The 56,686-nt window shown below is 60.0% G+C and carries 52 protein-coding genes and 1 tRNA gene (2 of these 53 only partly in view); 36 read left to right on the top strand and 17 right to left on the bottom strand.

What is annotated here, in order from left to right; all coding sequences use genetic code 11:
• A protein-coding gene (locus ACILSR_RS16650) for a hypothetical protein (protein WP_395750918.1) crosses the window boundary here: on the bottom strand, positions 1–291 show its 5' portion. 1,905 nt of this gene lie to the left of the window's left edge; the window shows 291 of its 2,196 coding nt (coding positions 1–291); it begins with the start codon at positions 289–291; the stop codon falls past the left edge of the window.
• Positions 292–541: 250 nt separating this feature from the next.
• On the opposite strand from ACILSR_RS16650, the gene ACILSR_RS16655 reads away from it, so the two are divergent.
• A complete protein-coding gene (locus tag ACILSR_RS16655) occupies positions 542–1,657 on the top strand; it encodes a zinc-binding dehydrogenase (RefSeq protein WP_395750919.1) in 1,116 nt (371 codons plus the stop codon).
• A gap of 4 nt (positions 1,658–1,661) precedes the next feature.
• Here ACILSR_RS16655 and ACILSR_RS16660 read toward each other — a convergent pair whose 3' ends face one another.
• Positions 1,662–3,164, bottom strand: coding sequence for a N,N-dimethylformamidase beta subunit family domain-containing protein (locus ACILSR_RS16660; RefSeq protein WP_395750920.1), 1,503 nt, complete (start codon positions 3,162–3,164; stop codon positions 1,662–1,664).
• 42 nt (positions 3,165–3,206) lie between these two features.
• On the opposite strand from ACILSR_RS16660, the gene ACILSR_RS16665 reads away from it, so the two are divergent.
• From ACILSR_RS16665 to ACILSR_RS16680, 4 genes are all read left to right on the top strand, one after another.
• Positions 3,207–4,100, top strand: a complete 894-nt coding sequence (locus ACILSR_RS16665; RefSeq protein ID WP_395750921.1) for a metallophosphoesterase — start codon at positions 3,207–3,209, stop codon at positions 4,098–4,100.
• A gap of 62 nt (positions 4,101–4,162) precedes the next feature.
• A complete protein-coding gene (locus ACILSR_RS16670) occupies positions 4,163–5,527 on the top strand; it encodes a DUF1501 domain-containing protein (protein ID WP_395750922.1) in 1,365 nt (454 codons plus the stop codon).
• A gap of 85 nt (positions 5,528–5,612) precedes the next feature.
• Entirely contained in the window at positions 5,613–5,858 is a 246-nt protein-coding gene (locus ACILSR_RS16675) for a GIY-YIG nuclease family protein (protein WP_395750923.1), read from the top strand.
• A gap of 141 nt (positions 5,859–5,999) precedes the next feature.
• A complete protein-coding gene (locus ACILSR_RS16680) occupies positions 6,000–6,272 on the top strand; it encodes a hypothetical protein (RefSeq protein ID WP_395750924.1) in 273 nt (90 codons plus the stop codon).
• Positions 6,273–6,700: 428 nt separating this feature from the next.
• Here ACILSR_RS16680 and ACILSR_RS16685 read toward each other — a convergent pair whose 3' ends face one another.
• The 4 genes from ACILSR_RS16685 to ACILSR_RS16700 form a co-directional block, all read right to left on the bottom strand.
• The gene (locus ACILSR_RS16685; RefSeq protein ID WP_395750925.1) at positions 6,701–7,069 is read right to left on the bottom strand and encodes a hypothetical protein; all 369 of its coding nucleotides are present in this window, start codon (positions 7,067–7,069) and stop codon (positions 6,701–6,703) included.
• 121 nt (positions 7,070–7,190) lie between these two features.
• Positions 7,191–7,715, bottom strand: coding sequence for a hypothetical protein (locus ACILSR_RS16690; RefSeq protein ID WP_395750926.1), 525 nt, complete (start codon positions 7,713–7,715; stop codon positions 7,191–7,193).
• 154 nt (positions 7,716–7,869) lie between these two features.
• A tRNA-Gln gene (locus tag ACILSR_RS16695) sits at positions 7,870–7,943 on the bottom strand.
• Between the two features lie 63 nt (positions 7,944–8,006).
• The gene (locus tag ACILSR_RS16700; protein ID WP_395750927.1) at positions 8,007–9,362 is read right to left on the bottom strand and encodes an alanine/glycine:cation symporter family protein; all 1,356 of its coding nucleotides are present in this window, start codon (positions 9,360–9,362) and stop codon (positions 8,007–8,009) included.
• 161 nt (positions 9,363–9,523) lie between these two features.
• On the opposite strand from ACILSR_RS16700, the gene ACILSR_RS16705 reads away from it, so the two are divergent.
• Together ACILSR_RS16705 and ACILSR_RS16710 are read left to right on the top strand one after the other, a co-directional pair.
• Entirely contained in the window at positions 9,524–11,020 is a 1,497-nt protein-coding gene (locus ACILSR_RS16705) for an amino acid permease (protein WP_395750928.1), read from the top strand.
• Between the two features lie 98 nt (positions 11,021–11,118).
• Positions 11,119–12,480, top strand: coding sequence for a Gfo/Idh/MocA family protein (locus tag ACILSR_RS16710; protein ID WP_395750929.1), 1,362 nt, complete (start codon positions 11,119–11,121; stop codon positions 12,478–12,480).
• A 345-nt stretch (positions 12,481–12,825) separates the two neighbouring features.
• Here the strand turns inward: ACILSR_RS16710 and ACILSR_RS16715 are convergent, their stop codons facing one another.
• From ACILSR_RS16715 to ACILSR_RS16725, 3 genes are all read right to left on the bottom strand, one after another.
• A complete protein-coding gene (locus ACILSR_RS16715) occupies positions 12,826–14,127 on the bottom strand; it encodes a DUF1501 domain-containing protein (RefSeq protein ID WP_395750930.1) in 1,302 nt (433 codons plus the stop codon).
• A 23-nt stretch (positions 14,128–14,150) separates the two neighbouring features.
• The gene (locus ACILSR_RS16720) at positions 14,151–16,319 is read right to left on the bottom strand and encodes a DUF1549 domain-containing protein (RefSeq protein ID WP_395750931.1); all 2,169 of its coding nucleotides are present in this window, start codon (positions 16,317–16,319) and stop codon (positions 14,151–14,153) included.
• 125 nt (positions 16,320–16,444) lie between these two features.
• Positions 16,445–17,020, bottom strand: a complete 576-nt coding sequence (locus ACILSR_RS16725; protein ID WP_395750932.1) for a DUF4339 domain-containing protein — start codon at positions 17,018–17,020, stop codon at positions 16,445–16,447.
• 123 nt (positions 17,021–17,143) lie between these two features.
• Here ACILSR_RS16725 and ACILSR_RS16730 point away from each other — a divergent pair, with 123 nt between their 5' ends.
• Positions 17,144–18,667 carry a hypothetical protein gene (locus ACILSR_RS16730; RefSeq protein WP_395750933.1) on the top strand — a complete coding sequence of 508 codons (1,524 nt, stop codon included), beginning with the start codon at positions 17,144–17,146 and terminating at the stop codon, positions 18,665–18,667.
• A gap of 146 nt (positions 18,668–18,813) precedes the next feature.
• Here the strand turns inward: ACILSR_RS16730 and ACILSR_RS16735 are convergent, their stop codons facing one another.
• Positions 18,814–20,442 (bottom strand): GIY-YIG nuclease family protein, encoded by a 1,629-nt coding sequence (locus tag ACILSR_RS16735; protein WP_395750934.1) that lies wholly within the window; start codon positions 20,440–20,442, stop codon positions 18,814–18,816.
• 335 nt (positions 20,443–20,777) lie between these two features.
• Between ACILSR_RS16735 and ACILSR_RS16740 the strand changes: the two genes are divergently transcribed.
• The gene (locus ACILSR_RS16740; protein WP_395750935.1) at positions 20,778–21,407 is read left to right on the top strand and encodes a hypothetical protein; all 630 of its coding nucleotides are present in this window, start codon (positions 20,778–20,780) and stop codon (positions 21,405–21,407) included.
• A gap of 130 nt (positions 21,408–21,537) precedes the next feature.
• Here ACILSR_RS16740 and ACILSR_RS16745 read toward each other — a convergent pair whose 3' ends face one another.
• Positions 21,538–23,508 (bottom strand): adenylate/guanylate cyclase domain-containing protein, encoded by a 1,971-nt coding sequence (locus ACILSR_RS16745; RefSeq protein WP_395750936.1) that lies wholly within the window; start codon positions 23,506–23,508, stop codon positions 21,538–21,540.
• Positions 23,509–23,569: 61 nt separating this feature from the next.
• Positions 23,570–24,019, bottom strand: coding sequence for a hypothetical protein (locus ACILSR_RS16750; protein ID WP_395750937.1), 450 nt, complete (start codon positions 24,017–24,019; stop codon positions 23,570–23,572).
• 418 nt (positions 24,020–24,437) lie between these two features.
• On the opposite strand from ACILSR_RS16750, the gene ACILSR_RS16755 reads away from it, so the two are divergent.
• The 9 genes from ACILSR_RS16755 (at position 24,438) to ACILSR_RS16795 (ending at position 31,905) form a co-directional block, all read left to right on the top strand.
• Entirely contained in the window at positions 24,438–25,052 is a 615-nt protein-coding gene (locus ACILSR_RS16755; protein ID WP_395750938.1) for a superoxide dismutase, read from the top strand.
• A 269-nt stretch (positions 25,053–25,321) separates the two neighbouring features.
• Positions 25,322–25,633: a hypothetical protein gene (locus ACILSR_RS16760; RefSeq protein ID WP_395750939.1), complete on the top strand. Its 312-nt coding sequence runs from the start codon at positions 25,322–25,324 to the stop codon at positions 25,631–25,633.
• A 658-nt stretch (positions 25,634–26,291) separates the two neighbouring features.
• Positions 26,292–27,197: a thiamine-monophosphate kinase gene (locus ACILSR_RS16765; protein ID WP_395750940.1), complete on the top strand. Its 906-nt coding sequence runs from the start codon at positions 26,292–26,294 to the stop codon at positions 27,195–27,197.
• A 4-nt stretch (positions 27,198–27,201) separates the two neighbouring features.
• Complete coding sequence (locus tag ACILSR_RS16770; RefSeq protein ID WP_395750941.1) at positions 27,202–27,492, top strand: hypothetical protein; 291 nt, start codon at positions 27,202–27,204, stop codon at positions 27,490–27,492.
• Positions 27,489–27,905, top strand: coding sequence for a tRNA (adenosine(37)-N6)-threonylcarbamoyltransferase complex ATPase subunit type 1 TsaE (tsaE, locus tag ACILSR_RS16775; protein WP_395750942.1), 417 nt, complete (start codon positions 27,489–27,491; stop codon positions 27,903–27,905). Before ACILSR_RS16770 ends, tsaE begins: the two co-directional genes overlap by 4 nt.
• Before the next feature lie 51 nt (positions 27,906–27,956).
• Positions 27,957–28,586, top strand: coding sequence for a tRNA (adenosine(37)-N6)-threonylcarbamoyltransferase complex dimerization subunit type 1 TsaB (gene tsaB / locus ACILSR_RS16780; RefSeq protein ID WP_395750943.1), 630 nt, complete (start codon positions 27,957–27,959; stop codon positions 28,584–28,586).
• Positions 28,583–29,431 carry an SMP-30/gluconolactonase/LRE family protein gene (locus tag ACILSR_RS16785; protein ID WP_395750944.1) on the top strand — a complete coding sequence of 283 codons (849 nt, stop codon included), beginning with the start codon at positions 28,583–28,585 and terminating at the stop codon, positions 29,429–29,431. The genes tsaB and ACILSR_RS16785 overlap by 4 nt, the downstream gene beginning before the upstream one ends.
• A 67-nt stretch (positions 29,432–29,498) precedes the next feature.
• The gene (locus ACILSR_RS16790; RefSeq protein WP_395750945.1) at positions 29,499–29,960 is read left to right on the top strand and encodes a DUF2726 domain-containing protein; all 462 of its coding nucleotides are present in this window, start codon (positions 29,499–29,501) and stop codon (positions 29,958–29,960) included.
• A gap of 172 nt (positions 29,961–30,132) precedes the next feature.
• Positions 30,133–31,905 carry an FAD-dependent oxidoreductase gene (locus ACILSR_RS16795; protein WP_395750946.1) on the top strand — a complete coding sequence of 591 codons (1,773 nt, stop codon included), beginning with the start codon at positions 30,133–30,135 and terminating at the stop codon, positions 31,903–31,905.
• A 7-nt stretch (positions 31,906–31,912) separates the two neighbouring features.
• On the opposite strand, the gene ACILSR_RS16800 is transcribed toward ACILSR_RS16795, so the two are convergent.
• On the bottom strand, positions 31,913–32,914 hold the full coding sequence (locus ACILSR_RS16800; RefSeq protein WP_395750947.1) for a phosphodiester glycosidase family protein: 1,002 nt from the start codon (positions 32,912–32,914) through the stop codon (positions 31,913–31,915).
• Positions 32,915–33,017: 103 nt separating this feature from the next.
• On the opposite strand from ACILSR_RS16800, the gene ACILSR_RS16805 reads away from it, so the two are divergent.
• The 3 genes from ACILSR_RS16805 to ACILSR_RS16815 all read left to right on the top strand — a co-directional run bounded on the left by ACILSR_RS16805 (position 33,018) and on the right by ACILSR_RS16815 (position 36,648).
• Positions 33,018–34,319, top strand: coding sequence for an acetylxylan esterase (locus ACILSR_RS16805; RefSeq protein ID WP_395750948.1), 1,302 nt, complete (start codon positions 33,018–33,020; stop codon positions 34,317–34,319).
• A gap of 98 nt (positions 34,320–34,417) precedes the next feature.
• A complete protein-coding gene (locus ACILSR_RS16810; RefSeq protein ID WP_395750949.1) occupies positions 34,418–35,800 on the top strand; it encodes an NAD(+)/NADH kinase in 1,383 nt (460 codons plus the stop codon).
• Entirely contained in the window at positions 35,797–36,648 is an 852-nt protein-coding gene (locus tag ACILSR_RS16815; protein ID WP_395750950.1) for an MBL fold metallo-hydrolase, read from the top strand. The genes ACILSR_RS16810 and ACILSR_RS16815 overlap by 4 nt, the downstream gene beginning before the upstream one ends.
• Before the next feature lie 18 nt (positions 36,649–36,666).
• Here the strand turns inward: ACILSR_RS16815 and ACILSR_RS16820 are convergent, their stop codons facing one another.
• Positions 36,667–37,089, bottom strand: coding sequence for a rhodanese-like domain-containing protein (locus ACILSR_RS16820; protein WP_395750951.1), 423 nt, complete (start codon positions 37,087–37,089; stop codon positions 36,667–36,669).
• Positions 37,090–37,356: 267 nt separating this feature from the next.
• Here ACILSR_RS16820 and ACILSR_RS16825 point away from each other — a divergent pair, with 267 nt between their 5' ends.
• From ACILSR_RS16825 to ACILSR_RS16855, 7 genes are all read left to right on the top strand, one after another.
• Positions 37,357–37,752, top strand: a complete 396-nt coding sequence (locus ACILSR_RS16825) for a prepilin-type N-terminal cleavage/methylation domain-containing protein (RefSeq protein WP_395750952.1) — start codon at positions 37,357–37,359, stop codon at positions 37,750–37,752.
• Positions 37,753–37,869: 117 nt separating this feature from the next.
• Positions 37,870–38,358 carry a type II secretion system protein gene (locus ACILSR_RS16830; RefSeq protein WP_395750953.1) on the top strand — a complete coding sequence of 163 codons (489 nt, stop codon included), beginning with the start codon at positions 37,870–37,872 and terminating at the stop codon, positions 38,356–38,358.
• Between the two features lie 25 nt (positions 38,359–38,383).
• The gene (locus ACILSR_RS16835) at positions 38,384–38,788 is read left to right on the top strand and encodes a type IV pilin protein (protein ID WP_395750954.1); all 405 of its coding nucleotides are present in this window, start codon (positions 38,384–38,386) and stop codon (positions 38,786–38,788) included.
• A 12-nt stretch (positions 38,789–38,800) separates the two neighbouring features.
• On the top strand, positions 38,801–39,334 hold the full coding sequence (locus ACILSR_RS16840; RefSeq protein WP_395750955.1) for a type II secretion system protein: 534 nt from the start codon (positions 38,801–38,803) through the stop codon (positions 39,332–39,334).
• A 20-nt stretch (positions 39,335–39,354) separates the two neighbouring features.
• The gene (locus ACILSR_RS16845; protein WP_395750956.1) at positions 39,355–41,529 is read left to right on the top strand and encodes a GspE/PulE family protein; all 2,175 of its coding nucleotides are present in this window, start codon (positions 39,355–39,357) and stop codon (positions 41,527–41,529) included.
• 37 nt (positions 41,530–41,566) lie between these two features.
• Positions 41,567–42,046, top strand: coding sequence for a response regulator (locus ACILSR_RS16850; protein WP_395750957.1), 480 nt, complete (start codon positions 41,567–41,569; stop codon positions 42,044–42,046).
• Positions 42,043–44,919 (top strand): ATP-binding protein, encoded by a 2,877-nt coding sequence (locus tag ACILSR_RS16855; RefSeq protein WP_395750958.1) that lies wholly within the window; start codon positions 42,043–42,045, stop codon positions 44,917–44,919. The genes ACILSR_RS16850 and ACILSR_RS16855 overlap by 4 nt, the downstream gene beginning before the upstream one ends.
• A 53-nt stretch (positions 44,920–44,972) precedes the next feature.
• Here the strand turns inward: ACILSR_RS16855 and ACILSR_RS16860 are convergent, their stop codons facing one another.
• The gene (locus tag ACILSR_RS16860; protein WP_395750959.1) at positions 44,973–47,054 is read right to left on the bottom strand and encodes an FAD-dependent oxidoreductase; all 2,082 of its coding nucleotides are present in this window, start codon (positions 47,052–47,054) and stop codon (positions 44,973–44,975) included.
• Between the two features lie 102 nt (positions 47,055–47,156).
• On the opposite strand from ACILSR_RS16860, the gene ACILSR_RS16865 reads away from it, so the two are divergent.
• From ACILSR_RS16865 to ACILSR_RS16875, 3 genes are all read left to right on the top strand, one after another.
• On the top strand, positions 47,157–47,702 hold the full coding sequence (locus ACILSR_RS16865) for a GNAT family N-acetyltransferase (protein WP_395750960.1): 546 nt from the start codon (positions 47,157–47,159) through the stop codon (positions 47,700–47,702).
• A gap of 68 nt (positions 47,703–47,770) precedes the next feature.
• Complete coding sequence (locus ACILSR_RS16870) at positions 47,771–48,268, top strand: hypothetical protein (protein WP_395750961.1); 498 nt, start codon at positions 47,771–47,773, stop codon at positions 48,266–48,268.
• A gap of 64 nt (positions 48,269–48,332) precedes the next feature.
• Positions 48,333–49,532: a YeiH family protein gene (locus tag ACILSR_RS16875; protein ID WP_395750962.1), complete on the top strand. Its 1,200-nt coding sequence runs from the start codon at positions 48,333–48,335 to the stop codon at positions 49,530–49,532.
• A 105-nt stretch (positions 49,533–49,637) separates the two neighbouring features.
• Here the strand turns inward: ACILSR_RS16875 and ACILSR_RS16880 are convergent, their stop codons facing one another.
• Positions 49,638–50,045 (bottom strand): RrF2 family transcriptional regulator, encoded by a 408-nt coding sequence (locus ACILSR_RS16880; RefSeq protein WP_395750963.1) that lies wholly within the window; start codon positions 50,043–50,045, stop codon positions 49,638–49,640.
• A gap of 101 nt (positions 50,046–50,146) precedes the next feature.
• Between ACILSR_RS16880 and ACILSR_RS16885 the strand changes: the two genes are divergently transcribed.
• The 3 genes from ACILSR_RS16885 (at position 50,147) to ACILSR_RS16895 (ending at position 53,664) form a co-directional block, all read left to right on the top strand.
• Complete coding sequence (locus tag ACILSR_RS16885) at positions 50,147–51,505, top strand: replication-associated recombination protein A (RefSeq protein WP_395750964.1); 1,359 nt, start codon at positions 50,147–50,149, stop codon at positions 51,503–51,505.
• A gap of 159 nt (positions 51,506–51,664) precedes the next feature.
• A complete protein-coding gene (locus ACILSR_RS16890; RefSeq protein WP_395750965.1) occupies positions 51,665–52,378 on the top strand; it encodes a 3D domain-containing protein in 714 nt (237 codons plus the stop codon).
• Positions 52,379–52,419: 41 nt separating this feature from the next.
• Positions 52,420–53,664: an alpha/beta hydrolase gene (locus ACILSR_RS16895; protein WP_395750966.1), complete on the top strand. Its 1,245-nt coding sequence runs from the start codon at positions 52,420–52,422 to the stop codon at positions 53,662–53,664.
• 104 nt (positions 53,665–53,768) lie between these two features.
• Here ACILSR_RS16895 and ACILSR_RS16900 read toward each other — a convergent pair whose 3' ends face one another.
• Complete coding sequence (locus ACILSR_RS16900; protein WP_395750967.1) at positions 53,769–56,216, bottom strand: PVC-type heme-binding CxxCH protein; 2,448 nt, start codon at positions 56,214–56,216, stop codon at positions 53,769–53,771.
• A 137-nt stretch (positions 56,217–56,353) separates the two neighbouring features.
• Between ACILSR_RS16900 and ACILSR_RS16905 the strand changes: the two genes are divergently transcribed.
• Positions 56,354–56,524: a hypothetical protein gene (locus ACILSR_RS16905; RefSeq protein WP_395750968.1), complete on the top strand. Its 171-nt coding sequence runs from the start codon at positions 56,354–56,356 to the stop codon at positions 56,522–56,524.
• 88 nt (positions 56,525–56,612) lie between these two features.
• Positions 56,613–56,686, top strand: partial view of a two-component system response regulator CreB gene (gene creB / locus ACILSR_RS16910; RefSeq protein WP_395750969.1) — the 5' portion only. The gene runs 625 nt beyond the window's last position; the window shows 74 of its 699 coding nt (coding positions 1–74); the start codon lies at positions 56,613–56,615; its stop codon lies off the right edge, out of view.

Consider the following 56,686-nt stretch of genomic DNA (forward strand, 5'->3'; position numbering starts at 1 on the left):
GCGTGTGAGCTTGAGGAAGGTCTGGGGGAGAAACTTGCGCCAGCGCTCGCGCTCCAAGGGCGAGAGATCGAAATAGGTCTGCGGCTGGATGGCTGGAGCAGGCAGCCTGTCCTCGATGGCCTCGGCGGCGGCCTTCAGAGCCGGAAGGTCTGGCAATGTAGCACCGCTTCCGGCAGCAGGGGCGGGTACCGCCGGCGCAGGCACAGGAGCCACGGGGGCCTGCGCCTGAAGCCCAGTCACGCCCAGCAATGCCAGGGCGAGGGTAAGGAATGTCTTGCGGTTGGAAAACATGCAGGTGGTATCTCAGCGAGGGCAGCGGCGGCTGCAACCGGGGAGTGAAGGCAGCACAGGTGAATCGGAGGGAGTGGCGCGGGGCCGGAGAGCTTTCGGAAGGAATACGATTGGCAGAAGAGGAGCTGTGGGTGTGGCGGGGCGCTGAGGGATCAAGATGATGTCTCTCCCTCTAGCTCTTCCGCCTTGGAGCAAGTTCAGAAATGTATCGCTTGCCGGTTGTTCGGGATTCTCTCTCATCCCGGGAGTCATGTCCACCCTTGCCCCTGCCGCCGTTTTGTATGAAGCCAAGAAGCCCCTGCGCATCGAGGAGGTGAAAGTGCTGCCGCCTCAACCGGGAGAGGTGACGGTGCGCATGAAAGCGGCCGGCGTTTGCCACAGCGATCTGCATGTGATGAAGGGAGATCTCACCATGCCGATGCCGATCATCCTTGGGCATGAGGGAAGTGGAGTGATCGAAGCGGTGGGGGAAGGGGTGACCTCCGTGGAGGTGGGAGATCATGTCATCCTGGTGTGGCGCGGCTCCTGCGGTAAATGCGAGTACTGCAGTAGCGGGCGGCCCGCGCTGTGCGACATGGGCACGGCGATGCGTTTCACCGGGCTGATGCCCGATGGCACCACGCGCTTTCAAAACTCCGCAGGCGAGAGCATCCGGCACTACGCCGGGGTTTCCGCCTTCTCCTCGTTGGCGACGATGCCGCAGGCTTCCGTGGTGAAGATTCCCAAGGAGTTTTCTTTTGAAAAGGCCGCGCTGATTGGCTGCGGTGTCATCACGGGCGTGGGCGCGGTGGAAAAAGCGGCGCGCGTGCAGCACAACAGCACGGTGGCGGTGATCGGGTGTGGCGGCATCGGCTTGAACATCGTTCAGGCGGCGCGCATGGCGGGCGCGCGGCAGATCATCGCGGTGGACAAATTCAGCCGCAAGGAAGGTGATGCGCGGCAGTTTGGCGCAACGGATTATGTGGATGTGAACGCCGGTGATCCAGTGCAGGCGATCAAGGACCTGACGGATGGCAAGGGCGTGGACTATGCCTTTGAAGCGTATGGTTCGGGCAAGACGGCGGAGCAGGCGTTTGATGCGACGAAAAAGGGCGGGATGTGCGTGATGGTGGGCATCACCAGCGCGGCGGACCGGGCCTCGATCAATGTGAACCAGCTGGTATATGCGGAGAAGACCCTTCGCGGAAGCCTCTACGGGAGCACACAGCCGCGCAAAGATCTGCTGCTGCTGATAGGCATGCATCAGTCCGGGAGATTGATGCTGGATGAACTGGTGACGAAGCGGTATCCGCTGGAGGGGATCAATGAGGCGTATGATGCGCTGCAGAGAGGTGAGGTGGCGCGGAGTTTGATTGTGTTTGAGTGAGGATCTATCCAATCGCCTTTTTCAGCGCGTTCCTTGTTATCTGCTGCACCCGTTCATCCGGTCCATGCGGACGTGAGTAGTGGCTCCACGGAATCATGTGACCAGGCGGATCACTGAGGCCTTGGGACCAGAAGATGGTGGTGGCGTTGAAAACGATGTTTTTCTTCGGGCCTTCGTACACGGTGGCGGCGTATTTGCCGAGGCGGGTGCCTCCAGCCCAGACGTTGCCTTCGGCGATGACTTCGAGGCCGGGCCGGGCGGTGTCGGGTTCGCCGTGGAATTCCCAGCCGACGAGGCCGGGGATGCTGTCGCCCTGTTTCATGCCGGTGCCTTCGAAGAGCCAGTGGTCGGGCTTCACGCAGGTCCAGTCGCCACCGCCATTGAAGGGGACGATGGTGCGGGCGCCGATGATGTCGCGCTCATCCGGGCCGGGGTTTTCGAAGGGGCCGAGGATTTTGGAGTAGGCCTCTTTCTCCTCTTCACGGAATTCGCCGTAGCAGGTTTCGCGAGTGAGGCGGCGATTGGGGGCGCCGCTGGCGTTTGGAGTGAAAGGGGTGACCATGTAAACGTCGTTGGCGGAGAGCCAGAGAACGCTGAGGCCGTCGGCAATGGCTTGTTTGACGTTGCTGTATTGGCGCAGGTCCCAGTATTCGTCGTGCCCGACGCTGATCATGGTTTTGACGCGGGAGAGGTTGGCGGGGTTGAGGTTGTCGACGTTGGAGCAGTAGGTGACGTCATAGCCTTCTTTTTCGAGCCAGTAGCAGAGGGGATATTCCCAGAGGAGGAACTCGCCACTGCCCATGCTGAGAGGGTTGTCAAAAATCTGCACATACTTGCCGTACGGCCGGTCGAAGCTGACGCTGACGCCGGGGGCATGAGCGGCGCGGGGATCGGTGTAGAGAGATTCGTTCACGGGCCAGCGGTTGTAGGCCTGCCAGGTGTTGTCGCTGCATTGGAAGAGGATGTCGGCGGGGCGGTCGTCGGTGACGATGAAGACGATGTAGCTCTGCCAGTAGGGTTTATCGGCAGCTTCGGGGAGTGTGCTGAGGCGGCCGAGGTACACGCCGCTGGGCCAGTCCTGCGGAATCGTCAGCGTGGTGGAGGCTTCCCACTGGCACTCGCGGAGGCGTTTATCAGCCATCTCAGGCACAGGCTGCTCTTTGCCAGCAAAAGGCCCCAGGGTGTTCATAAGGCGTGAGCCAGCACCGCCGTAGTAGCCCATGCGGAAGATGTCGATGGTGAACTTCGCAACGGGTCTGGTGCTGACGAAGATTTCGAGTTTTTCGCCTGCCTTGACCGACTGCCGCGAGCAGTAGCCTTCGATGAGGGAAGTCCGATAAGACTTCGAACTGTCCGGCCGCATGCGGGTGAGCTGGAAACTCGCGCCGGGCTTGGCGTTTTCGGTTTTGATGAGACCGGGCTGGCGTGCAGGGGCTGAGCGCAACGCGGGAGAGGCGGTCATTGCGGCAAGTGCGCTGGTGGTCTTGATGAAATCGCGGCGGTCCATGAGGGGAGCAATACGGGCGTGAGACTGCGCGTATAGCAAGGCATGCCGATTCATCTCACTTCACGCCGACAATTCATCACCCAGATGGGCGCCGCCGCAGTCCTGGCACACAGCAGCGCCGGAGCAGCGGAAGTGGATGAAAATCTCATCGCCATTCTCAATGACACGCACGTCGGAGGAAAGCATCCGCCGAATGCTTCGATCCCCACGCATTTGCGCGAGACGGTGGCCTGGCTGGTGGCACTGCCCAAACGACCTGCGGCTGTGATCATCAACGGAGATCTGGCGCTGAACAACGGGCAGCCGGACGACTACACGCATTTTGCCAGCCTGATCGCACCGCTGCGTGAGGCAGGCATGCCCGTGCATCTCAGCATGGGCAATCATGATGATCGCGATGTTTTTTATGAGGTGCTGACGGCAGAAAAGCCAGCAAATGCGGCGGTGGCCTCCAAGCACGTGGGCGTGGTGCAGACCGCGAAGGCGAATCTCTTTCTGCTCGACTCGCTCAAGGCGCGAATGGTGGCCCAGGGATTGCTGGGCGAGGAACAGCTCGCCTGGCTAGGCAAGGCGCTGGATGCGCATGCAGACAAGCCCGCGCTGGTGTTTGCCCACCACAATCCGCGCCTCGGTGGAGAGGAGAGGCATTTCCCTGGCGGTCTTGAGGACTCCCAGCCTCTCTGGGAGCTGCTGGCCGCGCGTCCGCACGTGAAGGCCTACATTCATGGGCACATTCATCACCGGGACTTTTTCAATCATCGCGGCATTCACATCATCAACACTCCGGCCACCTCTTTTGTAGCCAATCCCAAGGAAAGCACCACGGGCTGGACGATGGCTTCGCTGAGCGCCACGGGTGGGAGCTTCATCACGTACACGCACCTGCCTGAGCACGCGTGGAATGGAGCAAAGGTGGATCTGAAGTGGCGAACCTGAGAGGCGCTGCCTTTTTTTCGTTTCGCAAGAATGCTTTCCTCTGTGCGTAGGTTTGGACGCTTATGTCCTCTCATGTCCCGGAGATTCGTATTTCGCGGCGCGGCCTGCTGCATGCAGGCGGCGTGGGGATGCTGGGCTTTGGGCTGAATCAGCTTGTGGCTCTGGGAGCGCCCTCGCCACGGCCGGGCATCGGGCTTGGCAAGGCGAAATCGGTGATCATGATCTTCAATGGCGGAGCGCCGAGCCACATTGATCTGTGGGACCCGAAACCGGACGGGCCGGTGGAGATTCGTGGGGAGTTCAAGACCATCAAAACGAATGTGCCCGGCATCCATGTCACGGAGCTGCTGCCGCAGATGGCAAAGCGGATGGACAAGCTGGCGCTCATCCGTTCCGTGCACCATGGGCACAGCAGTCACAATGGCGGCATGCACTGGGCCACGACCGGGCGGCCGTATCGGGTGGACAGCACGCTGATCTCCCCAAGCCCGACGGATTTGCCGGGTGTGGGCACACTGGTGGGCTGGCTGGCGCAGCGGGATGGATTCAGCAAAGGAGTGCCGCCCTACGTGATCACGCCCTTTCCGCACTGCGACAGCAAGGTGTACCTGACACCGGGGCAGTTCGGCGGCTGCCTGGGCACGCGCTTTGACCCGTATGTGCTGGATGATGACCCGAATGCGGCGTCGTTTCGCGTGAGAAACATGGGGCTGGATGCGAGCCTCACGCCCGCACGGTTTCAGGAGCGCCTCGCGCTGCTCAATCACATGAGCGCGGCGGCGCTGCCCATCGCCTCCACTCAGGTGGCGCAGATGGATATTTTCAATGAGCAGGCCACCACAATGCTGCAATCCGGCAAGGCAGCGGAGGCTTTTGATCTGAGCAAGGAACCCGCGAAGGTGCGCGAACGCTACGGGCGGCACAGCTGGGGGCAGTCTCACCTGCTGGCGCGTCGGCTGGTGGAGGCGGGCACGCGATTTGTGACGACGGTGAACGGCCCGTCCATCACCTGGGACACTCACAAGGACAACTTCAACGGACTCAAGAACCGCCTGGTGCCCCCGATGGAGCAGGCCTACGCGGCGCTGCTGGATGATCTGGAAGAGCGCGGCCTGCTGGAAAGCACCCTGGTGGTGTGGATGGGCGAGTTTGGCCGCACTCCGAAGATCAACAACGACGCCGGGCGGGACCACTGGCCAGGCTGCTACAGCGTGCTGCTGGCCGGCGGCGGCGTGCGCGGCGGCCAGGTCATCGGCAGTTCAGACGCCAGCGGGGCCTACCCCAAAGACCGGCCCGTGTCCCCGGCGGACATCCATGCCAGCATCTACTCGGCGCTGGGGTATGACTACCGCGAGATCAGCTACACCTCGGCGGACGGTCGGCCTGTGGCTTTGACCGAAGGCACGACGATCAGCGAGCTGTTTTGATTTTGCGCGGTCCGCGCTAGGGTGGGCCGTGCCAAAGAAAAAGAAGAAAGCAGCCGCCAAAAAGAAACCCGCAAAAAAGAAGTGGGTGCTCTACGTGCTGCGGTGCAGAGACGGCACGCTGTATTGCGGGATCACGAATGATCTGGAGCGGCGCCTGGCGCAGCACAATGCGGGCAAGGGAGCGCGATACACCCGGGGCCGGGGTCCGCTGAGCGTGGTGAGATCGTGGCCGCAGAAGAACCAGTCGGCAGCCTTAAGAGCAGAAATTTCTTTCAAAAAACTGAGCCGGGCTGCCAAAGAATCGCATCTGGCTGAACAAGAGGCTCGTTAAGGGCAGAAAAGTGACATTTGCGAAGGGTTTCTGAGACAGAACGTCATTCCTGTGGTACTGGGAAAGATGGTCACCACAAAAGCAGCCACTAAAAAAGCACCTTTCTCCCGTCGGGTAGTTGATCACGTCACCGATGAACTGGTGAGCGTTCTCTCCTCGGGCGAAACTTTTGAGTTCAAAGCCCTCTTCGCCAAGGTTTTCGAGGGCCTGAAGCTGAAGAATGCGGTCAGTGGTGGCGAAGAAATGCTTCGTCTGCGCTCCTACGAGAAGATTTTGAAGCTGACCAACTGCGGTCTGGTGAAGAAGGTGGGCAAGACCTACCGCGCCTTGGAAGGCATCGAAACCGCCTCCAGCACGCACCGTCTGGCCCGTCTGGACTCGGCCATTTTGGCCGCAGCGCAGGCCAAGGCTTGAGTTGTTGATTCGCACATTCTTTTAACGAAACGGCACGGTACGCTCTTTGAGGCGGCCGTGCCGTTTTGCGTTGGGGATTCTGCCCGTCAGTCGTATTCAGGTGCGAAGTAGTCTTCCGCATGGACGACGCCCGTGAAGCAGATGAGCCAAAGAATCGCTGATTAATTCTACTTTGGTAACTCTTCAGGACGTTCATAAAAGTCATCAGGAGATTTCCACCCTCAGCCACAGGCATCCGTGTCAATTCGTGTTATCCGTGGTCAAACATTCTGGAAGAATCAGGTCTGACCAGGCCCATAATAGAACTTACCAAAGTAGAATTAAGTTAAGACGCGCCATCATGCCTGGCGTCCTAAACTCAGCACCCGGCGCACGGGACGCGATGATTGAAACCGAAGCGCGATGGCCGGGGTCTCGGCAGTGCTTGTTTAGGTATTCGGCTTCTCATCGAAATACTTGGCAATCCAGTCTTCATACGTCAGCCATTTTTCCTCATCCCAGTCATCGGGCACTGTCTCATGCCAGATGGATGCAACTCGCTCGTCCTGCGGTCGAATAATCCACATCTCTTGCAGCCTCGGGGAAAAGCCAAACGGAAAGTAAATGGTGAAAAGATCGGATGGCTCATCGAAGAATGACTCCCACGCCTCTCGGATCTGCTCCGGATGATAAATCTCGTGATCCTCGTCAATCCGCCCGTATCCAAGCTCAACCAAGAGCTTTCGATACAGACCGGGAATCGTCACCCGCATCCGTGATTGGATGAGGTCGATTTCGGGGTTACTGATTGTGGTCATGATGCTCTTGGTGGGAGGATGCCTAACGCCTCCAAGCTCAGCGATTCGGCATACGTGAAGCACCGGTTGTAAACCGCGCCGCCATGCCGGTTTTGCTGCGGCGCATGGTTAGGCGTCGCGGTCATTTCGGCAAGGTTGTCGAAGTTTTTTCTTTCGTCTTTGACGCTGTTTCACGTGGAATCTGAATTTCGATCATCTTCGTGAACAGAGGGAACCTGTCTCCTGCCACGATTCTTGAGCAAAGACGGTACTTCCCCGCAGTCTTCTCGACACATTGAAGCACAGCCTTCATGACGTCCTCAGTGGTCAGGGCTGGATCCGCCTTGGTAAAGTCGAAGACCAGAAGCACCGCTTCCGGCTCCAGCAGCTGGCATTCCAGCGAAATGCCGGCGAGCGAAGCAAGATTGATGTCGCCGACCTTTCTCGGGGTGCTTTGCTGCGGAATGTGCGGTCGTGTAATAGCCGAGAAGAGAATTTCGGGAAACGCGCCACCAGTGACGAAAGGAACCGCCCGCACCTCCACCGAGCCATCAGACAAAGGGTCGAGAGGCTGGTAAACGGTTACCAAAGCGTTTTCACTGCCGCTTGCAGTGAAAAGCGCTGCACCCATAAGGATGCTGCCGACGATAGCGCTTTTCGTGTCCATGATTTAAAAACGCGAGCGCCGGCTGACAGTTGGCCGACATTTTTTGTTAGGTCTTGATGGCCGGCTGAAACTGGCGAGAAAATAGCCGGGTGAAGGGGCGCGCCCTAAGTCTGAGCGATTCTTTCGCGACAAACCACACGTTGGATTTCGAGAGTGGTTGCCTCACAAGGATTCGAACCTTGAATAACAGATTCAGAATCTGCTGTGTTACCATTACACCATGAGGCAGTGAGTGGCGGGCGAGGATCATAAAGGCGACCGGCGCTGTTGCAAGCGGGACAACAGACTTTTTCAGCCCCGGCCGGTCAGCTCGTGCTTGTGGGCCTTGGTTTCGGCCACGATGACCCCGCTGAGGCAGATCAGGCAGATGAGGTTGGGGATGGCCATGAGGCCGTTGGCGGCGTCGGCAAAGTCCCACACGGCCTGCGCCGGCTGGACGGAGCCAAAAAGCACTGCAAGAACCCAGAGGACTCGGTAAGGCTTCACCGAGCGCGTGCCGAAGAGGTATTCGGCAGCCTTTTCACCATAGTAGCCCCAGCCGAGGATGGTGGAGAAGACGAAGGTCATGAGGCCGAAAAGAAGAATGTGCGGCCCCCAGCTGTGCAGGTCATTGAAAGCGGCGCTGGTCAGCGCGGCCTTGGGCATGCCGTCCTTCCAATGCCCGCTGCTCACCACCACCAGACCAGTCATGAGGCAGACCACCACGGTGTCCCAGAAGGTGGCCGTGCTGCTCACCAGCGCCTGGCGCACCGGATTGCGTGTCTGCGCCGCAGCCGCCACGATGGGCGCGGAGCCCAGGCCGGACTCATTGGAGAAAAGACCGCGTGCGATGCCCGCGCGTGCCACTTCCTTCAGCCCGGCACCCACAAAGCCGCCTACCGCCGCCTGACCGGTCCAGGCACCGTTCCAGATGTCCAGAAACGTCTGTGGCAGCAAAGAGAAGTTTTTGATCAGGATCAGCGCACAGCCCAGCACGTAGCCCACCGCCATCACCGGCACCAAAAGGCCGCACACCTTGGCGATGCTTTTCACCCCGCCGAGCACCACCGCCGCCGTGAGCAACGCCATGACCCCGCCGGCGATCCAGCGAAGCTGTGAGACCTGGGACACGGATTCCGGCTTGAGTCTTTCAATGAGCATTTCCACAATGCTGTTGGCCTGAGTCATGTTGCCGATCCCAAAGGCGGCAATGCAGGTGAAAATGGCAAACACCACGCCCAGCCACTTCTGCCCCAGCCCGCGCTCCAGCGCATACATGGGCCCGCCGGCCATGCTGCCATCCGGCATGGTGACGCGATACTTCACTGCCAGGACGGCCTCCGAATACTTGGTGGCGATGCCAAACACGCCCGTGAGCCACATCCACAGCACGGCTCCCGGTCCCCCCGTGGCCACCGCACCGGCTACGCCGATGATGTTGCCGGTGCCGATGGTGGCCGCCAGAGCCGTCATCAGCGCTCCAAACTGGGTCACATCTCCCTCCCCCTCCTTCTGACGGGAAAAGGAGATGCGGATGGCCTGCGGCAGATACCGCTGGATGAAACCGGTGCGCACCGTCAGAAAAAGATGAGTGCCGAACAGGAGAATGATGAGAAGCGGGCCCCAGACAATGCCTGAGAGGTCTGAAGCGATTTTTGCAAAGTCCATGAAGCCTTTTAGGGGGTGAAGACACCATTAGCCAAGCACAAACGATGCCCAAAGAGCATTTCTGGGCCGGATCTGCAAAGGCAGCGGATTCGTGATTGCCATTCTGGCGCAGTGTCTGCTAGCCTTGTCCTGATTTTGCTCACTCGAAGACTTCTCTCACCATGCCCAACCAGCTTCTTGCCACCAAGGACATCCCCACCATCATCCATGAAGCCGAGAAAGGAGAAGGAGACGCCCATGTGACGCTGAAGCGTTCTTTGGGGGCGCTCAATCTCGCGACGCTGGGCATCGGTGCCATCATCGGGGCGGGGATTTTCTCCCTGACCGGGCAGGCGGCAGGAGAGTTTGCGGGGCCTGGGGTGACGATTTCCTTCATCATCGCGGGCATCGGCTGTGCTCTGGCTGGGCTCTGTTATGCGGAGTTCGCCTCGATGATCCCGGTAGCAGGCAGCGCCTACACCTATTCGTATGCCACGATGGGCGAGCTGATGGCGTGGATCATCGGCTGGGATCTGGTGCTGGAGTATGCCGTGGCGGCCGCGACGGTGGCGATCAGCTGGTCGGGCTATTTAAACAAGCTCATCGGCATCATGGCCGGACAGGACGTGGCGAACCGGTGGCTGCCGTGGATGCTCTCGCCGTTTTCAGAGGCGAAGCTGGCGGACGGAACCGTGATCCATGGGATCATGAATTTGCCCGCAGTTTTTATCATCGTGCTGATGTCCGCGCTGCTGATCAAAGGCACGAAGGAATCGGCGACGGTGAACAACATCATCGTGGCGCTGAAGATCTCCGTGGTGCTGTGCTTCATCGCGCTGGGCTGGGGTTACATGAATCCGGCGAACCATGTGCCGTATATCCCGGAGAACGTGAGCGGGCACTTTGGCGAGTTTGGCTGGTCCGGCATCCTGCGTGCCGCAGGGGTGATTTTCTTTGCCTACATCGGCTTTGACGCCGTCTCCACTGCGGCACAGGACGCGAAGAATCCGAAGCGGGATTTGCCGCTGGGCATCCTGGGATCTCTGGCCATCTGCACGGTGCTCTACATCCTGTTTGCGCACGTGCTCACGGGCGTGGCGAACTATCAGGAATTCCGCGGTCATGACGGCATCGCACCGGTGGCGATCGCGATCGGCAAGACGCCCTACCATTTCATGAAGACGGCCATCATTTGCGCCATCCTGGCGGGCTACGGCTCGGTGATCCTGGTGCTGTTGATGGGGCAGTCGCGCGTGTTTTTCTCCATGGCGAAGGACGGCCTGGTGCCGCAGGTGTTTGCGAAGGTGAATCCAAAGACACACACGCTGGTGTCCAGCAACATCCTGTTCATGGTTTTCACCGGGCTGTTCGCGGCACTCGTGCCGGGATCGGTGGTGGGCCACATGACGAGCATCGGCACGCTTCTCGCGTTTGTGCTGGTATGCGTGGGGGTGGTCATTTTGCGCCACACCAAGCCCGGCCTGGAGCGCGGATTCCGCTGCCCGCTGGTGCCGGTGGTGCCCATCCTGGGCGCGCTGGTATGCCTTGGCATGATGGCGGCGCTGGACCGGGAGACCTGGGAGCGATTGGTGATCTGGCTGGCAATCGGCCTGGTGATCTATTTTGGCTACGGCAAAAAACACAGCAAGCTGCGTGCGGCGAACGCCAAAATCCCGTGACGCAGCCTGTGTAGGCAAAAACCATTCGTGGAATAAAGCGCGTTTCTGATTGCGTAGTTGAGCGGCGCTCCGCTATCTTCGCGGCCCAATCCATTCCCATGAAGCCTTCGCTCTTCCAAAATCGTCGTCAATTCCTCCGCAACACCGCCGCAACTGCCGGCAGCATCTTCATGCCCAATCTGCTGATTGGCCAGGAAGGCGGCGTCAAAAAAATCAATGTCGCAGGCATCGGCGGCGCCGGTGGCAAGGGAGGCTCTGACGTGGGCATCTCCGCCAAGGGAGCGAACATCGTGGCCATCTGCGACGTGGACCGCGAGCGTCTGAAGCAGGCGCAGCAGAAGTATCCGGACGCCAAGATGTTTGAGACCTTCCGCGAGATGTTTGACGCGATGGGCGACAAGATCGACATGTGCACCGTGTCCACCCCGGACCACGCCCACTACCCTGCGGCGATGGAAGCCATCAAGCGCGGCAAGCACGTCTGCGTGCAGAAGCCTCTGGTGAACCGCATCTGGGAAGCCAACCAGCTGCACGAAGCAGCCAAGAAAAAAGGCGTGAAGACGAACATGGGCAACCAGGGCCACACGGGCAAGGGCATCCGCTTCCTCAAGCAGTGGGTCAGCGAAGGCATCGTCGGCAACGTCAAAGAAATCCACGTCTGGACCAACCGCCCCATCTGGCCCCAGGGCAACGAGGCGAAAGCCAAGTACGTCACGGGTGATGTGCCTGCAAACCTCAACTGGGACGCCTGGCAGGCTGCTGTGCCCGCGACTCCTTACATCAACGGCCTGCATCCCTTCGCATGGCGCGGTCATCGCGAGTACGGCGCCGGAGCCATGGGAGACATGGGCTGCCACCTGCTGGACGGTCCCTTCTGGGCCTGCGGTCTGGGCGAACCCTACAAGATGGAAGCCGAGTGCACCGAACTCACAGATGTGAGCTGGCCGAAGTCCTCCCACGTGATCTTCTATTTCAAGACGGAGAAGTACGGCGAGATCAAGCTGCACTGGTATGAAGGCAGCCTGAAGCCTGAGCGTCCGGCGGAACTGGAAGCCGAGCGCGACTGGGACAAGATCAAAGGCGGCTTCCTGCTTCGTGGCGATGCCGGCGTGATCCTGAACACGGACGACTACTGCGGCAGCCCACGCCTCATCCCAGCCACCAAGATGACCGACTTCCTGGGAGGCAAGTCCCCTGAACTCAAGATCGAGGGCGCTCTGGCCGAAGGCGAGCCGCAGCTGGAACTGATCCGCGCCATCGAGCAGGACAAGATCTGCGGAAGCAACTTCGACTACTCCGTCCCCCTCACCAAGCTCTGCCTCTTCGGCAACCTGGCCATCGCGAACCCGGGCAAGGTCATCAACTGGGACGCCTCCAAGCAGCAGTCCGACAATGCAGAAGCCAATGCTCTCATCACCCGCGCGGCCTACCGCCAGGGCTGGGACTACAAGTCCATCTAATCGGGCTGCAGGCCTGATAACCTAAAGCTAAACAAAAACGTCCGGCGGAGAAATCTGCCGGGCGTTTTTTGTTAGAGTGTCATCAACATCCAACACTAAGGGCAACGAAAAAGAGGTCTCGGTTTCCTTGCGCACCCTAGTCTCAACCGACGAGGAGCGCTGGATGATCGCGGAGCCTTGAGGGGATCAAGATATTCCCCTCCTCCCAGGCATCCGCACAGCGAAGCTCCGGCAGGAGTGGGACCATCCTGGTCCCGCAACCCGCCGCAAACTCCGCCGTATTCATTCACACCCACAGCCAGACCCTGGCTGAACGTCCAGACCTCCTTGCAGAGGCTCATGATATCACGCAAACAAATGCGTGAGCGGCTGGCCTTTGTCCGCCACGGTGAAGGGGCGCTTGGTGGGTGAATAAACAACCTGGTCCAGCGGCAGGCCGAGGGCATAGCCGATGGTGGCATTCAGATCGGGCGGGCCCACTTTGTCGGCGGCCACACCTGCACCGTCCGGCGTGGTGGCACCGTATTTGATGCCGCCTTTGATGCCACCGCCAATGATGACAGAGGAGAAGACGGGGTAGTGATCGCGGCCCTGGTTTTGATTGATCTTGGGGGTGCGGCCGAACTCCGAACTGACCACGATCATGGTGCTGTCCAGCATGCCGCGCTGCTCCAGATCGGTGATGAGGGCGGCGAGTGCGGTGTCGAGCGTATTGCAAAGCTGCGGCACGTTGATGAAATTGGCCACGTGGGTGTCCCAGCTGCCAAAACTCACCTCGATGAAGCGCACGCCATGCTCCACGAGGCGACGTGCGAGCAGGCAGCCCTGACCGAAGGTGTCCTTGCCATAGGCCTGCCGTACGGCATCGGGCTCTTTGGTAAGGTCAAAAGCGGCGAGGTCCTCGCTCTTCATGAGCTTCACGGCGTCGTCATAAACATCCGCATAGGCTTTGACTCCACGGGTGTCCCATTTGCCCTGGAAATCGGCATCGAGAGAGTGGGCGAGATCACGACGCATGCCGAAGCGTTCCTCGGTCCCCCCCTTCTGCGGAGTCACATTCTGCAGACCAGCCTCGGGATTGTTCACCATGAGGGGGCCATGCTTTTTGGCGAAGAAGCCGGCGCCAGGATGGCGGCTGTCATTGCCCACATAGACATAGGGCGGGAGAGCGGGATTGCCGGGGCCTTGGAACACGCTGAGCCATGCGCCCATGCCAGGATGCTTGATGGTGCTGCGCAGACCAAAGCTCGTATGCATGAAGTAGTTCGCCTGCTCATGCGCGGCGGTGTTGGTGGCCATGGAATTGATGACACAGGCGTGGTGCATCTTTTTGGCCATGCGCGGCAGGTATTCACTCAGGAGCACGCCATCGGCGCTGGTCTTGATGGCCTTCACCGGACCGGCGACTTCCTTGTTTTCCGGCTTGGGATCCCAGGTGTCCAGATGGCTCTGGCCACCGGTCATGTAGAGGAAGATGACATTGCGTGCGGTGGCGGCCTGTTTGGCGGTGGCGCTGCCTTCACCGACGGCGAAGGCCTTGCTGGAGAACAGATGCTCCATGGAGGGAAGCAGACCGACGCCGAGGCAGGACTGGGCCATGCGGGTCAGCAAAGCGCGGCGGGAGAGATCGTTGGATGGCGTTTTCATGGCGGAATCAAAGAAGCTGTTGGTTATTCGACGAAGATGAAGCGCTGGGTGCTGAGGGCGGCGAGGGTGACGTCCTCCCACAGAGTTTTGGAAGACGCGTAGCTCTCCAGAGTCTGGAGCATGTGGGCCTTCTCCTTCGCATTCGGTTTGCGCGAGTAGAGGCTGAGGAAGAGGGTGTCGATCTTTTCGTCGTTGGTCTGGGCCTTGCGCAGGTTGATGCTCAAGGTGGACCACGCGCTGGTAAGCTGATTGAGAAGAGAGCCGTTCATCATCGTCAGCGCCTGCGGCACACTGGCTTCATCATTGGCGTTTTCGATGATCTCGCGGTCGCTCTGCCCAAACTCGCGTAGGAAGTGGCCGCGCGGTGCGGGAGAAGGAAGCTCCGCGGCGCGGCTCCAGGTCTGATGAAGCGTGCGCTGGTAGTTTTCGAAGCCCTTGATGCTCTTCTCATCCTTCATGCCGAGGACAGTTTCTTCCGCCTTGAGTGTGGCCATGATTTTCGGATTGAGAGGAGCGGCCTTGGGATCCACGCGGCTGTCTTCCATGAGGTTCATCATGGCCATCTCCATGGGGCCTTCTCCACTGACGGCGGCGAGCTCTTTCTGGATGTCCTGATTGCCGGACTTCTTGGCGGCGGCGTAGAAGCATTTGGAAACCTGCTCGCGCAGAATGCGCTGGCTTTCGCCGAGGCGGCGCTGGATGTCCTTGGCCTTCGCCTTGTCCTCTTTGGCGCGGGCTTCATCGAGCTCTTTGCGAAGTACGTCGAACTGCTTGTTCTGCTCGCGCATGGCGGCGGCGACTTCCTTGGCAGCCTCAAAGAGGAGGGGAGCCTCGGTCTTGTCGAGCAAGCCGGCGAGGTGATGGCGGTTTTCAAGATCGCGTCGCTCGCGCTCGCGGCTGCTCCAGTTGGGCTGATCAGGATCCGGACTCACGAGTGTGACCAGAGAATCCCAGACCTGCTCGGCGCGCATGCGATGGAAGACTGGACCCTGGAAAAAGTATGGTGTGCCAGGAGATATCTCCTTCGTGCTCTCACGGGCAAAGGCCTGCGTATTCAGCAGCAGGCGGAGATAGTCCTTCATGTCATACTTCAGCGCGACCATCTGCCGCTCGAGGAAATGCATCAACTCGGGGTTTGAAGCGACGCTGCTGTCCATCATTTCATCCACCTGCTCGTACAGGCCCGCTCCGAAAACGCGCTGCCAGAGGCGGTTGGCGATGATGGTGGTGAAACGGGGATTTTCCGCTGAGGTGAGCCACTGGCCAAATTCGCCGATGGTGTTGGACTCCTTCTGCAGCGTCACCGGTTTGCCAAACATCACAGAGGCCTGCACGACGTCCTTGGGCTTGGCGTCCTTGTATTTGTAATCATGCGGGAGACGGAGCTGGGATTTGTTTTGCACCACCAGGGTGTCGCGCAGCGGGCGCATGGCTTCACTGAGCGCCTGGCGCATGAGGTCGCGGGTTTCACTGTCGAGCGACTTGTCCGCGCGCAGCATCTTCTGCGCTTCCTCGGCGCTCTTGGAGCGGTAGCTGGAGGCGCTCATGTTGTGCGTGAAGGCCGCCATCTCGTAGAACTGCTTCTGCGTCCATTTGTCGAAGGGATGGTCATGGCACTGGGCGCACTCCATGCGGGTGCCGAGAAAGATGCGCGTGGTGTTGGAGAGATTGTCCAGCGGCATGCCGCGGTCGCGCATGTAGTAACCGATGGCACCGGTGTCGAAGCAGGTGCCCTCGCTGGAGACGAGCTCGCGGGCCATCTGGTCCCAGGGCTTGTTTTCCCGCAGCGCGGTGCGGATGTAGTTCAGGTAATTCTGCGAGGTGGTGCCGCCTGCCACTCCCTGTGTCTGAGCGCGCAGCACGTCCGCCCAGTAGTTGAAGAAATTCTGCACGTATCCTTCACTGGAAAGCAGTGAGTCGATGAGCTTTGCGCGCTTGTCCGGCATCTGGCAGGCATGGAAGGCGCGGGCCTCATCGAGTGTGGGAATGCGGCCCACCACCGTCAGGTAAACACGGCGCAGAAAAGTGGCGTCATCCACCGGGGCATTCGGCTTGATCTTGTGCTTCTGCCAGCTTTTGGCCAGGAGTGCATCGACCTGTTTGGAAGCAGCAGAGGTGTCCACGGACGCTGCGTGTGCCGTGAGGGCAAACAGTGCGGTGGCGAGAAAAGAAAGTGGGTGGAAGGCTTTCATGCCTGAACCAACGCCATGGCATCCATGCAGATGTCAGCGCGGGCTCAGGATGCCAAATGCCGCACAAGAAACGGCAACCCAGTGCTTGCCGAAGAGCGCGCAGGTCGCCGCCGGCACGGGATAAATCACTTGGCGGAAGTGTCGTTGAGCAGCCCTTTGATCACATCCAGCGCCTCCCCCATGCCTTTGGAAAGTTCAGCGAGCCCGGGTCCCAGAATCCACGAGGCGTAGGTGATGCAGACCCACCACGCAATGGCGTTCACGATGATCAATACGGTGACGAGCACCTCAACCCACCGCTTCCAGACGATCAGGTAGCCGTTCTCGTCCTTCTTCTGGCGGAAGATGTGGTCGGAATAGAGCGCCACAGCCGCCCACCAGAGCATGGGCGGGAAAAACAGAAAACCGGTGATCATGCGCCGCAGCACGGTGCCGCCACGCTGATTGTAAGGCACGCGATTGTAGTCCCGATAACGAGCCACCCGCCGGCGAAGCGGCAGCACCGTGAGGCCATCTGCGAGGACCTGCCCCTCGGCATGCAGTTCCAGCAGGGTGGAAACCGGCCGCCACTGCTCTTCATCCTCACGCTTTACCAGATCGCTGTCTCGGATGGAGCCGTAGGCAAGAAAATTGCGCAGATCGTCCTTGGAACACGGGCCGAGCGTCTTCTGTCCTTTGGCAATGTAGTAGGTGGCCTGCACGAATCGTTAGGGAATCAAACGGTTCAACGGTAGTTGGGAGCACGGGTAATATGCAATATTCACACCAAGTTGTATTGTAAGTTTTTCATCTCCAAAATGTCTCCGCAATGACGTAATGCTGGGATGCGTCCATTTTTTGCCCTCGCCTGCCTGCTCACCGTCTCGATCCACGCCCAGACCCCGGCCGCCTCTTCGGACATCAAAGCGGGATTTGCCGAACGGGACATCACTCCGGGGATCGGCATGGAGCAGCCGGGAGGCTATGGAAAAAGCTACCACCGCACCTTTCACGACGCCTGCAAGGTGCGCGTGGCCTTGTTTGACGACGGTAAAAAGACGGCCGTGACCATCGGCCTGGACACGCTCGTGGTGCCACGCCAGGTCGTGCTGGATGCGCGTGCGCAGATTGAAAAAGCCACCGGCATCAAGGGAGACGCTGTGCTCATCTGCGCCTCGCACTCGCACAGCTCGGGTCCGGTGGGCATGGTCATGCCCGGAGAGTATGATACCGCCTCCGATCTGGTGAAAAAGCTCGCGTATGAGGAGTCCTCCTGCGCAGACCCCGGCTACCTGCTGCGGCTCACGCATGAGATCGTGGCGGGTGTGGTGGCGGCAAATCAAAGCAAAGTGCCGGTGCAGCTGGGCTGCGGTTTTGGCCACGAGGACAAGGTTGCCTACAACCGCCGTCTGCGAATGAAGAACGGCCAGACGTGGAGCCACCCGCGCCCGGGGAACCCGGACATCATCGAATATGCGGGTCCGATCGATCCGCAGGTGGGCGTCATCGGTGCTTGGGACATGCAGGGGCAGCTGGTGGGTGTGGTGGTAAATTATGCCTGCCATGCCACGACGAACCCCGGCGGCATCTCGGCAAACTGGATTCAATACTTGGAAAAAACCATTCAGGGAGGCATGGACACGCACGCTCCTGTGGTCTTTCTGCAAGGCGCCTGCGGAGACATCACACAGGTGGACAACCTGAGCCCCTACCAAAACCCAAAGCCGGAAGAGTGGAGCAAACTCGTGGGCGGCAGGATCGGTGCGGAGGCCATACGTGTGCTCCTCTCCATGCCAAAGTTCACAGCAGCACCGATCGACACCCGGCAGGAGGTGCTGAAAATCAAACGGCGGCCGCCTTCCGCGCAGCATGTGCAGAAGAGCCTCGAGATCGCCAGCAAGGCCAGAGCGCCGGGCGATCCGACGGACTACCTGTTTGCGAAGGAAATCCTGATGCTGGACCACTTGAACCGGGTCACTCCTGTCGTCGATTGCGAGGTGCAGTGCATCAAGGTAGGGCCGGTGTGTTTTGTGTCTGACCCGGCGGAGTACTTCGTGCAGTATGGCCTCGACATCAAAAAAGGCAGCCAGCATGCGTTCACGTTTCCCTGCGAGCTCTCGAACGGGATCGTCGGCTACGTCCCCACGGAGGAGGCCTTCGGCCCGCATGGCGGCGGGTATGAAACGCGGTTGACGGCGTACTCAAATCTGGAGATCACCGCAGGAACTCAGATGGCCAAAAAGGGAGTGGAACTGGCAAACCAGATGAGCGCTGAACCCAAGCCTGAGCCCCCGAAAGCACCTCCGTTTGGCGGGGCGGGCAAAGGCGTTCCATGGACCTACGGGAGCGTGCCGCCAGAACTGGAGTGATTGGGGCAGTGGCCGAACCCGGCTGGAACCGGCACTGCCATACATGCGCCCTTGTCCGCAAAACGATGTCGCGTTTCGCTGCCAGTTTCCGGCCTCCGATTTTTTCCCTTCTTTTCCCTCTTTCGGCCACTCCCATTCTGATTGCTTCACCGGCTCTCCAAAAAACCCAGCACCTGCCCCGCCAGCACCTTGCTGATCCCCGGCACTCCCGCGATCTCCTCCACCGTCGCCTTCCGCAGTCGCGCCACCGAGCCAAACGCCTTCAGCAGCGCCGCCTTCCTCGCCTCGCTGATTCCTGGGCAGTCATCCAGAATGCTCTCCGCCACTCGCTTGCCCAGCAGCAGCTGGTGGTACCCATTCGCCCACCGGTGCGCCTCATCACGAATCCGCTGCAGCAGCTTCAGCGCCCCGCGCTCATGCGGAATGATCACCGGATAGCTCTCCCCCGGTCTGTACACCTCCTCGTTTTCCTTTGCCAGGCCGATGATCGGCAGCTCATGCAGCCCCAGCTTCTGCAGCTCCGCCACCGCCATCCCCAGCTGCCCCTTGCCCCCATCCACGATCACCAGATCCGGCAGCCGCACGAAAGTCGCCTTCCGTTTTCCTTCCACCGTCTCCGCGCTCTCGTCACTCGACGTGCCACCTTCGTCATTCGTCATTTCCAGTCTCCGCATCGCCTCCATCGGTGCCTCCTGGGAAAACTCCGCATCATCCCCGGCCGCCTGCCTCCCCTCCAGCAAAATGCGTGAAAACCTCCGCCGGATTACCTCCGCCATGCTGATGAAATCATTCTGCCCGCTCACCGCCTTGATGCGATACCGCCGGTAGTTCGAGTTGTCCGGCACCCCGTTTTTAAACCTCACCATGCTCGCCACACAGTGCGCCGTGCCGATGTTCGCGATGTCAAAGCACTCCATCACCAGCGGCGCCTTTTCCAGATGCAGCAGCTCCTGCAGTTCCCGCACATCTGCCATCGGATCAATGCTCCGGATCACCCGCGCCCGCGCTCCGCGTTCAAACGTTCGCGTCGGAATCAGCGTCTTTTTAAAATCCTCCACCATGTCCCGCAGCTCCGCCGCCTTCTCAAAATCCATCCGCGCCGCCGCATGCTGCATCTCCTCCTCCAGCGCAGTGATGAGATCCTTCGACTTCCCGTCCAAAAACTCACACGCCTGCTCCACCCGCTTCTTATAATCCTCCAGCGAGATGCGCAGAATGCACGGCGCCGAGCAGTTCTTGATGATGTCATTGCTGCAGTGCTTGTAGTCTGCCTCGCCCGGCTTCAGTGGTCGGCACACCCGCAGGCCAAATTTCTTGTTCAGCCAGTTCAGCGTCGTCCGCAGCGCCATCCCATGCGGAAAGGGGCCAAAATACCGCGCCCCATCATCCTTCTTCAGCCGCGTCGTCGACAGCCGCGGGATCGCATCCCCAAAGTGCACCCGCACCATGAAGTAGCGTTTGTCATCGCGGAAGCTCACATTGTATCGCGGCCGAAATTCCTTGATCAGCTTCCCCTCCAGCACCAGCGCCTCCGTGTCATTGCGCACCTCATGCAAGTCAAAATCCCAGATGCTCGCGATCAGCGCCCGCGTCTTCCGATCCGCCAGCTGCGACCTCGCCGGCGTGAAATAATTCGCCAGCCTCTTCCTCAAATCCCGCGCCTTCCCCACATAGATCACATTGTTCAGCCGGTCCCTCATAATATACACCCCCGGCACATGCGGCACATCACGCAGCTTCGCGAGCAGATCAGGTTTGGCACGAGGGGAAGGCATGAACGAATAACGAAATTAAAAAGGCAAATGACGAAAGGGCAGGGCAACAAAAGACCAAGAGTCGAAGCCACCGTCAAGCCACGTCTCTCGACCAGCTTGACAATGCTCCGACCTCCCACTCTTGCCACTTCCATCCGATACGTTCTTCACCTCCCTCCAGCCGCAAACACATCTCGCCAAGTACGACAGACATTCCTGTCTGTCGGTCCCAGCGTTCCGCCAAAACACTGCAGACCCTAAAGTGGCATGCCGCATCGCTGCGGTATGCCTGAATCATTGCTGCTTGGTTTCATAGACCCACAATATAATCTCGACAAAATGGGTAAAATTGAGGCATGAGAAAAAACAATGAATTTAGCCTTTCTACCCAAAAGGAACTTTTGATGCATTCCTCTTACCCAATCGAAATTACCGAGGCCATCATGCACGATTCGGTCTCCCAAACACTATTCGGCAACTTCGAGCCTTTCATTAGCGGTTCCGATCAGGATGCGTGGCAGTTCTACTCCGTAGTTCTTTCTGCTCTGGAGCAGCAGCCTGGAGTTAATGTCATCCGTGAAACCTGTCACCATGGCAGCGGCTACGCTTCGTATGTTTCCGCCTTCCTTTATCCCGGAGATGGCAGATCCCGTCGTGATTTTCCGACGTATGTCGAGACCACCGGCATCCTGCTTTACCTGTCCCGTCTCGCTCCGCTCGCAGCCTATGGCGCCAGCGCGCGCGCCGAAAACAAGGACGGCAAGGGCAGTTCTGCCGGATTCATCGAAGTCAGCAACGTCGGTTTGCTTCCAGACGGCGATTGGACCGACTTCATTGCTACGGTTGCAGATGTCCTTGGCAAATTTCACATCGAGCTTTTGCCACGCGCTCCGCTCATTCTTCCCGCTCCAGACGGAATTGAAATTCCGACGGTCTTCGACGGTCCGTACTACGTCTTCGACACACTTTTTTACTGGTGCGACTGACCACCGACAATGGTCCACCTTCCATAGCGAACGGCTCCCCGTAACCCAAATCACGGCATGTGTAACCTATGTCCTGAGCCAGAAGTGTTACCCATGTCCTGACCGCGCCCCAGCATCCAGCATCCAGCATCTACCCCACCACCCTCCACGGATGCACCGCCTCCGAAATACCCTTCAGCTGCATCGGCGGAATCGGCTCCGCGTTGATAAAATCCTTCGAGTCCTCATACGTCTCCGCGTCCATAATGATCTCCCCCGCCTGCGCGATGCTGCACAGCCTTGACGCCAGGTTCACCCGGTGCCCCAGCACCGTGTAGCTCAGTCGCTGGTCAGACCCCATGCACCCCGCCACCACCGATCCCGTCGCCAGGCCGATGCCCACCTCCAGCGAATGCTTGGAGGTCTCGTTCAGCTTCTTCCGCACTTGCAGCATGCTCAGCGCGCACTGCACCGCCTTCACTGCATCCTCGCCGGTGCTCTGCGGCGCTCCAAACAGCACCATGATCAGATCCCCCACAAACTTGTCCACGATCCCCCCGTGCTGATAGGCCACTTCCGTCAGCGCCGTCATGTGCTCATTCAAGAGGTCGATCACATCCGCCGGCGGCATGTTCTCCGTCAGTGCTGTAAAGCCGCGGATGTCGCAGAACAGCATTGTCACATGCCGCAGCTCCCCGCCTAGCGTTCCACTTTGCGTGATCAGCTGCTCCGCCACCGTCCGGTCTGCCACCGCATTCAGCACGCTCCGGTATTTCTCCTGCAGCGCCAGTCCCGCCGCCATCTCGTTGAAAGAAGCTGCCAGCTTGCCCAGCTCATTCTGGCTTCGCACCGGTACCCGCACATCAAAGTTCCCCTGCTCAATCTGGTGCGTCCCGCTCACGATTTCCCGGATCGGTCCTGACAAACCGCGTGAAATGTACAGCACCGCGATCAGGGCGATCAGCAGAGACACCACCCCCAGCACACCCACATCCCACCGCAGATCCGCCAGCTCTGTGTCCATCGCTGCCAGCGGGTACAGGTTCACCTGCGCCGCCAGCGGGAAAGGGGACCCTGGATTGAGCACTCGGTAGTAAATCTGGTGCCGCTCTCCGTGAATCGACACCGTCATGCCCCGCTGCGTCTTATGCGTGTGGTGGATCGAGTCCGCGATGTGCGCCGCCACGATCTCGCGTTCTTCCTTCGGGATCGTCGTGCTCACCAGTCCCTCCTCCACCCACACCCCGCTCATGATCTCCCCCAGGTCCGAATGCTTCGTCTGCTCATACAGCACCTTTTCTGCCAGCACCTGCAGCGGCAGGCCAAACAAAAACGCTCCAAGAAACTTGCCCGACTCCGGATCTCGCAGCGGGGTGATGTACACCTCCTGCACCTGCTCATTGCGGCTGTCCTCTCCATATTCGATCCGCTGATACCCCACCTCCTGGTCTTTGAGCACATCCTCCAGCTTCCGATCCCCCAGCCAGGGCAGCTTTCCGGACCGGCGGCGAAACTCCGCGCTCGTCGGCATTTCCCGTCCTTTCGGCGGCGGCAGCATCCCTCGTCCGCCCTGCCCGTATTTCTTCGGCGAAGTCACAAAGTTCCCCTCCGGATCGATGAGGTCGATCTTCACCTGCAGCTGTGAAAACCCCTGCCGCAGTCCCGGCCGCTCTTTGTCCTTGTCCTTATCTTTCTCTTTGTCGTTATCCTTGTTGTCATCTTCGCCCACGCGCAGGCGCGCCATGACCCCTTGTGCCAGATGTGGTGGCGCCCCGCTGGGCCGCAGCGGACCCGGCAGGTCGCTGAAAAGGCGCTCGCTCGAGAGGCCTTCCAAATTCATGCTCAGCCTCTTCGCCGCCGCTGCATACTCCTTCTTCGAAATCGCCTCCAGCAGCTCCGGCTCCTTCGCCACCTTGTCCAGCACCTTCGACAGCGCCTCCGTCCGCTTCTTTTTCGCCGCGGAATAATTCCCAATCTGTGAGTCAAACTGCTCCTCAAACAGCTTCCGGTACGACTCCATAAATTTCACCTCCGCCAGCACCAGCGTCGCAATGGTGATCCCCGCCACCACCGGAAACACCGTTAGGATCAGCTTGGCGCGAAAACTATGGAACCACTTCATGTATTAGATGTCACAAGCACTGCGTGACGCAGGATGAACCCGCACCCGCCCGCATGGTTGCTCACCGCACCCGTTTCATCACGTACGTGCCGTGGTCCATCGCGCACTTGTAGTTCGCCTTGAACTCATCCCCCTTGATCGTTCCTTCATAGTGATACAGCCCCCCCGCCCAGTCCGGCATCTTGTGCTCCCCTTTGAAGGTATAGGTCCCGTCTTTTTGCTTCTGGACGGTGTGCATGGCCTCGTAGCTGCCGCTGAGGATGGTCTTCCAAGTGGCATGATAAAAGAACTTCTGCACCGCGAGCTTGCGGCTGATTGGCGCTGCCACCACACACCGCAGCTCCCCATGGTGCCCGTTCTCATCACTCAGCCAGGTCCCCTGCCACTTGCCCTCCACTCCGCTCGTCACCGGCGCCTTCTTCCACTCCGACCGAAACGCCATCCCGCACGAAGACAGGCACGAGCTCAAAATCAGACCAAGAACGACACGGAAGATCAAAGCATGTTTCATGAAAGAATAAGAATGGGCAGTGCCATACGAACGTCCCTCCCGCACCCCCTTTTTCGCCGTTCCCCGAATTGTCCCGCCCCAAAGTGGTCCGCACAGTCCTCTGTGCGGCTCGCGTCATCCCTGACTCCCCCAATCCCCACCACCTTCAAGAGCCGTAACCAGGGAAACCGCAGAAGCCCAAAAAACCGCATACCCCAATATCACCCCTGCTTTCTGCTGTCCTCCAATCTCGCGCGGTCATCATCAGTGACATCCCAGACCTCGCCCTCGCTCCAGCCTCAAGCATCTAGGATCCAGCATCCAGATTCCACCATCCAGCAACGAGCCTCCCCCCCCTAACTCGCCACAACCTTCCTCTTGCCCGCGCCCGTATTCCCTCTACTTACCCCAAGAACCTCAATCAACCCACCCCAACACCATGGCCCACACCCTCCCCCCCCTGCCGTACGCCACCGACGCGCTTGAGCCCACCATCGACAAACAGACGATGGAAATCCATCACGGCAAGCATCATAACGCCTACGTCACCAATCTGAACAACGCCCTTGCCGGCAAGGCCGACCTGGAAGCGATGTCCATCGAAGACCTCTGCAAAAACATCTCCAAGATCCCTGCAGACATCCAGGCCCCCATCCGCAACAACGGCGGCGGTCACTACAACCACACCCTCTTCTGGAACATCATGGGCCCCAACGCCGGCGGCGCACCCACCGGTGCTCTCGCTGACGCCATCACCGCCGCCTTCGGCAGCTTCGATGCCTTCAAGGAAGCCTTCGGCAAAGCAGGCGTCGGTCGTTTCGGCTCCGGCTGGGTCTGGCTCAACGTCAAGGACGGCAAGCTCGCCATCACCTCCACCCCCAATCAGGACAACCCCCTCATGGACGGCTCCGGCACCCCCATCCTCGGCTGCGACGTCTGGGAGCACGCCTACTACCTCAAGTACCAGAACAAGCGCCCCGACTACCTCGCTGCCTGGTGGAACGCCGTGAACTGGACCGCCGTCGCCGCCAACTACACCGCCGCCCTCGGCTGATTCCTCGCTTCCTGACGCTACGTCTCTTCACAAAGCGCGGAACGGCCTGCCCGTCCCGCGCTTTGTCGCTTTCAGTCCCCAGCACAAGCAGCGACCGAAGGTACCCCTCAAAGCCAAAGCCATCGACGAACCCAGCGCTGTATTGTAGTACCGGCTTCAGCCGGAATCCGGGACCCAGCGCCCCTATTGCACCAATCCCCCGGCGCACCTTGCGCCCCCCTCAGTCCTTCGTCCTTCATCATTCCTCCTTCATCCTTTCTTAGATGTCCATGGTCCTTCATCGCCTCCGCAACGGCCTGATTTATTCTCAGGACTTCGCAGACTACCTGGCCTCGAAGCACGCCAGCGAAGCCATCGGCCATCCCGGAGAAGTCCTCCACCTCGACTACGTCCGTTGCTCTCAGGGCGATCTCAGCGGCCAGGAGTGGTGCCAGCTCACCTGGATCAGCGGCGCCCAGGCCGCCACCGAGCACCGTCACCCCATCGGCGGCACCGAAATTTACATCCACAAACAAGCCCTCCGCGGCCTCAAAAACCGCCTCCTCCACTTCGACGGCACCAACGTCATCGTGAAACAGTAGCCATGACGCAGGACTTCCAAACGCAGCTGGAGATAGCAGCCAGCTCAAGGCATCCCCTCAGTCTTCGTCAATCTGGCTTCATGTCCGGCCCTTCAGGCTTCAGCGCACACACCCGCACCCTCAAGCCTCGACGTTCTCGCGCTCGCCACCCCGCGTGTCGTCCGCAAAGACCCGCTCTCTTGGCAACATCACACCGCCTAACACCAGCCCCAACGGGGCTGCGGAAAATTCCTGCCCGCTCAGGCGTTAGCATCCTTGCCCCGGTCCACAAATCCTGGCGTTCTCATGTTCTTCTCTCAGCGTGGAGTCGGCAAAAACCCGCTCTCTTCGCAGCGACATGCCGTCGCCTAACACCAGCCCCAACGGGGCTGCGTAACATAGCCCAGGGTCAGCCGAGCCTGGGCGAGGCGACCCTGGGTTTCAGCCACCACGCCGGGAAGCAAACCCAGCACCCCGCCACATCCAGCGGCCACCAGCAGCGTCTGCCACGAAGCTCCGCCACACCTTTGCCGCGCCCGCCACACTCCCGGCGCTCTCATTTCCCTCAGCTTGCTTCATCACTCGTGACGCATCCTCCCTTCGCAGCATACGCCATCAGTTCAGATCTCATGGAGTCTTGTTTCCGTATGTTCCGCGTATTCCGTAGGCCCTCCCAATCATGCCGACATTAGCCGACATCGGAGAAGACAAACTCATCCGCAAACTCATGCGCGGCGTGAAGCTCGATAGCGACGTCATCGCCGGGGCAGGGGATGACTGCGCCGTCGTCCGCGGCTCCAAGGACGAGCACACCCTCCTCAAAACCGACGCCCTCGTGCAGGACGTCCACTTCACCCTCGAGACCCCGCCCAAGCTCATCGGCCGCAAAGCCATCGCCCGCGTCGTCAGCGACTTCGCCGCCATGGGCGGCACCCCGCGCCACGCCATGGTCACCCTCGTCGCCCCGCCCAGCATGCAGGTCGAGTTCCTCTCGGAGATCTACCGCGGCATGCGTGCCATCGCCAAAGAGTACGGCATCAACATCGTCGGTGGCGAGACCTCCCGCGGCCTCGTCCTCATGCTCTCCATCTCCATGAGCGGCACCGTCCCCTCCAAGCGCTGGCTCTCCCGCAGCGAAGGCAAAGCAGGCGATGTCATCCTCGTCACCGGTCGCCTCGGTGGCTCCATCCACGGCAAGCACCTCAAATTCCAGCCCCGCCTTGAAGAAGGCCGCTGGCTCTCTGAAAACGCCCATCCCCATGCCATGATGGACATCAGCGACGGCCTCGCCAAAGACCTCCCCCGCCTCGCCCTCGCCAGCGGCACCCACTATCAAGTCAATGTCGCCTCCTTGCCCTGCAGCCCCGGCTGCACCTTCGACCAGGCCTGGGGCGATGGCGAAGACTACGAACTCCTCCTCGCCGTCAATCCCCGCAGCGTGAAGTCTCTCAAGGCCAAATGGCAGGCCGCCTTCCCCAAGCTCCCCCTCACCATCATCGGCAAGCTCGTCCCCCCCGGCGAAGGCCGCCCCCCCGACTTCGAAAGCACCGGCTGGGACCACTTCGCCCTCAGTGCTGATGGATGATGTCATGAAACTGGAAAATCATGTAGCACAGCTTTCGGTCAGTTTGATTCTGCAAGTCGTTGGCATACTGCTGGCGGCTAAGTCCTTTGGGGTCACAGATTACTATAATCGCGACGAAGCCCTCCTCATTGCCCTGTTGCTTGGTTTTAGCCTGCTGCCAGTCATCGCAGCACTTCGCCGGGGTCCCATGGCTGCCAAAGCATGTGGATTGATGCTTAGCCTGCTGCCATCACTGTATGCCTATGCCTTGATCAAAGAGAACTGGGCTTTATTTGCAAACCCCTGGCGCTCATGATCACCCTTCACACCGCCGAAGACGCCCTCGCCTGGGGCACCCACCTCGCGCAGACCCTCTCTGCCGGCGATGTCATCGCCCTCTGCGGTACCCTCGGCGCCGGCAAAACCCAGATCACCCGTGGCATCGTCGCCGGCATGCACTCAAACGCCGCCGTCACCAGCCCCACCTTCACCCTTGTTCACGAGTACCTCGACGGCCGCCTTCCCATCTTCCACTTCGACTTCTACCGCATGGACACCGCCGCCGAAGTCCTCGGCATCGGCTGGGACGAATTCCTCACCGAACCCGGCGTCATCATCGTCGAATGGGCCGACCTCTTCCCCGACCTCCTCCCTCCCCACACCCGCTGGTTCCATATAGAGACCACACAAGATAATTCGCGCACCGTCACCGAATCCGCTAAGTCCTAAAAACTCTAGTCCCTTCGTCATTCGACATTCTGTCATTCGTCATTCCCCCGCATGCTCCTCGCCCTCGACCTCTCCACCGCCCACGGCTCCATCGCCGTCGTGCATGGAGATGACGTGCTCTATCAATCCTCCTTCCAGTCCGAGCGCTCCCACAATGCCCAGGTCTTCGCACCGCTGAAAGAAGCCCTTGCAGCAGCCGGCAATCACCTCACCGGCATCGTCATTGGCAACGGCCCCGGCTCCTACACCGGGGTCCGCATCGCCATTGCCGCCGCCCAGGGGATCGCCCTCTCCCGCAACATCTGGTGCGCCGCCTGGTGCTCCTTAGCTGGCCTGGACCTCGACACCCCCGCCACCTACCAAATCATCGGCGATGCCCGCCGCCAGAGTTTCTACCTCGCCCGGGTCGAAAACGGCAGACTGCTCCCCGACCTCGAAATCATCTCCGCCGAAATCGCCCAAAAAAAGGCCTCCGATTGCGGAATATGGTACACAACTGATCCCAAAGCGCCGCTCAATCTGCCCGTCCAAATCGCCAAACCAGACGCCGCCAAGCTCGCCAAAATCGTCCAATCTCTCCCCCCCGACGAACTCGCCGCCCTCATCGCCCAGCCCCTCATCCCTCACTACCTCGCCGAGGCCTTCATCACCCTCCCCAAACGCCCTCTTCCCCCCCCATGACCCCCGAACTCATCTCCAACCACGTCTCCGAATGGGGCGAAGGCCCCATCTGGCACGGCGACCGCCTCTTGTACGTTGATATTGAGACCTATAAGATCATCTCCTTCACCCCCTCCACCGGCGCAGAAAAGATCTGGGACGTCGGCCAGCGCGTCGGCACCGTCGTCCCCCGCGCCAGCGGCGGCCTCGTTTGGGCCGGCGACAACGGCTTCTACTTCCTCGACGAAGCCACCGGCCTCAGCACCCCCATCGCCGATCCCGAGCCCAACCTCCCCGACAACCGCTTCAATGACGGCAAGTGCGACCCCGCCGGCCGCCTCTGGGCCGGCACCATTTGCCTCCAGAAGCGCCCCGATGCCTCCCTTTACTGCCTCCACACCGACCTCCGCGTCGAAAAGAAGTTCGGCCCCGTCACCAACTCCAACGGCATCATCTGGAACCGCGCTGCAGACACGATGTTCTACATCGACACCCCCAGCAAAAAGGTTCGCGCCTTCGACTACGACAACGCCACCAGCGCCATCACCAATGAGCGCGTCATCTGGGATACCAGCGCCGATCCCTCCTCCCCCGACGGCATGACCATCGACAGCGAAGACCGCCTCTGGATCGCCTTCTGCCACGGTGCCAAGGTCGTCTGCTTCGATCCCTCCACAAAGAAAGTGGAAGCCCAGATCGACTTCCCCTGCGTCGAAACCACCGCTTGTGCCTTCGGCGGCCCTGATCTGCGAGACCTCTACATCACCACCGGCAAAAAGCCCGGCTTCCTCGAACCCCTCGCTGGCCGTCTCTTCGTCTGCCGCACTGGTGCCCAAGGCGTGCCGTCGAGTTCATTTGGCGGGTGAGGGTGAGGACTCTGCTTGTGATGGGTGAGGAGATGGTTATAAATACCATAATAACCTCTCCTTATCCATGAAGCTTATCGCCCCCGATCCCGAGATGCGTGTGGCCATGCCGTATGACTATACGGCCAAGCCTCTCTTAACTCCCACGGAGGCCAAGTTTCATGCCTGCCTGCTCCAGATCACACAGGAGCGCTGTCACATTCAGGTCAAGCCCCGGCTGGCGGATGTGTTTCAACACGAGAAAACGAACGGCGCCTTCCAGATGATCAGCCAGAAGCACGTCGATTTTCTCATCTGCCGGCCCGATGACTGGATGCCCATGCTCGGCATCGAACTGGACGACCCGAGTCACGATCGGGCCGAAGCCAAAAAGCGCGATATCTTTGTAAACCAATTGTTTGCCTCCACCGGCGTGCCGCTGCTGCGCCTGCCCGTGCATGAACTCGACCGGCTGGAACATCTCGTCGCAGAACTCACCAAGGCCTGGAACCGTCGTAGCAAAACATTGGAACTGAGCAGCCTGCCATGAAGTACGATAGGCACTCATGCCTGTCGTTCAGCGGCCACGCCACCTCCAGCACCCTCATCTAACCTGTCCCTCTTCTTTGCCGCAAGAAGCTGCATGACAGACACGCAGCCTGCGCCCAGATAAGTGTATGATTCGTTTCATTCTCCTATCGGCCCTGCTGGCTTTCCACTCCTTGCACGCCGAATCTCAAAAGGTGGACGTGTGCGTTTATGGCGCGACACCCGCAGGCATCGTCGCAGCAATCACGGCCCATCAGGAGGGCTGTTCGGTGCTCGTCGTGGAGCCCAGCCGCTGGGTCGGCGGCATTCTTGGCGCTGGCATCAAGCCCATGCAGGACTGTGCCGCCCCGCAGGCGGTGGGCGGTCTCACGACCAGTCGAGTTTTCAAACTGGGGAACAGGCCTGACGTGATCCGCCAGGCCTTTGCCGCATGGCTGGAGGAGGAGAAGATTCCTGTGGTCTTCGAGCACCGGGTTCAAAAGGTGGAAAAAACGGGGACGGCCATCACCAAACTCGTTCTCGAACTGGCGCCACCCGACAAAAACGGTGTCCCCGCACCAAGGGCAACTCAGGCCGATGCCGCAGTGATCGAAGCCAAGGTTTTCATTGACGCCAGCTATGAGGGTGATGTCATGGCTGCAGCCTCCGTGCCCTATGCCGTCGGTCGTGAAGGCAAGGAGGTCTTCAATGAAGAACTTGCAGGCGTTGGCCCTACGACGAACTGGACCCCCATCGACCCCTATGTTGTGCAAGGAGATGCAAAGAGTGGCATGCTGCCGATGGTGGATGCAGATCATGGCCTTCCCAAAGGCGCGGCGGATGATTACACCCAGGCCTACAACTACCGCTTTTACGTGACGCGCGATGCGGAGAAGAGCGTCCCCTTTGAAAAACCAGCGGGTTATGACCCGAAAAACTTCGAAGTGGTAGGACGCTACGTGGAGCATCTCGTGCGCACGACGGATGGCGGAGAGGCAAAGCTGCTCAAGCGCCTGCGCGAAATCTTCCCCGGCTGGCTGAACAGCGGCGAGTACAACTACAAGCGTGAATCTCTCGTCACCATCGCGCCCCTGGGCGTCAGCCGTTACTATCAGGATGGGAATTGGGAGGCAAGATCGCGCGTGTGGAGGCAGCACAAGGATTACCTGAGCGGCCTGCACCACTTCTTGAGCACGGACCCGCGCGTGCCGGAAAAGTTCCGCGCAGAGACCGCAGCCCTTGGCCTGGATAAAACCATGCATGCCGACACCGAAGGCTGGCCCAATCAGCTCTACGTACGCATCACCCGCCGCATGCAGGGCCCCTATGTACTGACTCTGGCGGACGTATGGAATCAGACGCAGGTGGAGGACAGCGTCGGCCTGGCGCTCTATGGAGTGGACATCTATCCCGTGCGTCGTTATGCCGTGGCAGACCCTGGCACCGGGCAGATGGGCGTGGCAACGGAGGGCAACATGTTTGTGGGCGGCTCCCACGGCACCGGTCATCCCTATCCCATTCCCTACCGGGCGCTCACGCCGAAGGCGGACTCCTGCACCAATCTTCTCGTGCCGGTCTGTTTCTCAGCCAGCTACATCGCCTACGCCTCCGCCCGCATGGAGCCGGTGTTTTGCGTCATGGGAGAGTCCTCAGGCGTCGCCGCTGCACAGTCGATCCATGCCTCCGTGCCTGTGCAGCAGATCGATGTGGAAAAATTGCGCAAACGCCTGCTGGAGCGCGGTCAAATCCTGCAATGGACCGGTCCCAATGTGCGGCCCAAGGCGGGTGCCGTGGAGGCTGGCGAGTGGGAGTCCAAGGAAGCCTGGAACGAAGCCAAGCCCGGCTGGGAGTGGCTGTTTCCCTTCATTGACACGAACAAGGACGGCAAGATTGTCAGAGAAGAGCACGAAGCCTTTCAGCGGTACAAGCAGGAGCACCCGGACTGGCAGAAGCAGCTCAAGAAGTGAGTCTCGCTCACTTGCTCTCCACGATCACCGGCGCCTTCCTTCTCACCCCGATGTAAACGGGTGAGCGCTGGCGTTCGAACCACTTGTGCGTCAGAGGGAGTTCGGTGTTGAAGGCGTGGAAGTGCCAGGGGCCGTCGTCGGTGCGGATGGAGTATTGCAGAGCGCGGCCGCCATCGAGGAGGGTGGCGTGCTGCACATCCAGTTTCCGGGCGATCTCGGTGACTTCGCTGACGTTCATGACACCGCCATCACCTGAGAGGACGAAGACGATGGTGCCGTCCTGACGCATGCCGGCGAGGGAGCGGTAGCTGATCCGCTTTCCTTCAAAAAACAGCTCGGGATCCTTTTCCACGTAGGAAAAGGTGGTGTGGTTCTTCATCACGGAGGGATAGACCTGGCAGCCCTCCTGGATGAGGCCAGGAATGTCATTGAGCAGCGATTTCGGCCCGCACCAGGGACGGCCGTCTTTAACGAAGAAGCAGCCGCTCCAGTCGCCGAAGGGTTGATTCACCTGGCGGCCCTCGTGATACACCCAGCCCATGGGCCGGCCTTTGGGGTCGCGAAAATTAGCGGTGATGGCAAACCACAGGTTCCCTTCAGCCATGCGCTCGCGGGCGGTGGTCAGGGCAAACTTTGGCTGGAAGGTGGTCATGAAGTCAAAGCGGTCCGCGGACAGGGTGACGACCTGAACTTCAGCTCCGAAAATGCGCTGGGTGATGTTGGCGAGGGCGCCGCCCTCACGCCTCACTTTGAGTGTGGCCCAGCGCATGCCCGTCTCGCGGTGGCGCTCGATGAGCGCCGCCTCCATGTCTCCAGCCGTCAGAGCGGAGGCCGGTTTCCATTCGCCGCGCTTGGTGAGGATCTGCAGCGGCTGCTTGGAATCCCGCACGCTGACAGCCACGAGGTTGCTGTTCAGGTTGAAGTAAATCTCGCCGCCAAGCCAAGCCAGCAGCGCGCCGGCAAGGACGAGCAGCAGAAGCAGTTTCAGGCATCCGCGTTTTGTAGGCATGGGGGTGTGGCAGAATGGAGAACAACTCCGGCACGATCAAGGGAGATGTCACTCCGTTGAATGAAGATTGATTCAGAGCGCGCTCTGTTCGATCATCGCTCGCATGAAATTGCCCCTGGTTTCCTCCCTTTTCGTTCTCGCCGCCCTCAGCCTGCGCGCGCAGACAGCCGCACCAGCTCCGGTGCTCACGCTCAAGGCCAGCACGGATCATCCGGATGCCTTGTACAAAACTGGTGAGACTGCGACCTTCACCATTGAGGCGCAGCAGGATGGCAAACCGCTGCCAGAGGGCAGGGTGGTATGCGTGCTTTCCAAAGACGGAGTGCAGCCCCAGCCGCCGCAGACGCTGAACATCAAGAACGGCAAGGCGACGATCATCGGCAAGCTGGACGAACCCGGCTTCCTTCTGTTGCGCGCCACGAGCGACAAGGCCTCGACGATGGCAGGTGCTGGTTACGATCCGCTGCTGCTCAAGCCCAGCATGCCGGTGCCTGAAGATTTTGATGCGTTCTGGAATGCACAGAAAGCCGCGCTGGCGCAAGTTCCCGCGAAAGCAACGCTCACCGCTGTCACGACCGGGGCTCCCAAAGGTGTGGAGGCCTTTGACGTGCAGATCGACTGCCTGGGCAAGCCGGTGAGCGGGTATTTTGGCAAACCGGTGAATGCCAGGGCAAAGTCCCTTCCTGCGATCCTGCACGTGCATGGCGCTGGCGTGCGCAGTTCCAATCTGGGCAGCGTTTCCTGGGCGCTCCAGGAAGGCGGCATGCTGTCCCTGGACATCAATGCCCACGGCCTGCCCAATGGAAAGCCGAAGGAATTCTATGATGCTTTGGCGGCGGGTGAATTGAAGGACTACCGCAGCGAAGGCGTGCAGGACCGCGAGAAGATTTACTTCAAAGGCATGTTTCTGCGGCTGATCCGTGCGATCGATTTCCTCACCACGCAGCCGGAGTGGGATGGGAAGACGCTCATCGTCTATGGTTCCAGCCAGGGAGGGTTTCAGGCCTTTGCTGCGGCCGGTCTGGACGCGCGTGTTTCCTACATTTGTGCGGGCGTTCCTGCAGGCTGTGACCACACCGGCAGCCAGGCCAACCGGATCAGCGGCTGGCCCAAAATCGTCCCCAATGGCGCTGACGGCAAACCAAACCCCGCAGCGCTGCAAGCCTCGCGTTACTTTGACAACGTCAACTTTGCCGTCCGTGCCAAGTGTCGGGGAGCGGTGGTGACGGTGGGATTCATCGACACCACCTGCCCGCCGACAAGCGTGTACGCGGCCTACAACGCGCTGACGATTCCCAAGGCGATCCACAACGACATCCTCGCGGGACACACCAACACGCCTGCGGCCAGCAAGTTCATGCAGGCGGCGGCGCTCATGCATGTGCGGCACAGCAAGGCCCGCTGACTCTGTGGCAGGCATTTGATTTCGTGATGAGCTTCGAATCGGTTTAAAGGAACGGTTCTGGCTGCTTGCACTCGTTTGGACCGCTGGCACGGTGCGGCATGCCAAAGCGCATCGCCATTTTTGGAGGCAGCTTCAATCCGCCGGGAAACCACCATGCTGCCATCGCTGTGAGGCTGGCGCAGGAATTTGATGAGGTGCGGGTGATCCCCTGCGGGCCGCGCCCGGACAAGCCCACCACCGAGAATGTGCCGGCGGTGTATCGTGCGGCTCTGGCGGACATCGTGTTTGGCGGGCTGGCCGGCGTGACGGTGGACCTCTCGGACTTTGAGCAGGATACCTTCACGCGGAACCATGAGCTTCAGACGCGCTTTGCGCCGCTGGGAGAGGTCTGGCACGTGGTGGGGGCGGACTTGCTGGTGGGAGGGGCCCGGGGTGAGTCTCTCATCCAGCGCACGTGGAAACACGGAGTGGAGCTCTGGCAGCAGGCCAACTTTGCCGTGCTCAAACGGCCGGGCTATGTACTGAGTGACGCAGACCTGCCGCCGCACGTGCAAATCGTTGAGCTGCTGGTGGAAGGCTCCAGCACGGAAATCCGCGATTCTTTAAGCCGGGGAGAGCCTGTGGGAGGCCTGGTGCCGCCGCGCGCGCAGGCCTACATGGCGCGCTACGGTCTGTACCGTGCGCCGGTGCCTGGGAACTGGGCGCGAGGGACGCTGGAGGGCGCGCCGTTTTTTCTCCAGGCGGACACGGCCATCCCGAAGGTGCGTGACTTAAGCATCGCTGTGGATGGGAAGCATGTGGCCATGCAGGATGCGGAGTTCATCAGCGTGATCGGGGGGGACGGCGCCATGCTGCGCAGCATTCGTGAGCACTGGCGTGCGAGGCTGCCTTTTTTTGGCATCAATGCAGGGCATCTCGGCTTCCTGCTGAATGCGCCGGAGCAGGTGCAGGCGCATTCGTTTCCTCCGAGTGACGTCATCTTCCGCCAGATGCCAATGCTGTTCCTTGAATTTGAGGACGAGGAGGGCCGGCGGCATGCGGCGCATGGCTTCAATGACGCTTGGCTGGAGCGCGCCACCAGCCAGTCGGCCTGGCTGGAGATCACCGTGAACAATGTGCCCCGCATCCCCAAGCTGGTGTGCGATGGGGCGCTGGTGGCCACCGCTGCGGGCTCGACGGCCTACGCACGCAGCATGGGGGCGGCGCCGCTCCTGGCAGATACGCCGGCGTGGCTGCTGGTAGGCTCCAATGTGCTGCAGCCCGCCCACTGGCGCAGTGCGCTGCTCTCTCCTGACACGACGGTGGTCATACGGAACATCGATCCCCTGCATCGGCCGGTGCAGGCGTTTGTGGACGGTCTCAGCCGGGGACGCGTGGTGGCGCTGCATGCGCGGATGTCACGTGCTGCGGCGGCGGAGCTGGTCTTCTGTGCCAGCCATGACATGGCGGAGAAAATCGCAGCGATCCAATTTGGAGCATGATTTCAGCGTTACAAAAAGACGACGCCCTCCTGGCGGACATTGCGGCAGCCTCAAGGGCGAAAGACGTGCTGCATGTCTGGTGGCTGGGGCAGAGCGGGTTTCTGGTGCAGTGGGCAGGGGAGCGCCTGCTGTTTGATCCCTATCTCTCGGATTCATTGACAGACAAGTACGCGGCCACTGACAAGCCACACGTGCGCATGACGGAGCGCTGCATTGATCCCGGACGGCTCACGGGAATCAGCCGGATCACGGCCAGCCACGTGCATACGGATCATCTGGATGGCGCTACTTTGCTGCCACTGGCGGCGGCCAACCCCGGCTTTCGCCTCTATCTGCCCCATCCCATCATGGATGAGGCCCAGAAGCGTCTGGGAGATGCCGATGTGACCCTCTGCGGAATCGGGGACCATGATGTGTATGTCGAGAATGACTGGGAACTGCACGGCGTGATCGCGAAGCACAACGAGGTGCTGCGGGATGCGCAGGGCGACTGCCACTACACGGGCTACCTGGTGAAATGCGGCCCGTTTACCCTCTACCACAGCGGAGACACGCTCTGGCACGAAGATATCCTCAAAGTGGTGCGTGAACATCCCTGCGATCTGATGCTGCTGCCCATCAATGGGAACAAACCCGAACGGCGGGTGGCTGGAAACCTCAACGGCACGGAGGCTGCCGCGCTGGCCAAAGCCGGAGGCGCCCGGCTCGTCGTGCCTTGCCATTACGACATGTTTGAGTTCAACACGGAATCTCCCGCTGAATTTGTGAATGCCTGTGAGCGGCTCCAGCAGCCGTATCAGGTGATGCGCTGCGGAGAGAAGCTGGAGATCAGAAAGCAGGAAGCGTAGCTCTCCCTGCCCACGTCGTCACCTTGCCACGGCCTGACCGCTCGCGGTCCAGGCATTGAAGCCACCCCTGAGCAGCAGGATGTTCTTGAAGCCAAGCTTGTGCATTTCCACGGCGATCAACTGGGCGCGTCCGCCGATGGCACAATAGATGATGCAGGGCTTTGCGTGGTCCAGCTTGGACAGCGCATCAAAGGTTTCCTGGCGGTGAAAGTAATCGAAATGCAGGGAATTCAGAACGTGGCCCCGTGACCGGCGCTCATCTTCGGTCCTCACGTCCACGATCAAGGTGTCGGGGTGGTCCACCAACTGGCGTTGGACGTCTCCGGGGGCGATTTCGTGAATTTCTGCCGGAAGGACAGGGGATGTGGGCAAAATTTCGGCTTCCACACCATAAAAGGGGGAGAAAAAGAGGAGAAGGGCGAAAAGTGGCGAAAATCTCATGGGACAGGCAGAGCAGGAAAAATGCGTCCTTAATTCGAGAGCGAACAAAGCTCCCTTGCCTAGGGAAAAAGGGAGAAAAACAGGGGGCAGCATAAAAGGCGAAATGGGAGGGGCCAATATGGTAATTGTGAGAAATTTGTGAGAATTATAAAATTTATGTTGAATCAATCTTCAACACTGAGTATAAATACAATAATTCGAGATTGAACGGTTCCACAAGCTGAACAACTCGAAGCAACACCAACAGCCAAAACACACAACAACACTATGAAAAACATCAAGCTCAACACCTCCCGCAAGTCTGGCTTCAGCCTTGTTGAAATGCTCGTCGTGATCGCCATCATCGGCATCATCGCCGCAATCGCGATCCCGAACATCGGCAACCTGAACGACAGCGCCAAAGACGCTGCCGCCAAGCGCAATGCTCAGACCGTCTCCTCCGTGCTTAACGCCGCCATCGCTGCTGGCGTTGACACCACTGGCTGGGACAGCACGAACCTCCTTGCCAAGGCCCAGACTGGCGTGACGCCTGCCACGGGTGCCTTCTCCGGCAAGCTGTTCACCTCCGGCCCGATCAACGACACTGAAGAAACCAAGGTCGCCAGCTACCTGAGCTGGGACGCCACCAACAAGCAGGTGAAGTACGATCCAGGCACCTACTAATACTGGTGCTGACGCGCCCGGCGCTGGGGATTGAACTCAGTTTCGGACGATTCACGTCCGCCGGGGAGGTGACTCCCCGGCGGTTTTTTTGCGACAGGGAACGAGGCAGCGCTGGTTATGAAAACGAAGGTTCAACAGCAGAAACAAAAAGGATTCAGCTTTGTCGAGGCGATCTTCACGATTGCCATCATCGGCATCATGTCTTCTCTCGTGGTGGCCGCCATCTCCAATGCCTCGCGGGATGCGCATCGTGTGATGGCCCGGCAGCAGCAGGCGTCTGTGCAGAGCGCGCTCACCGCCTACGTGATGGCCCAGACCCGGGTGGGCACCACGGCTCAGTTTCGCAGTCTTGAAAGCGTGCGCACTGCCTACAACGCGCTACCGAGCAGCCTCGCGCGCTTCAATCTCCTGGTTCCCAATGCGTCATCGCCGGACCCCACTTTGCGCGCAGGATTCCTGGACCAAACCACAGCGGATCACTTTTTGGACAACACCACCAACGCCAATCAGCTTTTAACCACCGCTTTGAGCAATGCGCAGCAGTACCTCACGCTGCCCGACTGGCAGAGCGGTGATTTTCCACGTGTGAACCTCGCCAATCAATAGGCGCAGACACTTTTACCACTCCTCCATGAACGCCACACAGCCCCAACGACAATCATTCATCCGCGCCTTTTCGCTGGTGGAGATGATGGCCTGCGTGTCGATCATCGGCATCATCGCCTTCATGGCGATCCCCTCCGTCACACGCATGCGCGGTGACAGTGAGCGCAATCTCGCCATCGCGCGTGCGGAGGCGCTGAACCTGGCGCAGGCGAGCTTCATGCAGGTCCGGGGACGGACGCAGGCGGCGCTGGACTGGGCTGCCGCATCATCCTCCGACTCAAAGTATGCCCTTCTGCGCCCCTACCTGAGCTTTTCTGAGACCACGCTGACGGCCTACCTGCCATCTGGCTACACGATCACTTTTGCCCCTTCAATCACCTCCATGACCAAGGTCGCGCTGAACAGCCCGACCGGAATCATTTACTACTGACCCACTCATGGCATGAACCACTCCACTCACAGGAGAATTCGTTTGCTGCAAGCCACCTGCCTGAAGTCTGGCAGGGAGGGCGGATATTCTGTGACCGAGCTGGTGATTGTGATTTCGATCATGGGTGTGATGGCCTCCCTGACGGTGGGGTCCTTCAATCAATTCCTTGATGGATCCAAAGACGCCCTGGCGGCGGAGCGGAAGGAAATGCTCAACCAGGCGGTGCATCGCTTTGCCCAGCAGAACTATGAACTGCAGTTTGACGCAAGCAGCGGCTCACTGGCGGACGAGATGGTCATCCTGCGTACGTTGCAATACCGGGATCCCAATGTGAACCGCGCGACGGTCGGCTCGCCTTTTGTCGATCCGCGGTACAATCCCATCTCCTCCAGCGATACTTCGCTGCACCGACTGCGCTGGACGGGGAAGATGTTTGAGCTGCTCTCCCCTGGAACAAGCGGTTCAGGCATTCTCATAAATTTCGAAGGTACGGACTTCACCACGGCATTTGTTTTCCCGCCGAACTTCCAAACGGCCGGACGCTGATTCTGGCACGCCTCACCCCCATGTCTGCCCTCCTCCAGATCCCGACGAACCCGCCAGCACCAAAATCCTTTGGTGCTGCGAGTAATCCGCCAAACACGATAGTCGAGGCAAGGCAGACAGCGATCCTGGCGATCCAATCCATCGAAGGCCTGGCCCTGCAGCACGGGATGCTGCCGGTGACACTGCTGCGCGAGAGCTGCTCGCCTGACGCGGAGCGATTGATCCGCAAGCTGGGCCGCGTGCCCTACGTGGCGGATCCGTGGCTGCCGGTGAGCACTATTGGGCCGCTGCTGGTGATGGCACACCACAATCCACGAGCCGGAGATTTGTGGGGAGTACCGCATTTCCTCACGATTCGCGTGCTAGTCACCCAGGAGCAGTACCAGAACACCCGCAAGGACCTGGTGCAGCGGTTTGGCCAGATGCCGATCTCCCAGTCCAACGCGATGGAGCAGCTGCAGCCGCAGGTGTTTTCAGACCTCGGACTGGACGGCACCTTCCAGTGGTTGCTGGAGCACTACCCGTATGAGCCTGCTGAAATCACCAAGCTGAAAGGATTTTACGAAGCGCAAAAGAGCAAGTCGGAGACGCTGGGCATCACGCATTTCAACGTGGTGCAGCGCAACATGGGCATCGCCCTGCAGCATCTAGTCAGCGGATGCAGGACGCTGGTGTACAGCGCCAATGAGGCGCCACGCCAGAACTTTTTCCCGATACCGCTGCTGGAGCGTCACAATGTTTACCCGCTCTACATTGGGAAGCAGGTCGTCTTTCTTCTGAGTGAGAGCACGGACTGCTATGCCTTTGAGGACGAGTGGCTCTCCATGGGCAATCCTTCGGTGAAGATCGTGCCGGTGCTGGCGGATCTGGCGAGCATCCGAGACGCGATCAACCGCGCCGGCGCCACCTTTGACCCGAGCGCGGTGGCCTCCGTGGAGGGAGCCACGCTTTCCGTGGCGGATGACGCCAGCGTCGTCGAAATTTCTCCCGAAGACATGGCGCGGATCAATCCGCAGAACCCCAACACCGACCCTGAGCAGCTGGTGCAGTGGGCGCTGTTCACCGCGATTCGCTGCCGGGCATCTGACTTGCACCTGGAGAAATTCTACAGCTTTACGCGCTTCCGCGCGCGCATGGACGGCACCATGAAGACGATCATGACGGCGCCGGAAAGCCAGCTGAACCGCTATGTGGCGCTGCTGAAAAACTACGCCGGCATGAGCCAGAACCGGCAGGAATGCCAGGACGGGCGCATGGCGCTCTCCATCGGCCGCCGTCGTGTGGACGTCCGTGTCGCGGCTGTGCCCACGAGGCGTGAATTCCAGAAGGTCATCATGCGTTTCCTGGACAAGCAGGATGGTGTGAAGCGGCTCTCGGACTTCAATCTCTCGCAGCGGCAGATCGACATTCTCACGCGCACCATGCAGCGCGACCAGGGGCTGGTGCTGGTGACGGGCCCTACAGGTTCCGGTAAAACGACCACGCTCTACGCGCTGCTCAACAGTGTGAACGATGAGGGGGTGAACATCCAGACCATCGAAGACCCCATCGAATATGAAATCGAGGGGATCAACCAGACGCAGACAAACAACGCCCGCGGGCTGGACTTCGCCAATGGCCTGCGCGCCCTGCTGCGTGCCGACCCTGACATCATCCTGATCGGTGAGTCGCGCGATGCTGAAACAGCGGGTGCCGCGGTGAACGCCTCGCTCACGGGCCATCTGGTGCTCACCACCCTGCATGCCAATGACTCCCTGCGTGCTGTGTCACGACTGCTGTCCATGGGGGTGGAAAAGTACCTGCTGGCGGACTCTCTGGCGCTGAGCCAGGCCCAGCGACTGGCGCGCCGCCTGTGCAGCTACTGCAAGCAGCCCATGCAGGCGCCGCAGGATGTGCAGGAACTGCTGGCCAAGCAGGCCGTCATCACCCAGCCGATCACCACGCCGATCTACAATGCCCGCGGCTGTGACGAGTGCCATGGCACCGGATATGCCGGACGCGTGGCGCTGATGGAGCTTTGCGAGGTGAACAACGAGCTGCGTGATCTCGTCGAGGAAGGCGCGCCGCTGAGCGCGATGCGGGCCGCCGCCTTCAAAAATGGATTCCGCTCCCTTTATCAGGAGGGGCTGCAGCAGGTCATCGGCGGGCACACCTCCCTCGATGAAATCAAATGCCTGAGCTACACCGCCATGTAAGGCGCCCGAAAATTTTACCATTCAACCATTCCCTGCCATGTCAGACACAACCCAGCTCCTCTCTCGTGAATTTACCTCGCGTGCTGTCGCGCGAGTGCTGCTTATCGATGATGAACCCCACGTCCTCGCCGTGGGCAAAGCCGTGCTGGAAGCGCACGGGTTTGAGGCCATCGCCACGCGCAGCGGAGAGGAGGCGCTGGAACTCGTGCGGAAAGGGCTGGAGGATGGCCAGCGCTTCACGGCGGCCATCCTGGATCTGACCATGCCGGGCGGCGCCTCGGGATTTGAGGTGCTGGAATGGCTGCGCGCCTGTGATCCGCGCATGCCGGTGATCGCCTGCAGCGGCTACTTTCAGGAAGACGTGAAGGACCTCTGCCAGGCCATTGGCTTTGTGGATGTCCTGCACAAACCCTTTAACCTCGAAAGCCTCTGTCTCGCGGTGCGCCGTGCCATGGTTCAGGAAACTGATTCTACTGAACAAGGTCAGGTGACCTTCAAAAATGGCTTCGCATCATGAGGGTTAACTTCCAGATCGCCAACCGCTTTACTCTGCTCGGCATGTTTGCCGTTCTGGTGGGGGCAGGGGCGACTGCGGCCGGATTTATCTGGCAGGAGTTCATCACGCTGCGCTTTGTGCAAAGCTCCTACCTGGGCGCAGTCGCGCTGGCTGGGCAGATGGAGCTGAACCGCCAGGCGCTGAGCGAACACGAAATCACCGGGGTGGCGTCGCTGAACTGGGAAAATGAGACACGAATGCGGATGCGCCTGCAGACGGTGGACATTCCGCCCGCGTTGCAGAATCTGGGGCTGCAGGTTGAGGTGGTGGCACCACGTCAGGAGGCGGCCGGCATAGGAGCCCCACCTGTGGCCAAATCTCCTCCCATTGCCATCATTCCAGTATGCCAGAACTGTGTCATTGACGATCCTTCTCCGGCGCACATGGACAACCTGATCTATCGAGTCATGGCGGGGAGCACGCTGGTGATGGATGACACGAGCGACAGCCGAAACTTCGAGATCAATGGCGGGGATCACTGGCTCATCAGCGCCGCGCCATTGTACTCCCGCAGCGGGCATGTGGCGGGTGCGTTCATCGTGCGCCAGCCGCTGGTGCAGCTGCGCCACCTCTTCAATTCCCAGCGTCTTACGGTGCCCATCCTCGGAGCGTGCGCCGGACTGGCCCTGGCGGTGTTCAGCTTCTACATCATCGGCAGACGCATCACCAAAAAGACGCACGCGCTCATCGATGCATTCCGCGCCATGCGCTCGGGCAATCTCAATGTCCGCGTGCCAGCGCGCGGCTGCGATGACCTGGATCTGGTGCAGGAGGAGTTCAACACCATGATCTCCCACGTGCAGGAGGAGGATCAGCGCAAGCACACACTCCTGGTGGAATATGAAGCCGCGAAACGGCAGGCGGAAACCGCCACGGCAGCGAAAGGCAGCTTCCTGGCCAACATGAGCCATGAGATTCGAACGCCGATGAACGGCATCATCGGCACGACCAGCCTGCTCATTGAGATGGGGCTGGATCCGGAGCAGGAAGAGCTGATCCGCATGATCCGTTCCAGCGGTGAATCGCTGCTGCATGTCATCAATGACATCCTCGACTTCTCGAAGCTGGAGTCCGCCAAAATGGACATGGAGAAGCTGCCGGTGGACGTCGAGAAACTGCTCAGCGAGACCACCGATGTCTTCTCGCACAAGGCGGCGGAGAAAAACATAGAGCTCAATGTGCACATTGACTCGGCGCTGCCGCGCAAGGTGCTTGGAGATTTCCAGCGCATCAAACAAATCCTGGTGAACCTGGTTGGCAACGCCATCAAGTTTACCGAGAAGGGCGAAATCCTGATCCTGGTGCGCCAGGTTTCACGGCAGACTCCGCAGGGGGACAAAACCCTGCTGCATTTCTCCGTGCGTGACACCGGCATCGGCATTCCCCCGGAAAAAATTGGCCAGCTCTTCCAGGCCTTCAACCAGGCGGACACCTCAACGACGCGCAAATACGGCGGCACAGGCCTGGGACTGGCCATCTCGAAAAAGCTCATCAAAATGATGCAGGGGGAGATCAGTGTGGTGAGCGAGGAAGGGAAGGGGTCTGACTTCTTCTTTGAGCTGCCGCTGGTCGTCGCCCCCGATGATGAATCACGCGATGAAGAGCTGTCCTGGATGGATGTGGTCAAGGGACGGCCGGTGGCCGTTTACAGCGCCCATCCCACCACGCAGCAGGTGCTGAACCAGTCGCTCATGCAGTGGGGCATGACGGTGAGGCTGCTGCGCACCCGTTCTCTCTCCGAACTCGATGATGTGATTGAAGAGGCCGGGCTGTTCATCCTTGATGTGACGGGTATCCGTCATGAGGAGGCCGTGGTCCTGCTGAACGCCGCCGCCATGCGCGGCACCGCGATCATCACGATCATGTCCATCACCAGCGCCAAGCTGGATCGTGAGCGCTTCAGTCCGCCTGCCGGCAGCCGGCATACGCGGCTGTCCAAGCCGATCAAGCGCCGGGAACTCCTGCGCACCATGGCAGAGCTCTACCGCATGCCGCGCCGGGTCATTCTTTCCCCCGTCGTTGCGCAGGCCGCGCCTCCAGCCTGGTCTGCCAATACTCCGGCTCAGATGGCATCCCCTGCGCCGAATCTCCGCCCCATAACGACGCCCGTGAATCAGCAGCATCCGATGATGGTGCCACAGATGGTGCCGCAGCAGATGATGCCTCCGCCGGTGCAACAGCCCATGATGATGCCGCAGGTTTCAGCGCAGCCTTCCTACTACCAGCCGCAGCCACAGGTCGTGCCCATGGGGCAGCAGATCGCCGCCACGTTTGAGTCGCCTTCCGTTTTGGAGACGCCGCCTCCGCCGCCTATTTCCAATCATGCTGGAGCGCGTGCTGCCGCGGGCGGCCACGATATTGAGGTCTCTCAGGCCACCAACCGCGCGATCGCCAAGGCTGCCAAGGCAGAGGCGGACAATTTTGCGAGCCAGAACCCGGCGCACATTCTGCTGGTGGAAGACCAGCCTTTGAATCAGAAGATCGCCAGCATGCTGCTGCAGCGCCTGGGGTACGTGCGCATGGACATTGCCAACAACGGGGAGGAAGCCGTGAGCATGGTCGCCCAGGGCGGCTATGACATCATCTTCATGGATCTGCAGATGCCTGTGATGGGCGGGGTGGAGGCCACCCGGCGCATCCGCGGAAACTTCCAGCTCAAGCATCAGCCGGCCATCATTGCCATGACCGGTCATGCGCTCACGGGCGTCAAGGAAGAGTGCCGCGACTGCGGCATGAATGCCTTCCTCACCAAGCCCGTGTCACTGGATGACTTCCGCCGCGTCATTCCTCCCGCGCTTGCGGTGGAAGCTTCGCAGATTCCCATGAGTTTTTAGAGCATGGCCGGAAGTGATTCCGGCTCATGGTCGATTCGGTTCCAGTGGCAGGCTCACTTCTCCGTCACCCACTGAGCCGCATCAATGATCACATGGCCATGGGTGCCTTCATTGCGGATCTCCACCCAGCCGGCTTTTCCTTTTTCAAAAGAATAGGTGCCCAGCGGCAGCAGCACGTCCTTTTCAGGCGCCTTTTTCTTCTGGTTCACAATGACCGTGTCCTCGCCGCCGGCGTGATGAATGATCACGGGCACCTTGTCCGCTCGGTTGGCCAGTGCGGTGTAGGTGATGGCAACGCGGTATTTTCCAGCAGCGGGAAGATCAGGAATAAAACGTGCCTTTTGCTCGCCTTTGGCGGCGTCGCCATCATGGCGGTAGCCCTGGCCCACGTAGCCGGGGGTGGTATGACCTTCGGAGGTGAAACCCGTCAGCTCGGCTTCGCTGTCATCCACGATGATGCCGCCGAGCTTTTCCTTGGTCAGTGAAACGTTCTCCGGCACGGGAGGAGATTCGAAGTCCAGCACCTGGCCATCGGCCAGCATCTTTTCTTTGAGCTTGGCGTAATCGATCTGCTGCAAGGTCTTGCCGGAGTCGATGGCTATGACCGCCGCCGTCGCCGAACTCTGGCCCATCACCATGAAGACGGGCTCCATGCGGATGCTGCCGTAGGCGATGTGGCTGGCGCTCAGGCACACCGGCACCAGGAGGTTGGTGCACTCTTCCGCTTTCGGTGTGATGCTGCGGTAGCTGATTGGGTAGGGGCGGGTGCCGATCTGGATGTCCCCCTCATTGCGCACAAAACCCTCCTTGGTGATGTAGCGCTGCACATTGTGCGAGTCCATGTTGTAGGCGCCCATGCCCACGCTGTCCTCCACGATTTCGCGGCGCTTGCAGTTTTTCTCGCTCATGACATATCCGCCGACCATGCGGCGGGCTTCGCGGACGTAGAGCTGGCGCGGCCAGTTGCCGTTGTCTTTGAATTCATCCTTGGCCAGGCCCAGCTTCTGGTAGGCGGCGCGGATTTTCTCCGGCACGCGGGGATGGTGCGCGTAGGTCCACATCAGGCCCTTCTGCCAGTCCTCATGCGCCTTCCAGATCTTCGCGCGAGTCTCGTAGTCGGCATCGGGATATTCAAAATTCTGGCCGATGAAGTCACTGCTGATGGCGAAGTTGTTGTTTGTGTCCGTCTTGCGGTTCGGCATCCAGGTGGGCGCCCAGGAGATGCGCTCGTCACCGGCTTCCACATTGCGCAGCGCCAGCTCAAACCACTTCTCGTCATAATCGGCGGGCTTTTCCCAGTCGCGGCGGTTTTCCGGCACATCGGTGGTGCACATGCGGAAGTTGTAGGCCTGCAGCTTGCGGTCGCCGGTTTCGTCTTCGCCGATGTCGCCCGGATCAATGCCCGGCAGCACGCCGCTCTTCGGATCGCCAGGCTTCACGTAAGGGTCCACGTTCTTGATGAACTGATGGTGGATGGTCTTGACCTTCTGAATGCCGTTGATGGTCTCGCCATACATGGCATTGGCCTCGCGGCCCACGGCGTAGCTCACGCCCGCCTTGGCCATCAGGTCGCCTTCATAGGTGGCGTCTATGAACATCTTGCCCTCAAAGGTGCGGCCGCTCTCCATGAGGATCTTTGTGATCCGGGTGCCGTCTTTGACCACGCCCTTTTTCAGATCCAGGCGCTCGCTGAACACCACGGTGACCTTGTCCTTCACCGCCGCGAGCATTGAGTCATAGATCTCCGTGGCCACATGCGGCTCGAAGGTCCACATCGTGTCCTCAGTGCCGGTGTTGCCGTGCTGCTTTTTTGCAAAGTAATCCTCCCGCGTCTGGTGCTGCCACTTGGCGGAGTCGTTGTAGTACTTGAAGACATTGGCATAAAACTCCCGCGACATGCCGCCGATGGCTTTCTTGTTGCCGATGTCCGTGGCGCCGAGACCTCCAGTAGTCAGGCCGCCGAGAAATTTTGTGGGTTCAATGAGCACCGCCGTTTTTCCCATGCGGGCCGCTTGTATTGCCGCCGTGATGCCGCCCGAGGAGCCGCCATACACGACGATGTCATAGGAATCAGCCGCCGCCAGCGGCGAGAGGACGGCGAAAGTGGAGAGCAGGAGGGCAGGGAGGAGCTTCATGGTTGTTGCCACGCATCCCAGCGCAGGCAGGAGCTTTTTGCAACTGCGGGGAAGGGCGGAAGGGAAATTGACAGCACGCTCCTTTTGGCTCACGTGGCCGTCATGACCAGCCACTCGCAGCCGGCTCCCCAGTTTGTGCCACCTGCGGAAGGCACCGCAGTGCTCCTGCGCCAAGTAACAGCTGATGACCTGCCTGTGTTTTTCCGGCATCAGCAGGATAAAGAGGCGGTGCACATGGCTGCTTTCACTGCAAAAGACCCTGCCGACCATGCGGCGTTCATGGCGCACTGGAAGAGAATTCTCTCGGATCCCGACATCGTGGTCCGCGCCATTGCACACGACGGCGCTACCGCCGGGCATGTGATGAGCTATGTGGAAGACGGGAAGCCCGAAGTGACCTACTGGCTGGGCAGGGAATGCTGGGGACGGGGACTCGCCACCCGTGCTCTCGTGGAATTCCTCCGCCACCATCAGCCTGCGCGGCCCATCTACGCACGTGCCGCCGCGGACAATGCCGCCTCCATCCGAGTGCTGATCCAGTGCGGATTTGTCCTTGTAGGGAGAAGCTGCGGCTATGCCAATGCCCGTGGCACGGAGATCGAAGAATGCCTTTTCCGCCTTGGCCTCCCGGCTCCCGAAACGGTGTGAAAAATATAATCGAATACTTCAGCAAGGGCAGCGTCAGAGTGCAGGACAAAGATTCACTCCACCATCTCATGAAGACTTCTCTCGTTCGCACGCTCTCCTTGGGTACGCTGCTGCTGGCATTCTCACTTACCTCCTGCGCAGGACCCTACCCCTACGGCGGCGGGTACGGCTATGGAGGTGGTTATGGCGGCGGCTACGGCGGGGGCGGCGGCAGCACAGTCGCGGGCGCGCTGATCGGCGCCGGTGCCGGAGGCATCATTGGGAACCAGCGCCACCGGGGCCTCGAAGGCGCCGCCATTGGGGGCATCCTTGGTGCATTGGCTGGCAGCATGATGAACAATGGCCAGCGTGGCTATTCGCAGCAGGGCTACAACCAGCCCTATTGCAACCAGGGCAGTTACAACCAGCCTTACAGCCAGGGCTATCCGCAGCAGTCCGGCTACGGCTACGGCCAGCAGCCAAATTACGGCTATGGCCAGCAGTCCAGTTACTATTCCGGCAGCGGCTACAACCAGCAGCCCGCGGTGAATCCCAACAATCCTTACGCCTTCGGGAACTGGCAGTAAAAACAGTCTCAGATCGGGCGTTTGAATCGCGGCGGCTTTTCCCGCCGCGATTTTTTTTACCATCATGCCCGACGCCACTTCTCCTACAGCCTCCTCTCCAGACATCACGCCTCCAAACCACTGGTGGAACAACGAGGACTGGCTGGCGGTGCTGGCAGGACTGCCCATACTGGGGGCTCTGGCAGCCGGGTGGAATCCCTCCATCTGGGTGATGATGGGCACGCTGGCGGTGTTTGCCGCCCTGTTCTTCGGGCCGCGCGTGTTGTTTGGCGCTGCGGTGGTGCTGGCCCTGGCCTGGGGCTCCCAGCAAATAGCGGCCATTTCCAGCATCAAGGCCTGGGGGCTGGAATACGTCGTCTTCGCGCTGGCACTGGGCCTGGTCTGGAGCCACCTGCTGCCCATGCCCGGCTGGCTGCGCGGCGCTGCCCGTGCGGAGTTTTTCATCAAGGTGGGCATCGTCATTCACGGCGCCACCATTGCACTTCCGGAGATCATGAAAGCGGGCGTCCCAGGAATGGTGCAGGCCGCGCTGGTGATCCCCGTGGTGTGGTATGTCTGCTTCTTTTTGACGCGCCGGCTGAAGGTGGACGACGAGTTCGGCGTCATGCTTTCCACCGCCGTCTCCATCTGCGGCGTCTCCGCCGCCATCGCCGCCTGCGGGGCCATTCAGGGAGACAAAAAGAAGCTCTCCTACGTCACCTCTCTGGTGCTCGTCTGCGCGCTGCCCATGATCATCTTCATGCCGTGGGTCTGCCAGGCCCTGGGCCTCTCTGATGCTGTGGCCGGTGCATGGCTCGGCGGAACTCTGGACACCACAGCGTCTGTGACTGCGGCCACAAAATCAGTTGGCGAGGCAGCAGTGACGACGGGCTCAATCGTGAAGATGTCGCAGAATGTGCTCATCGGCGTCGCCGCTTTCATCCTCTCCATCTGGTGGACCATGCGCGGCGGCGCAGCCTCAGGTCAAAAAGTTTCCGCCGCTGTCATCTGGGAGCGCTTCCCCAAATTCGTCATCGGCTTTGTCATTGCCTCCATCGCCTTCTCCTACTTTATCCCTGCCGACGCCCTGAAGGCGGCGAAGGACCCTATCAAAAACTTCCGGGACGTGTGGTTCGCGGCAGCCTTCGTATGCATCGGTCTGGAGACTCGCCTCGGAGAACTGTTCAAGATGGGCGGAGGCAAACCGGCCCTGGCCTTCATCGGCGGGCAGGCCTTCAATATCGTGTGGACGCTGATGCTCGCGAAGTGGCTGTTTGGGAAGTGATGCTCATAACGACGGGGCCTCCTGACTTCGGCTGGAGAGAGTGAGATGACCCGGACCATCATCCTGCCGTGGCACAGAGCCCCGTTCCGAAGCATGCTCGACGCCTCAAATATCAAACGACACCGTCTCCCGGCTCCGCTCCTTCTCGATGATCTGCGCGACGGTGTGCTCTGCAAACCATTGCGTCACCTGTTCCCGCAGTCCGTTGAAGACCTGACCCAGTGCATCCTTTTCCGCCCCGGGGACGGGATCAAACGGACCGTCAAACAGCGTCACCACCTCTCCCAGCGTGATGCGCGCCGGGTGGGCTACCAGCTGGTAGCCGCCGCCCACGCCGCGCTTGCTGCGCAGCAGGCCGCCATTTTTCAAAGCCAGGAGGATCTGCTCCAGAAACTTCAGAGGTATGTGCTCCCTGCTGGCCAGATCCTGGATGGAAAAGTTCGTGCCCTCGCGCTCACGCCCCATTGCCACAAGGGCGCGGAGGGCGTATTCGGCTTTTTTGGAGACTTTCATTCGGGGAGGGGCGTTATCGAACATCAAACGACCGCAGGTGCAAACTGCGATTTGCCGAGAGAGCGATTCCGGGTCATGCATCGCTCCCTGCCAGAAGTGTCATGAGTGAAGATTTTTTTGCCGCCCCTCCCCCGGAGTCGCCACGTGCGGCTGCGGCGGTGCACCATGCCGGGGCGCCGCTGGCCTCCCGCATGCGCCCGCGCACTCTGGCCGAGTACGCCGGGCAGCAGCATATTTTGGCGGAAGGGAAACTGCTGCGCCGTGCCGTGCAGGCGGACCGCTTTTCCTCCATCATTCTCTACGGCCCGCCCGGCGTGGGCAAGACCACGCTGGCGCACATCATCTCGCAGGAGACGAAGTCGCGCTTCGTCACGCTCAGCGGGGTGGAGAGCAGCGTGGCGGACATCCGCAAGGAAGCCGAGAACGCCGGCCACCATCTGCGGCTCTACAATAAAACGACCATCCTCTTTGTGGATGAGATCCACCGTTTCAACAAGGCGCAGCAGGATGTGCTGCTGCCGCATCTGGAACGCGGCACTCTGCGTTTCATCGGCGCCACCACGCACAATCCTTTCTTTTATGTAAACAGTCCGCTGGTCAGCCGCTCGCAGGTTTTCACCTTGGAGCCGCTGGGCATCGCAGATCTGGAGGCACTCATGGACCGTGCGCTGAGCGATGCCGAGCGCGGCCTGGGAGCGATGAATGCGCGAATCGAGCCGGATGCTCGCCTGCATCTGGCCACGGTGGCGGATGGAGATGCACGACGCTGCCTGAATGCACTGGAGCTTGCCGTGCTCTCCACCGTGCCGGATGCCGCGGGCGACATCGTCATCACTCTCGCCGCCGCAGAGGAATCCGTGCAGCAAAAGACCGTTGTTTACGATGGGGATGGAGACGCGCACTACGACACCATCAGCGCCTTCATCAAAAGCATGCGCGCCTCGGACCCGGACGCTGCGCTCTACTGGCTGGCCAAGATGCTCTACGCAGGGGAGGACATCCGTTTTATTGCACGGCGCATCGTCATTGCCGCCAGCGAGGACATCGGCATGGCGGACAGCAATGCGCTGCGCGTGGCCGTGGCCGCGCAGCAGGCGGTGGAGTTTATCGGCATGCCGGAGGCGCGCATCATCCTGGCACATGCCACGATCTACAATGCCACTGCGCCGAAGAGCAACCGCTCCTACACAGCCATCGATGCCGCTTTGGATGACGTGAAAAACGGCCGCACTCTGCCCGTGCCAAAGCACCTCAGGGACGCGCACCACAAGAAAGCAGCCAAAGAATTCGGCCACGGAGAGGGCTACCTGTACCCGCACAACTACGAGGGTGGATTTGTCCCGCAGCGATGTCTGGAAGGCGGAAAACAATACTACGATCCGACGGCGAACGGCCTGGAGGCCCGCATCAAAGAACGCCTCGATCACTGGCGGAAGCTCTGGGAAGGGCAGGGCGAGTAGACTCAACCGTCGGCAGAGCGGGAGGACTGTAGAGTCCATTGTTTAGTAATTACGGTAATTAAGCCATACTGAACTTTAAAAGTATATAAAATATGCTTTTTATATTGAAGATATATGAAATTTACAGTATCTTTCTCGTAATTACAAAAATAACCAGCCATGTACAACTCACGTTTGATCACCTCTGGTCTGTGTGGTGCCTTAATGGCCACTCTTTCAGCCTGCGCTCTGCCCAAACAGCCGCTGCTCACCTACTGGAAGGAAAAGCTGCATAAAGATTCCGCCCCTCTGCAAACAGGCGTGAAATACGAAGTGCGCAAAGCCCTGGCTTCGAACATTCCCTTCCGCCCCAGTGCGATCAAACGATACACCTTTGTCTTCAACGAGCCCAAGCCACCGCTGATGGTGGCGTCAAATCTGCATCGCAATTCTCAGATGCGGGTGCGCACGACCGCCTACACCCACAACGAAAGCGACCACATCGTCTATGGTGTGAAGAACGCGATAGGCACCAATTTGAAGTTTGGCAGCATCCGCAGCGCTGCAGCTGACTGGTCCCGTTTTCCCGTGGGCACCCAGTTCCGCATCGCCGGGCAGCCTGGAGTGACCTATGTGGTGGACGACTATGGCAGCGCACTCGTCGGCACCGGCACGATTGATCTCTACAAACCCAGCCGCAATCAGATGGACGACTGGGGCGTGCGTCATGTGGACATCGAAGTCATCCACTGGGGCTCGTATGAAAAAAGCATGGAACTCATGCGCGACCGCACCAAATGGCGCCATGTCCGCACGATGATGGAAGGCATTGAGGCTCGTCTGCGCACCGCAGGGATGCCCACTGGCAAGACTCCGTTCACTGCGGCGCTGTAAAACAAACGGCGCTCAGGCAAATCAGCGATATTCCACGGCGCATGCAGCCGTTAGAAGGCGCACTCATGCGTGTCGTTCTTCTATCGTTGTTCTTTGTTGCCGCCAGTTTCAGCTCCGCCCAGGTAAAGCGGGCTGTGGAGGCGCACATCACGCCACGGCAGATCGCGGCCGAACTGGCAAAGGCCTCGCAGCCCGAGGCGCAGAAAGCGCTGCATGATCAGGTGATGAAGCTTTTTGGCCGGCAGAATCTGACCCAGGGCAGGGCTGCGGCGAAGATCGAGGCAACCACCGTGGCCTGGGCCATCATTGATCCCAAGCCGGCGCGCGTCGTGCAGCAGGACGGCACACTCATTGGTGAAATGACGGCGCTGACAGATGATGGCCTGCAGGTGCTGGTGACAGAATTGCCTAATTTTTCCGAGATCGGCTATCGCGTCGAGTCTGAGGGCATGCCCCACCTCGCAGGCACCGTGCATGTCGAGCACTTTGAATACACCGCCGAAAGCCTGCCGCAGAAGGACGTGCCGCAGGGCAGGCTGGAAAAATTCGAGTGGAGCACGAGCGAAGTCTTTCCCGACACCGTGCGTGACGTCACCGTGTATCTGCCCGCAGGATTTCAGCCTGGAGAAGAGACCTGCCTCATGGTCTGGCAGGATGGCTCTCGGCATGTGGATCCCAATGGGTCCATGCGTGTCTCCGTCGTTTTCGACAACCTCATTCACAAAAAGGAGATGCCTCGCACCGTGGGCGTCTTTGTTGATCCGGGCCGCATGAAGAAGCAAAAGCCCGGTGACAAGCCGGCGAACCGCGGCTTTGAGTATGACTCGCTCGGAGATGCCTATGCGCGGTTCCTGCTTGAGGAGATTCTCCCGGAGGTCGGGAAGCGGTATCAGACCAAGTTCCGCCCGCAGCCCGAGGCCTGGGCCATTGGGGGCGGTTCATCCGGTGGCATCTGCTCCTTCACCGTGGCGTGGGAGAAGCCGGACAAATTTCGCAAAGTGCTCTCTTGGGTGGGCTCCTTCGTTGATTTGCGAGGCGGGGACGTGTACCCCTCCATCATCCGCGCAGGTGAGCGCAAGCCCATCCGTGTCTACTTGCTCGATGGTGAAAACGATCTGGACAACAAATTTGGCAACTGGCCCATAGCGAACAAGCAGATGGCCGCTGCGCTCAAATACAAGGACTACGACTTCCGCATTGACTGGACGAAGTGCTTCCACGGCAGCAAGGGCATGGCTCCCCACCTGCCCGACGCCCTTCGCTGGCTGTGGCGTGACGTGAAGTGAGGTGACCAGGCATCATCAGCGGGTGATGTGAAGCTTTTCCTGCGGCAGCACGGTTTCCAGCTGCGTGAATGTTGTTACCAAACCGCGTGCAGGAATGTCACGGCCTATTTGCCGCCGATGAAGGTCAGCACATCGGCCACATCCTGCGCGCTGAGCACACTTTCCAGGCCTTCGGGCATGATCGATGTCGTCAGCGTTTTCATGGCTTGAATATCTGTACGCAGAACCACGATGTCCGCGCCCCCGGGCAGACGGACCGTGATGCTCCCCGGCGTTTCGGCGGTGAGCTGTCCGGTGAGCAAAGTCTGGTCTTTTTTTGTCACCTGCGTGGCCGCGTTTCGCTGCTCCACGGCACGGTTCGGATCAAAGATGGCTTCGATGAGTTGTTCGCGCGGCTTGGTGGCCACGGTGGTCAGGTCAGGGCCTACCTCGATACCCAGCTCGCGCACCTTGTGGCACACCATGCAGATCTTCTGAAACACGACGGCACCACGCTTCAAATCGCCACTGAGGCTGGCCGTCTCCTGCACGTATCGGGTCACGACCTTCTGCCGGTCCGGATTGTTGTTCGTGATCGCCGGCATGGCCGCCATCGCGGAAGTCTTCTGGGGTGTTTGTTTCAGCAATGGTTTCTCCAAATCGCCAAACACTTCATCCTGCTGCGTTCCGGTGGCCGTCAAAGCGCTCGCTCGGATCTGCGGCATCAGTGGCTTGATCAGTGCGACGGCTTCGTCAGGAGTCATGCCTCCGAGCTGCACGAGGGTGTATGCTGCCTGCACCCGTACCGCAGGCGTTGCGCTGAGCAGTTTCTTCAGCTCTGGCGCCGCAGCTTTGTCATCCTTTTCAATCAGCAGCCGCTGCGCCGTATCTCTCATCCATCCATTCAAAGACGCCATCGCTGCAATGGGATTGTCGATGGCTGTCACGCCTTTAAGCGGTCCGGATTTACTGATGCGATAGATGCGTCCGCGATCCTCTCCGCCCCGCAGCTCCAAGCCGCGCGCGATCTCAGCCGGAATCCATTCGGGGTGTTCCAGCACCAGCCGGTACATGTCCACGACATACAGCGCGCCATCAGGACCGGTGCGTGCCATGCTGGGGCGGAACCAGTTGTCCTCACTTGCGATGAATTCACTCCCCACATCGTCTGGATGGCGTCTGCTCGTGATCGAGGCGCCTTCGTAGTTCAGCACCTCGCGGTGCACCAGATTGTTGGCCGGTTCGCAGATGAACATCACCTTTTCGCCATCCGCGCCGAACGAGGTGTCCCTGAACGGCATGGGCGAGCAGCCGGAGGTGAGCGTGTTGATCGCGCTGCCTTGGTTAAAACGTCGCACCGGCGGGCTGGCGGGGAAAATGCGCTTCTCATCATTCATGTCCCCACGCACGGATTTCACCACCACATTGGGATGACGCTCCAGATAGCGGAATGGCAGCCAGTAGTGCCAGCCGATGGTGCTGTTGTTGTTGCCAAACCAGTTGCCAAAATCATCGCGCCATTTGCCATACTGGCTGCGCCCGCCTTCGAGCGCGAACTCACCTGTGCGTGGATCAAAACGAAAGTCATTCGTGCCCAGCGCTATCTTTTTGCCGGTCTTCACGCAGGTGATGTCGCCACCGCTGTCGCCATTGGCGCCGTAGAACCAGCCATCCAGCCCCCAGCAGAAACCGTTCACCAGATGCTGCGGATTGCCTGCCGTAAAGCCGGTGAACCACGTCTCACGTTTGTCGCACCTGCCATCGCCATCCGTGTCCTCGGCATAGAAGATGTCCGGGATGTTTGCGATGAAGACTCCGCCCTTCCATGGTGCAAGCCCGGTGGGGTGCTTGAGGCCGTCGAGGAAGAGCGTGGCTTTGTCGTACACACCGTCGCCATTCGTGTCTTCGAGAATTTTTACACGGCCCGTCTGAAGGTCAGAAACCTTGTCCTGTCCCACGCTGCCGTCCTTCGTTTTCTCGCCAGGAGCAAAGGGATAGTCGCCCATCTCCACCACCCACATGCGGCCTTTCGCATCCCAGTCGATGAACACAGGATCCTGCACCAGTGGCTCGGCGGCTGCCAGCATCGCCTCGAAACCCGGCTTTACATGCAGCGCCTTGAGCGACTCCTGCGGGGACTTCGGTGCAGGCCCAGGGACTTTCAGCAGTTCTGTGAACGGCACCTGCTGCTTCGTGGACGCCACCCACATCGCGCTGTCGTGGAAAGTGACGCCATTGTCGCTGCCATCAGCCCGAACGATCAGCGGCAGGCTGTTTGCGTCTCCCGCCTTCCCTTCGCGCATCACCTGCGACCAGCCTTCGTTCCATTGCAGGTTTTTTTTGGCCCGCTCCTTGGGAACAAAGAGAAACACGCCGTACTCACGCGCATTGGAGAGGACGATGTCCTCATGGCCATCTCCGTTCAGATCGACAAACCGTACGCCATTGTCACGGCCCTGGGCATCCTTGAGAGCAGCAGCTTCCGGAAGCGGGTGTTCGCGCAACGCAGGCGGAACTTCGGCGGCATTTAAAAGCCCGCTGCAAAGGAGGAGAGGCAGAATGAGTCGTGGCATGACGGATGAGGTGAAAACAAACGCTGCTGCCCGGCCCCTTCCTTTGCTTCGGGTGTGATTTTTGTGGAACGCTTTTTTCACCATCATTTCATCTCGGCTTCATCAAGGTTTCACGCCCCTTTTGAAGATGGGCGCCGATGAAAGCAAACCGACCTCTACTTCTGCTGGCCGCCTCGATTCTGATGGTGGTACTTTTCCTCTATGCACGCAACGTCCTGCTGGACGGGAAGGGGAATTCTTTCTACTTCGCGGATGAAGATGAGTTTTGCGCCGTTCTCCACAGCGTTGTCTCTGCCGGCCGGGCCTGAAAACCATAGCTTCCGAGGCGTGTGGATATTCCTCACAAGCGTCTTGTCAGCGGAAGTCGGAACGTTCAACAATCACCCCCAGCCGAAAATGCCTGCCAAAATACTCATTGTCGAAGACGAGCCATCCATCTGCGAAAACGTCGTCTATGCGCTCGAGGCCGA

Origin of the sequence: Prosthecobacter sp. (genome assembly GCF_044222565.1) — a bacterium.
Lineage (GTDB): Bacteria > Verrucomicrobiota > Verrucomicrobiia > Verrucomicrobiales > Verrucomicrobiaceae > Prosthecobacter.

Excerpts from the sequence above, each read along its gene's own strand:
- ACILSR_RS16840 (WP_395750955.1), top strand. The coding sequence starts at position 38,801 with ATGAACCACTCCACTCACAGGAGAATTCGTTTGCTGCAAGCCACCTGC.
- ACILSR_RS16875 (WP_395750962.1), top strand. The coding sequence starts at position 48,333 with ATGCCCGACGCCACTTCTCCTACAGCCTCCTCTCCAGACATCACGCCT.
- ACILSR_RS16710 (WP_395750929.1), top strand. The coding sequence starts at position 11,119 with ATGAAGCCTTCGCTCTTCCAAAATCGTCGTCAATTCCTCCGCAACACC.
- ACILSR_RS16700 (WP_395750927.1), bottom strand. The coding sequence starts at position 9,362 with ATGGACTTTGCAAAAATCGCTTCAGACCTCTCAGGCATTGTCTGGGGC.
- ACILSR_RS16830 (WP_395750953.1), top strand. The coding sequence starts at position 37,870 with ATGAAAACGAAGGTTCAACAGCAGAAACAAAAAGGATTCAGCTTTGTC.
- ACILSR_RS16855 (WP_395750958.1), top strand. The coding sequence starts at position 42,043 with ATGAGGGTTAACTTCCAGATCGCCAACCGCTTTACTCTGCTCGGCATG.
- ACILSR_RS16660 (WP_395750920.1), bottom strand. The coding sequence starts at position 3,164 with ATGGACCGCCGCGATTTCATCAAGACCACCAGCGCACTTGCCGCAATG.
- ACILSR_RS16870 (WP_395750961.1), top strand. The coding sequence starts at position 47,771 with ATGAAGACTTCTCTCGTTCGCACGCTCTCCTTGGGTACGCTGCTGCTG.
- tsaE (WP_395750942.1), top strand. The coding sequence starts at position 27,489 with ATGATCACCCTTCACACCGCCGAAGACGCCCTCGCCTGGGGCACCCAC.
- ACILSR_RS16765 (WP_395750940.1), top strand. The coding sequence starts at position 26,292 with ATGCCGACATTAGCCGACATCGGAGAAGACAAACTCATCCGCAAACTC.
- ACILSR_RS16755 (WP_395750938.1), top strand. The coding sequence starts at position 24,438 with ATGGCCCACACCCTCCCCCCCCTGCCGTACGCCACCGACGCGCTTGAG.
- ACILSR_RS16865 (WP_395750960.1), top strand. The coding sequence starts at position 47,157 with ATGACCAGCCACTCGCAGCCGGCTCCCCAGTTTGTGCCACCTGCGGAA.
- ACILSR_RS16730 (WP_395750933.1), top strand. The coding sequence starts at position 17,144 with ATGCGTCCATTTTTTGCCCTCGCCTGCCTGCTCACCGTCTCGATCCAC.
- ACILSR_RS16745 (WP_395750936.1), bottom strand. The coding sequence starts at position 23,508 with ATGAAGTGGTTCCATAGTTTTCGCGCCAAGCTGATCCTAACGGTGTTT.
- ACILSR_RS16715 (WP_395750930.1), bottom strand. The coding sequence starts at position 14,127 with ATGAAAACGCCATCCAACGATCTCTCCCGCCGCGCTTTGCTGACCCGC.
- ACILSR_RS16685 (WP_395750925.1), bottom strand. The coding sequence starts at position 7,069 with ATGACCACAATCAGTAACCCCGAAATCGACCTCATCCAATCACGGATG.
- ACILSR_RS16815 (WP_395750950.1), top strand. The coding sequence starts at position 35,797 with ATGATTTCAGCGTTACAAAAAGACGACGCCCTCCTGGCGGACATTGCG.
- ACILSR_RS16735 (WP_395750934.1), bottom strand. The coding sequence starts at position 20,442 with ATGCCTTCCCCTCGTGCCAAACCTGATCTGCTCGCGAAGCTGCGTGAT.
- ACILSR_RS16820 (WP_395750951.1), bottom strand. The coding sequence starts at position 37,089 with ATGAGATTTTCGCCACTTTTCGCCCTTCTCCTCTTTTTCTCCCCCTTT.
- ACILSR_RS16790 (WP_395750945.1), top strand. The coding sequence starts at position 29,499 with ATGAAGCTTATCGCCCCCGATCCCGAGATGCGTGTGGCCATGCCGTAT.
- ACILSR_RS16670 (WP_395750922.1), top strand. The coding sequence starts at position 4,163 with ATGTCCTCTCATGTCCCGGAGATTCGTATTTCGCGGCGCGGCCTGCTG.
- ACILSR_RS16810 (WP_395750949.1), top strand. The coding sequence starts at position 34,418 with ATGCCAAAGCGCATCGCCATTTTTGGAGGCAGCTTCAATCCGCCGGGA.
- ACILSR_RS16750 (WP_395750937.1), bottom strand. The coding sequence starts at position 24,019 with ATGAAACATGCTTTGATCTTCCGTGTCGTTCTTGGTCTGATTTTGAGC.
- tsaB (WP_395750943.1), top strand. The coding sequence starts at position 27,957 with ATGCTCCTCGCCCTCGACCTCTCCACCGCCCACGGCTCCATCGCCGTC.
- ACILSR_RS16705 (WP_395750928.1), top strand. The coding sequence starts at position 9,524 with ATGCCCAACCAGCTTCTTGCCACCAAGGACATCCCCACCATCATCCAT.
- ACILSR_RS16720 (WP_395750931.1), bottom strand. The coding sequence starts at position 16,319 with ATGAAAGCCTTCCACCCACTTTCTTTTCTCGCCACCGCACTGTTTGCC.
- ACILSR_RS16805 (WP_395750948.1), top strand. The coding sequence starts at position 33,018 with ATGAAATTGCCCCTGGTTTCCTCCCTTTTCGTTCTCGCCGCCCTCAGC.
- ACILSR_RS16740 (WP_395750935.1), top strand. The coding sequence starts at position 20,778 with ATGAGAAAAAACAATGAATTTAGCCTTTCTACCCAAAAGGAACTTTTG.
- ACILSR_RS16850 (WP_395750957.1), top strand. The coding sequence starts at position 41,567 with ATGTCAGACACAACCCAGCTCCTCTCTCGTGAATTTACCTCGCGTGCT.
- ACILSR_RS16900 (WP_395750967.1), bottom strand. The coding sequence starts at position 56,216 with ATGCCACGACTCATTCTGCCTCTCCTCCTTTGCAGCGGGCTTTTAAAT.
- ACILSR_RS16835 (WP_395750954.1), top strand. The coding sequence starts at position 38,384 with ATGAACGCCACACAGCCCCAACGACAATCATTCATCCGCGCCTTTTCG.
- ACILSR_RS16895 (WP_395750966.1), top strand. The coding sequence starts at position 52,420 with ATGCAGCCGTTAGAAGGCGCACTCATGCGTGTCGTTCTTCTATCGTTG.
- ACILSR_RS16770 (WP_395750941.1), top strand. The coding sequence starts at position 27,202 with ATGAAACTGGAAAATCATGTAGCACAGCTTTCGGTCAGTTTGATTCTG.
- ACILSR_RS16860 (WP_395750959.1), bottom strand. The coding sequence starts at position 47,054 with ATGAAGCTCCTCCCTGCCCTCCTGCTCTCCACTTTCGCCGTCCTCTCG.
- ACILSR_RS16825 (WP_395750952.1), top strand. The coding sequence starts at position 37,357 with ATGAAAAACATCAAGCTCAACACCTCCCGCAAGTCTGGCTTCAGCCTT.
- ACILSR_RS16885 (WP_395750964.1), top strand. The coding sequence starts at position 50,147 with ATGAGTGAAGATTTTTTTGCCGCCCCTCCCCCGGAGTCGCCACGTGCG.
- ACILSR_RS16690 (WP_395750926.1), bottom strand. The coding sequence starts at position 7,715 with ATGGACACGAAAAGCGCTATCGTCGGCAGCATCCTTATGGGTGCAGCG.
- ACILSR_RS16880 (WP_395750963.1), bottom strand. The coding sequence starts at position 50,045 with ATGAAAGTCTCCAAAAAAGCCGAATACGCCCTCCGCGCCCTTGTGGCA.
- ACILSR_RS16760 (WP_395750939.1), top strand. The coding sequence starts at position 25,322 with ATGGTCCTTCATCGCCTCCGCAACGGCCTGATTTATTCTCAGGACTTC.
- ACILSR_RS16890 (WP_395750965.1), top strand. The coding sequence starts at position 51,665 with ATGTACAACTCACGTTTGATCACCTCTGGTCTGTGTGGTGCCTTAATG.
- ACILSR_RS16800 (WP_395750947.1), bottom strand. The coding sequence starts at position 32,914 with ATGCCTACAAAACGCGGATGCCTGAAACTGCTTCTGCTGCTCGTCCTT.
- ACILSR_RS16655 (WP_395750919.1), top strand. The coding sequence starts at position 542 with ATGTCCACCCTTGCCCCTGCCGCCGTTTTGTATGAAGCCAAGAAGCCC.
- ACILSR_RS16785 (WP_395750944.1), top strand. The coding sequence starts at position 28,583 with ATGACCCCCGAACTCATCTCCAACCACGTCTCCGAATGGGGCGAAGGC.
- ACILSR_RS16905 (WP_395750968.1), top strand. The coding sequence starts at position 56,354 with ATGAAAGCAAACCGACCTCTACTTCTGCTGGCCGCCTCGATTCTGATG.
- ACILSR_RS16665 (WP_395750921.1), top strand. The coding sequence starts at position 3,207 with ATGCCGATTCATCTCACTTCACGCCGACAATTCATCACCCAGATGGGC.
- ACILSR_RS16845 (WP_395750956.1), top strand. The coding sequence starts at position 39,355 with ATGTCTGCCCTCCTCCAGATCCCGACGAACCCGCCAGCACCAAAATCC.